The following is a 57,391-nucleotide window of genomic DNA, read 5'->3' as shown; positions in this document are numbered from 1 at the left end:
TGGTGGCACTGGGGCTGCGCCTCAACTATGAGCGTGCAGATATTAGCCGACTGTCCGGTAACCCGCAGGGAGTGCATCCGCCCAGTCATGAGGTTCGCCGCGAAGGCATTGAACGCATGTTCCGCGTTCCCGAACAATACCGAAAACTCGTGAAAATCGCCGAGGATTTGGAGGCGACCGCCGCGCACTGGCGGGCAAGCGGCGGACTCGAAGCATTGTAGCCCCGCACGGTACTCGCGCGCTATCAAATCCCGGGAAAATACAGGATTCGGAACTGATGCCGGGTGTTCTGCTTAGAGCTCATGTACCTTGACGGAGGCTCGGCGCGGGCGGATAATTTAAGACAAGATGTCGGGTTGCTAATAGGTAGCCCCGGGCTCCAAATCATTTGCCGCTTCGAGCGGCCTTCCGCCGAGAGGCGCTCCCAGCCCGACATCGCTAACGTTCACAGCGGGAAGGCTATCATGTAGCCTTCCCGCTGTTGTATTCTCAAGCCGCCGCGCGGGAAGTATCAGACCCGCGCACCCTAAGCACACCCGCGTTAGACTGTAACTATGTTGCACCGCATCTTTCCACAAGCCAACAGCTCACTCACCTCGCTTGCACAAATCTCGGTGCAGGTGGCGGAGGCGGCGGCGCTCCTCTCCGAAATGGTTGGCTCATCTACCTCCGAATACCCCGAGCTCTTCGACCGCATGCTGGTGCACGAGGCGAACTCGACCGACCTGTTCTTCATGACCCTCACCACCGTGCGAAGCTCATTTGCCACCCCGGTACCCCGCGAAGACCTCTACACGCTGGCCCGCAAACTCACGAACGCGGTCGAAAAGCTCACGAGTGCCGCGCACATCCTTTATCTGCACAAAATTGACGGTTTTGCCCCGCATATTACCGCGATACTCGACATTATTCAGCGGCAGGCGGTGCTGACCGAGGCGGTAATTCCCAAGCTCGCCGATATTAAGGGCCTGGATAACTATTGGATGGATATGCTGCGTATCTCGCGCCAAGCCGTTCGCACCGCCGAAGAATACGATGCAGAACTCGCCGAACGCTTCCCGATGGAACGCTACCGCCGGTACACCAAGTTCATTGCCCAACTGGTTGAGGCGGCAAATGCGATGCGCGGCGTGTCCTCTGAGATCGGGCGTATTATCGTGCAGGAGTCCTAGTGGTTCTGCTCAGTATTCTGTGTGTGGGCGCGTTTCTTTCCGCGATTTTTGTGACCGGCATGCACGATGCCTCCAATGCGATCGCGGTGCCGGTACGCACCCGCACGATGGGCGATACCGCGGCTCTGATTACCGCCGCGCTGTTCAACGGTATCGGGGTGTTTGCGGCGTATCTACTAATCACCGATATGAGTGTGCCCTGGATTGCCGTTCCCAGCGGGCATTTGGGTCTTCCGGGGCTGACCGCCGCGCTTATCACCGCCGCCTTATGGGGTGTGGCGACCTGGGCCTTACGCATGCCAGCTTCCTCAACGCACGCCCTCATCGGCGCCCTTGCCGGGGTGGCGTGGTATGCTCGGGTTGATGGCGAAGGTTCACGGTTTATCCCCGCGATTTTCGATGCCACCCTGCTGCCGCTCCTCTACCTGCCGCCCCTGATTTTTCTTCTTTCTTGGCTTTTGGTGATCCCGTTTTATCGCTTAGCGATCCGCTCTTCGCCCAGCAGTGTGAACCGGCATTCGCGTGAGGTGTTGGCGGTGTCGGCATCCGCAATTTCACTTCTGCACGGTATGCAGACCGGGTACCTGTACCTGTTGGTGCTGCACGTGCTGGGTGCGGTTTTTCCGCTTCCCACGCGGGACCTCCTCCCTTGGCATGTGCTCACTATTGCGCTGGCTCTGGCGGCGGGCACGCTCACAGGTGGGCGGCGCATCGGCTACACCTTCGCCTACCGTATGGTGCGCTTAGATCCGATGCGCGGCGCGGTAGCTCAAGGCACCACGGCTCTTATGCAGGCGCTCGGGTACTTCCTGCTGCAGCTGCCGTTCTCGTCTTCGCACCTGGCGACCGCATCCGCCCTGGGGGCTGGGGTGAATCAGCGGTTTAACTCGGTGAAGCCGAAGATCGTTGCGAACATTATGCTGACCTGGTTTGTCACGCTTCCGGCATGTTTTTTGTGTGCGATCGCCCTCATGATGGCTCTTGATGGCATATTTGGGTAGAATTTTTACCCCTAATGTGGGCTGGAATGCTCGCTTATTCCCGCGCAACTCCGTAGAATTCTAGACAACCCTATATATTTCCGCCCTACGTGCCTTATGCGCAGGCCTTATATATTCTTTGGAGAGCTTTGTTTTCCTCTGTCGCCGTCATTGTACGCACGAAAGATCGCCCGGTCTTTCTCGCACGTGCCCTGCAGAACATCGCCGAGCAACGGTATACGCAATACACCGTGTACGTGGTCGATGACGGCGGAAATCAGGAAGAATCTCAGCAGATTATTGACCGCAGCCCGGTTGCGGCACAGACCGTTCTTCTTCATGCTGCGGGCGGCAATATGGAAGCGGCTTCTAACCTGGGTGTGCGTTCCAGTGAGTCTACCTATATCGCCATTCACGACGACGATGACCTGTGGGATCCCCAATTCCTGGAACGTACCGTCGCAACCCTTGATGAGACCGGCGCCGATATGTGCGTGGTACGGATTATTGAGCGTTTTGAGCGGCAAACCGAGGACGGTTTTATTGTTCTGAACGAATGCACCTTCCACGAAGATCTGCCCGCGATGGGGCTGCAGTTCCTATTCCGCACCAATCGCGCGGTTCCTATCGGCGTGCTGTACCGCCGCACCCTGCACGAGAAGGTGGGGTATTTTGATGAGGAACTTCCCGTGGTGGGCGACTGGGAATTCAATATGCGCGCCGCCATGGCCGGTGAAGTTCAGCTTCTGGACGAGCCGCTGGCGTACTGGTGCAAACGCCCCGATGCGACGGGTTCTGCCGCCAACAGCGTGAGCCACGAGCAGCAGCATCGTATTTTTGATGCGCAGGTGCGCGCCAACGCGATCCGTGAAGACCTTGCCGCCGGGGCGCATATTGGGCCCTATCTCTACCAGGCGCACCTGACGAACGAACTTGACGGTCGTTTATTGGAAACCCTGGAGGCGCTTCAGGACGTTCAGGAGCGTTTGGAGCGCCTCGAAAATATGCAGCAGGAACAGTGTGAGCGGCTGCACCGCATGGAGCGGGCGATGTCGTGGAGCGGCAAACTTTCGCGTTTGCGTGCCGTTTTTTCGCCTAAAGATTCATCAAGCAAATAGGTACGCATATGACTCGTGTTCTTGTTGTCGGCGATATTGGCCAGCCCGTCTACCATGTGGGGGACGAGGCCATGACGATCAGCACCGCCGAATACTTGGCGGATGCAGGAATGCAGGTTATTTTAGCAACCCGTGATACCGATCAGAGCAAGCGTTATCTGGGGGCTCGGGGTTCGTCTGCATACGAATATATGCCGTTTTTGCTGTTCCCGTGGGCGCCTGCCGAGCGCGAGATCACGTTGGAACGCCTCGAAGAGTTTCTGGTGGGCGGCGTTATGCCGAATCTGCCCGACTTTTGCCCGTCGGCGCAGCATATCCGCGATTTTGTAGAGGGTATTCAATCGGTGGATGCGGTTGTCATCTCCGGCGGCGGCAACTTGAATTCGCGCTACGGTTGGCTGCTGTATGAGCGCGCCGCTATCGCGCTAGTGGCGCAGTATGCGAAGATTCCGGTCTTTGTTTCCGGGCAGTCGATTGGTCCCGTGCTTTCCCCGCGCGATGAGGAAGTTCTGCTGCGTATGCTGCGTTCGGCAGCCTCGGTGGCGGTGCGCGAGCGCAGCTCCTACGAGTGGTGCCGTGAGCACGATCTTAAGGCGCTTGCGGGTGTGGATGATGCCAGCGACTACCGGGCGCATACCCCCGAGATGACGCTCAACTATGCGAGTGTGCGGGTTGAGGTTCCTGAGCTTCCCGAGCGTTATGTGTGCGTGACGGTGCACGAGGTTTCGGGGAGCAAAGTACATGAACTAGCCTCTTTATTAGACAAGATTTACGCCGAATATGGGCTGGCGGCGGTCTTCCTGGGGCATATGGGCGACCCGGCGTCGGAGGGCGGGCGCACCGGTGACTACAAGGCGCATGAACTGGTTGCCGCATCCATGAAATCCCCGGCGACAGTGATACCGATTCTGCACGCGGATGCGACGGTGCGTATCCATCAGGGTGCCGCGCTGAATATTACCGACCGGTACCATCCCGCGGTTTTTAGCCTTAGCGCCGGTATTCCTGCGGTTGCGCTGGTGCCCGATGCGTTTACTGAGATGCGGATTTGCGGGGTCATGGGGCATTACGGGATGCAGAATTTTATGACTCCGCTTCATATGCTCGGCACCGACATTCCCGAGAAGCTCATTGCGTCTGCGCTCTCACTCAGCAGGGGGCAACGCCAAGAGCTGCGGGCGCGGCATGAGGCGGTAACCGTGCTGCTTCACGCGTGGCGTGAGTATCTTGCGGCCTCTGTGCGCGGGGAGAAGCAGGCGCATATGCCGGAGGATATTTCTGAGGCTGCGGCGGTTCCCGCCTTAGAGCCGTCCCTAGAGGCGATTAACAATGCGGTGCGTGAGCTTTTGCTGAAGACTTCGCTGGCCGAGGGTACCGAGTGGGCGCTTTCGGATCGCATGCACTCGTGGGAAGCGCATATGCGGGGTGAGTTTGAGCGTGCCGAGGATGAGCTGCAGGCGTTGAAACGTTCGCGGATGGTGCGGGCGGCGCATCGTACCAGTCGGCAGGTGCAGGCGATGCGGCATATCGGGAGCCGGTTCCGGTAGCCTGCCGCCCCTAACCTCTTTTACAAAAGAGCCTTGCCAAACATCAGAGATCCCGCTTTGTTTCGAATGAGGAGCCTTTGATGCATATCATCCAAGGGTGCAAAAGACCTGCGGCGGCACAATTTCAGGGCGGGTAGACTAGACACTATGGCACACGCATCCATGAAGGAACAATTCTTAAACTATGTCCGCGCCGGAGCTCACCGCGTTCGGGCGGGATTTTTTCAGTCTATTCAGATCACGATCGCCTCAATGGGGGCGTATCTTTTTGCGGAGCGTGTGCTGGGGCATGAGGAACCTATTTTCGCGGCGGTCGCGGCACTAGTCTCGCTCGGGTACGTAAGCGGCTCTACCCATTCGCGGCGCATCCTAGAGGTTTCGTTCGGGGTGAGCCTGGGTATTCTGATTGGCGATCTGTTTTTGCAGATGCTCGGGCGCGGCATCTGGCAGGCCACGCTTGCCCTGTTTATTTCGGTACTTCTGGCCAGGTTCTTGGATAACGGCATTATTTTTACGATTCAGCTCAGTTTTCAGGCATGCCTGGTGATTCTGCTGCCACCAACCTCGGATCTGCCGTTTACCCGCAGCCTTGACGGCGTGATCGGTGGTGTTGCGGCGTTCCTTATGATGTTTTTGATGCCTAAAGACCCGCGAAGTGGGTCACGTCAGCGTGCTGAGGCTCTTATGAGCGCTTTCTCGGATGTCTTCTTTCTGGCGGCGAAGGCGATCCGCCGGTACAACTACGATCAGGCGTATCAGAGCCTGCAGGATTCGCGTAAACTTCAGCCGCTGTATGATGCAAGCAAGAACGATTTGGTGACGGCGCGCGGTATGGCGCAGCTTTCGTGGGCGGGAAAGAAGACCCGAATCGAGCTTGATCGACTGGCGCAGACCCTCGGGGCTATCGATTTGGCGATTCGTAATACCCGCGTGTTTAACAGGCGCATGGCATCCACGATTGCGCATGTGCAGCTGCGCCCGAAGGCTCTTGAAACGCTTTCGGCGGCGCTCGAAGAACTGGCGCTTGCCGCCCAGAGCACGGGACTGGGCATGTATTCCAGCACCGAACATGAGCGTGAACACTATATGGAAGTTGCCCGCGAGCGCCTGATTTCTCTCGCCGAGACCCTGGAGCCGAAGCATCTGGGGGTAGAGACCTTCGAGGGCGAGTCGTTGGTGCTTATGCTGAGGCTTATAACCGTGGATATGTTAGAGGCTACCGGTATGGATCATGAGGATGCGGTCGCCACGCTGGTACCTCTGGGCGAGGCCGTGACGGAGCATGCGCCGCGTACCTCCGAGATTCCGATTGTGCAGGCTGATGTTGCGGGGGCTCAGGAGGAGGATTTGCGCACCCGCACCGTTAACATCATGCTGCGCGATGAAGACCTCGAAGAGGGGCTGGGGTAGGTCGTGTGCGTCTAATCCCCGTGGAATCCGCCCATAAGACCCTACCATGAGACCCGCGAGCAGATAGTATTTCGGCGAGCAGATAACGAATTGCTATCTGCTCGCCGAAATACTATCTGCTCATGCATATGACACGTTTTATGATGATGTGCGTCCCCGTGCCGCAGGAGGCAGCGGTGTGTGGAGTTTGGCGAGTTCCGCCAAGCTTTCGGTTTCCTCCTGTGTGAATGTGCATGCCAAGAGTTCTTGTATATCAGGGTCGGTCTTCATGACATCGGTTAATCGCATCCCTAAAACCGTGTTGATGAGCATACCTTTTGCCAAGAATTTTTCGGTTGCTTTAGGGCTCATCCCTATTTCGTGGTGCAGTACTCGGTATATACGCATAAATTCGTCGCGGGCGAGCTGACCAAACCGCTCATAATGCCCCATCGTGAAGAGATGCATCATGGTTAGCAGGATTCCCCGGTCAGCTACAAGTTTTACGTAGGCATGCCCCATCTCTCTTATGAGTTCCTGAGGGCTTTCTACACCTTGAGCGGCTGTGCGGAATACTTCAATGGTTTTATCAACAGCACGGCTGACTGTTTCTACGAAGAGGTTTTCTTTAGAACCGAAGGTGCGCACAATATATGCTTGGCTTACTCCAGCTGCTTTGGCAACGGCGTCTGTAGTAGCTCCGGTGTAGCCACGCTCACCAAAAACAATTCTGGCGGCGTTTAGCATCTGTTCACGGCGCTCGGCGGCGGGGAGCCGTTGCCCAGGTGAAGGTTTTTTCTCGGCCATATTGACATGTTATCACCCGATAACCTAGCTTTAAGTAATCAATTGATTACTTAAAGCTAGACGAAACGGACCTTCCCATGCAACAGACCCCACAGGTAGAAAACCATCGCACCCACCCCGCCTGGCTCATCATCATCTCACTATCCATTCCTATGTTCATGGCTTCCCTCGATAACCTCGTCGTCACCAATGCCCTTCCAGTCATTCGGGCAGATCTGGGAGCCACGCTGGAAGAGCTCACCTGGACAGTAAACGCCTACACCCTGACCTTTGCGTCCTGCATTCTCATGTCCTCGGCACTGGCCGACCGGTTTGGACGCCGCACCGTCTTCCTCCTTGGAGTCTTTATATTTACTGCCTCCTCTGCATGGTGCGGTATCAGTGATAATATCGGTGCCCTCATCACGGCCCGTACTCTTCAAGGAATCGGCGGCTCTGCCGTTATGCCACTTTCCCTTGCGTTGCTGAGTACTTCCGTACCCGAGCGGCTGCGTGCTACTGCTATTGGCATCTGGGGAGGAGTCGCTGGACTCGGTGTAGCACTCGGTCCCCTTATCGGCGGCGCCGTAGTAGAAGGCATGAACTGGCACGCAATTTTCTGGATTAACGTACCATTCGGGTTGCTCTGCATTCCCCTGGTATGGATCACAATCCCGGAATCCCGTGGTCGCCCCGAACCGCTTGATTTCCTTGGGCTGGCCCTCGTTGGAATAGGGCTGTTCGGAATAACTTACGGCATCGTGCGTGGAAACGATGCCGGATGGACAAGCGCAGAGGTCTTGACCGGTCTTATCGGGGGCGTTGCTCTTATAGTAATCTTCATCTGGTGGGAATCACACGCCGCCTCGCCTCTGCTTCCGCTGCGCCTCTTTAGCAACCGCAGTTTCAGCATGGCGAATATTGTGGGTTTCCTCTTTTTCTTCGGTATTTTTGGGGCTATTTTTATCTTGATACAGTTCTTGCAAGTGGTCCAAGGAGCAAACCCGCTCGAAGCCGGGCTGATGACCATGCCATGGACTCTCGCGCCCTTCGTTGTTTCACCGCTTACAGGACTACTGACATCCAGGGTCGGCACCCGTCCGGTGATTGTGGTCGGCATGGCACTCATGAGTATTGGGCTGCTCTGGAGCGGCATAATCCTCGACCCCAGTGTTGAATACATCCATTTTGTACCTCCTTTTATAGCTGCCGGAGTGGGCATGAGCTTGGTTTTTGCCCCTATTGCCGCAGCAACCTTGCAAGGTATGGCCCCTGAAGACAGGGCAACCGCCTCGGGAACTAACATGACCGTGCGGCAAGTAGGAGTCGCACTGGGGGTTGCCACTCTCACCGCAATTTTTACGGCTCTCAACGGCGTCCTCAGTCCCACAGGGTTTACGGATGCAGCTTCCCCAGCCATTTTGACCGATGCGGCGGTAATGATGCTGGGAACTTTTGCTGCCTTTTTCCTCCCCAAACATGTGCGTACGGAAGAGAAAGTGCAGAGTTAACCGCCTAGCCTGCGTGAGCAGATAGTATTTCGGCGAGCAGATAGCATTCCGTTATCTGCTCGCCAAAATATTATCTGCTCGCGGTTCACGTCACGATGTGCGGCAGTTATTTATCCTGCGGGAAGAGCAGGTTCAGCGCCTCGCCCAAGGTGGCGACCTCGCGCACGGTCACCCCATCGGGCACCTGCCCCACACCCGTTGGGGATGCGGGCACCAGCACATGCGTGAACCCCAGCCTGCCGACCTCGGCGATACGCTGGCGAATACCCGGCACGGCACGCACCTCCCCCGCCAGACCGACCTCGCCAAACACCGCGAGTTTACGCGGCAGCGGCTTATTCTGCGCGGCTGATGCCAGCGCCATCACACACGCCAAATCGGCGGCGGGCTCAGAGATTTTGGCGCCTCCCACCGTGGAAACATAGCAGTCAAGTTTGCCCACGTTCAGCCCGGCACGGCGCTGCAAAACCGCCAAAAGCATCTGGATGCGCGCCGAATCCAACCCCGCCACCGTGCGCCTGGGCGCGGGTGCCACCGCCTGATCCAACAGCGCCTGGACTTCGGCCAGCAGCGGGCGGCGCCCCTCCATCGTCACGGTCACGCAGGTTCCCGCCACCGGATGCGGCGTGCGCGAAACAAACATGCCGGACGGGTCGAGCACAGGCGCGATCCCGTCCTCGTGCATATCGAAGCAGCCGACCTCGTCGGTGGGTCCGTATCGGTTTTTGATAGCGCGCAGCATACGAATATTGGAGTGTTTATCGCCCTCGAACTGGCACACCACATCGACCAGATGTTCCAGCAGGCGGGGCCCGGCGATCGTGCCTTCCTTGGTTACATGCCCCACCAGCAGGGTGCACATATTGCGTGCTTTCGCGGCGGCAATCAGTGATGCGGCAACCTCCCTCACCTGCGTAACACCCCCGGCGCTGCCCTCAACATCTGCGGAGGCAAGGGTCTGCACCGAGTCGATCACCAGCATCGCCGGGTCTACCTGCTCAATATGCGCCAGCGCGGTTCCCAGGTCGGTTTCGCTCGTCAAGTACAGGGTATCGGCGACGGCGTGGATGCGGTCCGCACGCAGCTTAACCTGCGCGGCGGATTCCTCACCGGTCACGTACAGTACGTCGCGGGTTTTCGCTCGGGCACGCTCGGCGGCGGGGGTTCGCGGGGTGTATCCGCGCGCGAAGGTGGCGGCAACATCCAACAGCAGGGTAGATTTGCCCACGCCGGGTTCGCCAGCCATCAGAATCACGGCACCGGGCACCAGTCCCCCACCGAGCACCCGGTCGAATTCGGGGTTTCCGGTGCTCATATAGGCGGCGACGGTCGAGTCTACCTCGCCGATCACCTGCGCCGGTTTCTGCACGCTGGATGCGGTACGGGTGCGCGCCACGGTACCCCCGGCGGCTTCCTCAACAGACCCCCAGGTTTGGCATTCACCGCATCGACCCACCCATTTGGCGGTGGTCCAGCCGCATTCGGTACAGCGGTAGGCGGGGGATCCTTTAGTGGTTTTTGTGCGTGCAGCCATGGTTTTTATTGTACGGGCGACCCTGACGTTTTAAACACCCAGATCTTCAAAAGCCGAAGAAGAGAATATCGGGGTGGGGCGCGCACAAAGGCGGTGACACAGGCTAAAACGATACAATATATTCCGTGCAGACAGATTACAGTGAACTCCTCCTGAAGACCATTGCGCAGATCGCCCCCGGCACCGAGCTGCGTGAAGGGTTAGAACGCATCCTCCGCGGGCGCACAGGCGCACTCATCGTGCTCGGTTCAGACCGCACCGTCACGGGACTCTCCTCCGGTGGGTTCACCATCGACACCGAATTTTCTGCCACCCGCCTGCGTGAGCTCGCCAAAATGGATGGCGCGATCATCTGTGACCGCGACGCCACCCGCCTGCTCATGGCGGCAGTACAGCTCATGCCGGATGCAACCATTGACACCAACGAATCCGGAACACGCCACCGCACCGCCGAACGCATGGCAATCCAGACGGGTTTCCCGGTGATCTCGGTCAGCGCCTCTATGTCCGTCATTTCGGTGTATGTAGACGGCACCCGGTACACGGTCGAAGACACCCAATACCTGATGGCGCGCGCCAACCAGGCAATCCAGACCCTTGAAAGCTATAAGAAACGCCTCAACAAGGTGCTTTCCACGCTGTCCGCGCTCGAAATCGAATCACACGTTACGCTCAGCGATGTCGCTATCACCCTGCAGCGCATGGAGATGGTACGGCGCATTATCTCTGAAGTCAGTCACTATGTGCTTGAACTCGGTGTGAACGGTCGCCTGGTGGCGCTTCAACTTGAAGAGCTCCGCAGCCCCGATATGGCGGGTATCGACGTTATTCTGCACGACTACCTGCCGCGACCCACCGCGCAAAGCATCTCCATCGCAACCCGGGCTCTGCGCGACCTTACCGACATGGATATTGTGGACCTCACTATGATCGCCCAGGCCGCAGGGTTCGGCGATTACGAGCTCGACACTCCCCTGCAGCCGCGCGGCTACCGCCTGCTTGACGGCATCGCCACTATTCCGAACACAATTGCCGAACGCCTCGTTGAACGATTCGGCACTTTGCAGGCGCTCATGGCCGCATCCTTAGAAGATCTGCGTGATGTTGATGGCATAGGCGAGCACCGTGCCCGCACCGTGCGCGAATCGCTCTCCCGCATGGCGGAAAGCAGCCTCGAAAAATACCTCTAACATTAGCCGGGTTACGGTCCGTAAGAACACCAGCCACCCGATAGAAAGAGCCTTTATTTCAATAAAGCGTTAAAAACTCTCTTTATTGAAATAAAGGCTCTTTTTATACATCTTTTATATATTCCCGCAGGGAAATACTGTGGGCGCTATTTCAACAGGAAGTTCACCCGCTGCGAGGTCACCCCGTTCACGGTGGCCGTCACCCAGTACGTGCCCTTCGCCGTATTCTTCAGCGCATTACACCCGGAGGTATTGAGCTTACGATCCCACGCAACATCGCTGGCGGCTTCCTTGCCCGCAGGAATCTCGGTCTTCTTCGTGGGAGTGGGCGTGCACTTCGCAGACGAATACACCTGGGTATCGCCCGACGTAATGTTGATCTCCACACCCTCGGCAACCTTATCGCCGCCAATAAAGCAGGGATTACCCGCAGAATTCGTGTATACCACGTGGAACGACGGCATTTCACCGGGCGCATACTGCTTCTTCGAAGGCTCGACCGTCACCTTTAGATCCTTGGCATTGCACAGAGCCACGGCTGGCGTTGCGGATGCGCTCGCCGACCCAGACGGAGTTGCACTGCCGGATACCGCTGGGGTCCCAGAAACGGACGGGGTTGCCGATGCATTCGGGCTGCCGGATGCTGAACCGCTCACCGGCCCCGAAGGCGCAACCGTAGAAGGTGTGGGGCGCGCGCTGAAATTCTGGAAAGGTTCGCCGGTGGCTGTCGCCTCTGCGGCGGCATCGTCTTGAGGCCCCTTATTAATCTGGTTCACTAGGGTGGTAATACCAACAATGCCAACCAGCAAGACAAGAATAAGCACTACCACGGCAACGATACGACGACGGCGGTATACTTCGGGGGGTAATTCGGGACCAAGTTCAGACATACCGTTAAGAATAACGGTTTTTTGGGTGTCGTGCATGCAAAACCATATATATAAACTACATGGAATAGATAAAAATACGTTGCCTGTATATTGTGGGTCAATTGGCACCCGACACCCAATATAACCTACCCTAGAAACAGTAATACATTACAACGCAAGCAATTATTGCCATGTTCAATTTACAAAACTCACACGAACTACACCACCGCATAAATACCTGGTACCAGCATCATGCCCGCGACCTGCCGTGGCGCCGTGCCGACTGCACGGCCTGGGGTGTGATGGTGAGCGAATTCATGCTGCAGCAGACTCCCGTGAACCGCGTGCTTCCCGTTTGGGAAGAGTGGATGCGCCGCTGGCCCACACCCGCATCCCTCGCCGCCGAAGACAGTGCGGAGGCGGTGCGCGCCTGGGGTCGTCTGGGCTATCCGCGCCGTGCCCAACGCCTGCACGGTGCGGCGGTCGCTATTACGAAGCATCATGACGGCGAGGTTCCGGCGGATTATGATGAACTTCTTGAGCTTCCCGGCGTGGGGGCATACACTGCGGCGGCGATTACGGTCTTTGCCTTCGGCAGACGCGCCACCGTTATCGACACTAATATTCGCCGGGTGCACGCCCGCGCCGTCATGGGCAAGGCGCTGCCCCACAAACATTTGAACGTCGCCGAAACAACCCTTGCCGAAGAGCTGATGCCGCAGAATACCGCCGTATCCTGCGTGTGGAACGCCTCTGTTATGGAGCTGGGCGCGCTCGTGTGCGTCGCCAAGAATCCCCGCTGCGAGCAGTGCCCTCTTGAGGATATCTGCGCGTGGGTGAAGGCGGGCAAACCACAGGCCGAGTATACGCCTACAGGGCAGAGCTGGCACGGCACCGACCGGCAGCTGCGCGGTGCCATGATGGCGGTTCTGCGCGCCGCGCACGCACCGGTGCCGCGGGAGCTTCTAACGGACTTCTCCACCGATATTACAGTTCCCGATGCGCTAAAGGTTCCGGTGCAGGATTTACGCAAACTCGACTCGCCCCAAGAACAAATCGATCGATGCTACAGCGGGCTTCTCAAAGATAAACTCGCGAAAGAGCGTAAAGACAGAGTTTCGCTTTAGGTTTTGGCCTTTTATGCACTATTCCCCAACTCACGATAAACCCCGAAAAAATATTGTTTTCACCTGAAATCTTTGGAAAAATGGAGAAAACATTCTGGAAAGCTCATTTCTTTATGAAGGAGGACTCCATGAAAATAGCGGTCATAGGGGCAACCGGCACTATCGGCTCGAAAATCGCCGCCGAACTGGAAAAACGCGGTCACGAGGTAGTGCCGATCAGCCGCTCACACGGGGTAGACGTTTCATCGCTCGCGGATTTAAGCGCGGCGCTGACCGGAGTGGATGTTGTGATCGACGCGATTAACAACATGATTATGAGCAGCAAAAAGGCGCAGACAGCCTTTATCAGCACCTCCAGCAATATCGCGCAGGCGGCAGCTGATAACGATGTGAAGCGCATCGTCTGCGTTTCAATCGCCGGAGTAGAAAACCCGGCGGTTAGCCGCGGATACGGTTACTATGCGGGCAAGGCTGCGCAGGAGAAAACCTATCAAGATTCCGCCGTAGACACCGTTATTATTCGTTCGACGCAGTGGTTTGAGCTTCTTGACCCCATTGTTCAGCAGGTTACGGTGGGTCCCGTCTCGGTGCTGCCGACCATGAAAATGGCACCTATTCCCGCAGAGGCTGCAGCACAGCTGGTATGCGATGTTGCCGACGGCTCCGAGAAGGTACCGGGTACGGGCATCGTCTCGATTCGCGGCGAAGAAGAAGGAACAACGGCGGAGTTCGTAAAGCGTCTTCTCACGGCACGCGGCGAGGTCGGCGGCAAAACGCCGAAGGTGGTGCGGCAGCTGCCGTATTTCGGTTCCGCTATTGCCAAGGGCGGGCTGATTCCCGATCCCGCAGATCACACCGTCTCCACTACGCTTGAGGAGTGGCTGGCAAGCCTGTAGCGGTTTCGATACTGCGCGAACCGATGCGGTCTTCGTATATACGAAGACCGCATCATCGCGTTAAGCGCTCATACACCTATGCGCCCTTATGCTCAAGAAACGCGATAAGCCTGTCGAGCAGGTCTTGCAGCTGTTCACGCTCCTGTGAGGTGAATTCGGCGCTCATGGCACGCTCGACGGCGCGAACCTTCTCGTCAGCCTGAACAACCAGTTCTTCGCCCGCATCGGTGAGGGTCACGATATTCACGCGGCTGTGAATTTCGGAGGGCACACGGGTAATCAGGCTTTTCGCATCCAGACGGGCAAGAATGGTGGCCATCGTCTGCGGGGTTACCGCTGCGGCACGCGCCAACTGCGCCGCCGACTGCCCGGGCACATAGTAGAGCGAGGTCATGGCGGCATACTGTGCGACGCTCAGATCGTACTCGCGCAGAACTTTAGATTTGACCGCCATCATCGCCTGCTCGGCGCGTTTAATCGACGACCCTATCCGCGACCGGGTTTCGGCAAGATAGGCTTCTTGCCCCTGTCCCGGCTGCGGAGGGTATTTTACAGGCTGCTGTGATTTTTCCGATGATGCGGGCATGTACTAAGCATACTATCCCCCGGCTCCGTCTCGCTTTGTTATTCACTGACATACATACTTATCAGAAGCACAGCAAAAACACCCTGCACAACTAAGGCTTGTCCCCGAACCCTCACACGAAGGATTCGGGTACAAGCCTTAATTAGTACCTCCCGCAGGATTGCCTACAGGGGAAAGCCGCTAGTCAGATGCCCCTCCGGTAATCTGCTCGGCTTCTTCTACGGCAGACTCCGCCATCTTATTGACGGTCTCCAGGGGTAAATCCCGCATCTGCTGTGAGGAGAAGACGAACTTCGCATCGTCGCCTTCGCCCTCGACACCCACGGTAATCTTCTCGCCGGGCTTGATTTCGCCGAAGAGGATCTTCTCGGAGAGAGCATCCTCAATATTACGCTGCATTTCGCGGCGCAGCGGGCGGGCGCCCATTGCCGGGTCGTAACCCTTCGAGGCCATGAGAACCTTTGCAGCATCCGTAAGCTCGATCGACATTTCCTGATCTGCCAGGCGCTTTGCCAAGCGGCCCACGAAGAGATCCACGATCTGCAGAATCTCGTTCTCGGAGAGCTGCGGGAACACGATAATATCGTCCACACGGTTCAGGAACTCGGGGCGGAAGTGCTCCTTGAGGTTCTCCATCACGCGGGCCTGCATGCGCTCGTAATCGGCATCGCCGTGATCCATCGCCTGGAAGCCCACGGGAACGCGACGGTTCACATCGCGCGAGCCGAGGTTCGTGGTCATAATGATTACGGTGTTCTTGAAGTCCACCACACGACCCTGCGAGTCGGTCAGGCGGCCGTCTTCGAGAATCTGCAGCAGCGAGTTGAAGAGATCGGTGTGAGCCTTCTCGACCTCATCGAAGAGCACCACCGAGAACGGCTTGCGGCGCACCTTCTCGGTCAGCTGACCGCCCTCGTCGTAACCCACATATCCGGGAGGCGCACCGAAGAGTCGAGACACGGTGTGCTTCTCCTGGTATTCGGACATATCCAGGGTAATCAGGGCGTCTTCATCGCCAAAGAGGAACTCTGCCAGAGCCTTCGCAAGCTCGGTCTTACCAACACCGGTTGGACCAGCGAAGATAAACGAGCCACCGGGGCGGCGCGGATCCTTCAGACCGGCACGGGTACGGCGAATCGCACGGGAGAGAGCCTTGATAGCGTTGTCCTGACCGATCACGCGCTTGTGCAGCTCGTCCTCCATCTTGATCAGGCGCGAGGACTCTTCCTCGGTGATCTTGTACACCGGAACACCGGTCGAGGATGCGAGCACCTCAGAGATAACCTCGGGGGTCACCTCGCCGAAAGCATCGCCGTTTTCGCGCCAAGCCTTCTCAGCCTCAGCCTTCTCGGCGAGTACCTTCTGCTCCTGATCGCGCAGCGCGGCGGCCTTCTCGTAATCCTGGCCCTTGATAGCGTCTTCCTTCTGCGTGCGCAGCTTCGACGCCTTCTCGTCAAGAATCTTAATCTCGGGCGGGGCGGTCATCCGCTTGATGCGCAGGCGGGCGCCCGCCTCATCAATCAGGTCAACGGCCTTATCCGGCAAGAAGCGGTCGGAAATATAGCGTGCCGCCAAGTTCACGGCAGCCTCGATCGACTCGTCGGTAATGGTTACGCGGTGGTGAGCCTCGTACTTATCGCGCACACCCTTGAGAATCTGCACGGCGAGCTCTTGGGAAGGCTCGTCCACCTGAATCGGCTGGAAGCGGCGTTCCAAGGCGGCATCCTTCTCAATGTGCTTGCGGTACTCGTCCAAGGTGGTGGCACCGATGGTCTGCAGCTCGCCGCGAGCCAGCATCGGCTTTAGGATGGAGGCAGCGTCGATAGCGCCCTCTGCGGCACCGGCACCGACGAGAGTGTGAATCTCGTCAATGAACAGGATAATGTCGCCGCGGGTGCGAATCTCCTTGAGCACCTTCTTGAGGCGTTCCTCAAAGTCACCGCGGTACCGGGAGCCCGCAACCAGGGAACCCAAATCCAGGGTGTACAGGTGCTTATCTTTGAGAGTTTCGGGAACATCGCCGTGTACGATGGCCTGCGCCAAGCCTTCAACGACGGCGGTTTTACCAACACCGGGTTCGCCGATAAGCACGGGGTTGTTCTTGGTGCGGCGTGAGAGAACCTGCATTACGCGTTCCATCTCGTGGTGACGACCAATCACCGGGTCAAGCTGCCCCTCGCGTGCGGCGGCGGTGAGGTTACGCCCGAACTGATCGAGAATCGTCGAACCCGCCGGGGTGCCCTCGCGGGAGTTGCCCGCGCCGACACCGGCGGTTTCCTTATTCTCATTGTTGCCGGGGTATCCGGAAATAAGATCCATCACGGCCTGGCGAACCTCGGCACCCTGCACGCCTACTTTGGAGAGAACCTGGTTTGCCACGCCTTCGGAGGCGCGCACCATGCCCAGCAGGATATGTTCGGTGCCAATATAACCGTGGTTAAGCTGAATGGCCTCGCGCATGGAAAGTTCGAGGACCTTCTTGGCGCGCGGGGTGAAGGGAATGTGACCGCTTGGCGCCTGGGGGCTGGGGCCCACAATGCTCTGCACCTGTTCGCGCACGGCATTCAGGGTAACCCCGAGGGACTCAAGGGCACGGGCACCGATGCCCTCGCCCTCGTGAATCAGCCCGAGCAACAGATGCTCGGTGCCGATGTAATTGTGGTTGAGCATGCGTGCTTCTTCTTGGGCAAGCACCACAACGCGCCGAGCTCGGTCGGTAAAGCGTTCAAACATTGCGCACTCCTTGGAAATTTTGCTTGATACTAGATTACGTGGAAAAGCGCGGCTACGGTGCACTGTTCGCCATCAAGAGAACGTCTGTGTCGCTATTTTTCGGGGAGCCTTTTATCGGACCAAAACCGGGATGCGCATCGGGCGTTTCTCGACGGTCATAAACATTTTCATGAAACTTTTATCGGGCTCTATCAGAAGACCTAATATCGCTTTAGCTTATAGCAATACTAATGTACCTCCGCGCCCTTTACTAAAACGTTATAATTCTGCTTCGGTATTTAGATTCTTAGGAGACATTCTTGAGGATTGCTCTCATAAGATAACGGGGATTCCATAAACACCAAGAAAAGGCTCGGGGCGATACCCGCCACGTGATTACCTAAATACATATCACGGGGCTAATAAAAAACCGGAAGATGATAGCTCTTCTCATGAAGGGCTTTTTCTAAAACCTCGTTATACAGAAGGCGGGATAACACTCGATGTGTCATCCCGCCTTCGGCAGATGAAATACCATCACAGAATTAGCGATGGTATCAATACTATTTACTTACCTTCTGCCTTCATAGCTGCGTAGTAAGCATCCTGAATTTCCTGGTGGATGCGACCGCGATCAGAAACTTCGTGACCGTTTTCGCGTGCCCACTTACGAATTGCAGCGGTTTCAGGGTTACGCTTCACCGGAGCGGAAGAGCCACGACCACCGCGGGAACCGCGCTGGGAGGCGCCTACCTGAACGCGACGACCCTTAGATGCGAACGGACGAATTGCATCACGAAGACGAGCGGCATTAGCACTGGATAGGTCAATCTCGTAATGAGCTCCGTCGAGGCCGAATCGTACAGTCTCTTCTGCGGGACCACCATCAAGGTCGTCCTCAAGAATAATGCGCACCTTCTGTGCCATAGGGGTTTTCTCCTTAGTTTGGTTTATTGCTCCAACTATGAGTTTTTACACTGCACGTTGTCACACTCTCTAATTTATCTCCTTCATAATAACAGAAATAAATGACTAATGACTACCAACATAGAGAATTCTAAGGAATGACACAGAATAGTGTTGTCATTTAACGGTTATATTTATTGACGCCCTGTTTTATTACCCGTTTTATCAGTACCAAAAGGATTTACCGTTCCTTGTGAACCCTTTACCTTCTCGTACCACTGTTGAGCGTCTTTTTCGACATCACGCTGTGCTGAACGTTCGGCGCGATCCGCCCGGTTAATCCAACGCAAAATGAAATATAACGCAATCCCGGCAAAAATAGGAGGCAGCAGCGCAATCAAAATCTCCATGAAAATCCCTCACAACCTTTCGTGCTGATGACAGCATACCCGATAGCGCAAAATGCCGCCCGATAACGCATACACGTTACGAACGGCATCTACGGTTTAACGCGGTTTACAAACCTTTACGAAAGAAAAGCCTTGATCAAGCCCGAAATTACGACTCCGGCTTCATCAGCGGGAACAAAATAGTTTCACGAATACCTGGCTGACGCACCACGGTTCCAGGGCGTTCAGGGTCCTGTTCACCCGCCAAAAGCATAATCAGACGGTCAACACCCAGCCCGAGACCGCCCATCGGCGGTGCACCGTGCTCCAGGGCGCGTAAGAAGTCCTCATCAAGTTCCATCGCCTCGTCATCGCCCGCAGCAGCTTTATGGGACTGCTCGGTTAAACGCTCGCGCTGAATCACAGGGTCGATCAGCTCAGAGAACGCGGTACCGCGCTCCATACCGCCAATAATCAGATCCCACGCCTCAATCGTGCGGGAACCATCGCGGTTTGGCCGCGCCAGAGGCTGGGCGCTCGGCGGGTAGTTATACACAAAGGTCGGGTTCAGCAGTGTTGGCTCCACGATTTCGCCGAAAAGCTCAATCACAAGTTTCTCAGCATCCCAGGCGGGATCCACCTCAACCTCATGCTTGGCAGCGATCTCGCGCAGCGTCTCAGCGGGGGTATCCGGGGTTATTTCAACACCCACGGCCTCAGACAGTCCGGGGTAGACGCTCAGCCACGCCCACTCACCGCCCAGGTTGATCGTGCCGTCCTCGGTCTCAATCGCGGTAACCCCGAGCTCCTGTGCGCACGCAACAATAATCTCCTGCATACGTTCGGCCATCACGTACTGATCGGCGTAGGCTTCGTAGCATTCCAGGGTTGTAAATTCGGGGCTGTGCGTCGAATCCACGCCCTCGTTGCGGAATACGCGACCAATTTCGTAGACGCGCTCAATACCGCCCACCACGGCACGCTTGAGCGGCAGCTCGGTGGCGATGCGCATCGTCATAGGCTGGTCGAAGGCATTCAGGTGGGTGCGGAACGGACGAGCCGTCGCGCCGCCGTGCACCAGCTGCAGCACCGGTGTTTCCAGCTCAATATAGCCGTGATCTTCCAGCACACGGCGCACAGTGCGGGTAATCAGAGCGCGCTTTTTCACCAGGTCACGCGCCTCGGGGCGAACCATCAAGTCCAGGTAGCGGCGGCGCACCCGAGTTTCCTCGTTCAAATCCTTGTGCAGCACGGGCATGGGGCGAATCGACTTCGCGGCCATCCTCCACTCACGCACCATAATCGACAATTCGCCGCGGCGAGAGACCACCACGCGGCCGGTTACATACACGTGATCGCCCAAATCCACCAGGGATTTCCAGTCGGCAAGCGACTGTTCGCCAACCTCATTGAGCGAGAGCATCGCCTGAATGCGGTCGCCATTCGTGCCCGCCTGCAGGGACGCAAAGCAGAGTTTACCGGTATTGCGCACGAACACAACACGGCCCGGCACATGCACCACATGGTCGGTTTCGTCCCCGGCGGTGAGCTCGCCGGACTCTAATTTCGGGTCGTATTGAGCGCGAATATCGGCGATATGATCCGGTTCGATGCGCTTGCCTTCGGCGTCTAGAAGCCCAACGGGGTACGCTTCACCCGCGGTCTCCAAGAACTTAGCGCGCTTCTCCAAGCGAATCTTCATCTGCTCGGACATATCTGCAATGGCCGGTGTGGCACTCTGCTCGTTGCTCAAAAGGTACCTATCTCGTGTTTTAGGAGGTCAAATGTGACGGTTTGCTACAGCAAATCCATGTTGTCGATCAAGCGTGTGGAACCCACGTATGCCGCAACTAGTGCGAGCACCCGCTCGGAATCGGCGGTCGGCGGCTGGAAATTGCTCGGATCCACAAGCTCCAGGTAGTCCAGGCGCACACCCTCGGTCGAGTTAATACGTGCCCGTGCACTCTCTAGATCGATGCTCTCAAACCCGCGGTTCAGCGAGTTTTCGCGCATCAGTGCAAGGGTTCGGGAAATCACCAGCGCAGCCTCGCGTTCCTGCTCGCTCAGGAACTCATTCCGTGAGGAGAGAGCCAAGCCGTCGTCGTCACGCACAATAGCGACGGGACGCAGGGTAATGTCGTGGTTGAAGTCGTGAATCATGCGCTGCACGAGCAAAACCTGCTGGGCATCCTTCTGCCCGAAGTAAGCGTTCACCTCGTGCGAGCCCGCGGCGGGGCGCACAATATTGAAGAGCTTATTCACGACGGTGAGCACGCCGTCGAAGTGGCCGGGGCGGGTGATTCCCTCAAATTTATTGCCCAGTTCGCCGCTGGAAATGCGAATAAGCGGCTCGCCTTCGGGATACATTTCATCCACGGAGGGCGCGAAGATAATATCAACGCCCGCATCGGCGGCGACCTGCGCATCCGTTTCCAGGGCGCGCGGGTATTTGTCATAGTCTTCGTTGGGACCGAATTGAAGCGGGTTAACAAAGATCGACGCCACCACAACATCGTTCTGTTCACTCGCGCGGCGCAAAAGCGTGGCGTGCCCTGCATGCAGAGCACCCATCGTAGGCACATACCCGAGCGTAGCGCTGCGGTACTGCACCTCGCCTTCCTGTTCGGCGGCTTCGGCACGGGCGCGCTCATTCAGCCGTTCCTGGGCGGCAGCAAGCGCCTCCGCAATAGCGGAGCGAAGCTCGGTAATAGTCGTGACGATGCGGGGCATCGAGGTCTCAGTCATGACGAGAACTCCTTATCGTCAGGCATCGCACCGGATTGACGCGTGCCCGTGGTGTGGGTTCGCAAGGTAGATTCAATCCGAGCCTTCTGGTCGTCGTTTATCGAGTTTCTATTATGCGCCCTAGATGCGGTTGCGCGCACCATGGCGGCATATGAGTCAGCGATATCCTGTGTATTTTCGTGGTCGGTGTACTCTATCAGCGCATTAAGATGCGCATCCAGGGTACCTGCATCGCCGCGTGCCACGGGACCGGTCAGCGCGCCTTCGCCACTCGCAAGCGCGTTATCGACGGTCGCACGAACCAGCGGACCGAGGTAACGCGCCGGGTCTTCAATACCGATACTAGCAAGCATCTGCTGGGACTGTCCCAAAAGTGTGACGAGATGATTGGACGCATGCGCCAGTGCGGCGTGATAAAGCGCACGATCGGCTTCGGCAACGTGGACGGGCTCACCGCCCATTTCAACGACGAGCGCCTGAGCTATAGGGATAAAAGGCGCGGGCCCGGTCACGGCAAAGCTCGTACCGGTGAGTCGTTGTAAATCCAGGGACAAACCGGTGAAAGTCATGGCGGGGTGAATCGCCAAGCCGATAGCGCCCAATGTGGTTGCGGGAGCAAAAATATCGGTGCCGTGCCGCCCGGAGGTGTGCACAAGCAACTGCCCACTGGTTAAGGACCCGGAAGATGCCAAATACTCGATCAGACCAGCCAATTCATCGTCGGGGACAGCCAACAGCAGCAGCTCGCTGCGTTCGGCAATCTGTTCCACCTCAAGGAGCGGTACGCCGGGTAAGAGCACATCCGCCCGTTCTTGAGAAGCTTCAGAAACCGCATGCACGCCCACCAGGGAATGCCCGGCAGCGCGCAGGGCGGCACCGAGCACAGCGCCAACTTTACCGGCGCTGATAACGCCGATGCCGAGGCGTGCGGGTTTCAGATGATTCGTGGTCACACTCTTAAGTATATTAGGTACCGCAAAATCCGCGTGTTTTTCAGCGTTCACCAGGTGCGTCGACGATCATGGCGGATCGCTACAGGGAATTATGCCGAAGGCGATGTGTAATAGGCCCGAGTGCCGTCAGTGCGGGTGATGATCTCGGCGGCAATGCGTTCGGCATCATGCGCCTCTAGGTTCTGGACGGCGGGTTTGACCGGCCCCGGAACGCTGCCCAAATGTATGCACGCGGTTTTGAGGATGCGATTGAGCGGCCCCTGCGACCACTGCACCGCGAGCACTTGCCGTTCGGGGACTATCGAGAGGAACCGCAGCAGGCAGCCGCCACGCAGCAAGAGAAGATCCCGGGTGGGGGTGTGTCCCGGGGTTTGCAGCTCACGGTTCTGGTGATCATCGACACCCGTTTGTTCGGTATTCACCCGCGCGAAACCGTCACGCCGGAAGGTGAGCGGGTTAAGCCAGCGTGTTCGGCGCGGCGCCGTCACTACGCCTAACTCGCGGCTGTCGGCGGGGTTGTACCTTGATGATTCCATGACCGCCTGCACGATTTCGAGGCTGTGCGGTGAAACATTCGGCAGCAGCAGGTGAAGAAGCCGCTGCATTTCGCGGGCGGTACCCACGGGCAGGGCGGTGTTGCGGGTAAATGAGTCGTCGGATGAACCCTCTGTATTTACCGCCACGCCCGCAATATTGACCACCACCCGGTACCACCCGAAGGGCTTCCACAGCAGGGGCTGTTCAATCTTGAGGGCTTGAATACGCTGCGGGAACAGGGTTTGTGTATGTGTTCCCGTGAATCCGTAGGTGATGCGCAGGCTGTCGCCGCGCGCATCCGAAGTGTTCTGGCGAATGCGCTCCACCGTGAAATTTGCGCCCTGATCGAAGCTGCTCCACAGCTGCCAAAGAAAACCGAGAATTGGAATCAGGGACGGAAAAATAAACTGCGATATCTGTCCCAGGTCCTTTTGGGGGTTCATCAGCCACCCCACGATCGTACCGCCCACCCAGATAATCGCTACCGGGAGTGCCCACAACAATGCGCTGAGCACAATCGCGGCAAGAACCCGCAAATTGGGGACTTTGAAGAGCAACCGTTCCGGCTTGTGACCTGCTTCTGTCTGCTGCTCCCCTGCAAGGTTCACCTCGTGCTCCTTCTCAGCCGGAACACTCACAGCATCGGCGAACTCTGACCTATTGGCGGCACGCAGGGTACTCACCCGCTGCAGCAGGCGTTCCTGCAAATCCTGCGCCTTCGCATGCGAGAGGTATTTGATATGCAGGGCTTCTTCGGCACCGTCCGCTGCCTCAAGCCGAAGCTCGGACAGCCCCAAAATACGGGCGACGAGTGGGCGTGAAATATCGACGCTTTGCACGCTTTCCAGGCGAATCTGCCGCTGTTTCTTGAAAAATATTCCGCTGTGGCGGTATACCGAATGCGCGCTCACGCTGTAGCGGGTAAACGCCCACGAAAGAATACTTCCACCAAAAATAAGGACCGCCGCAGCACCGTAGCCATACAGCATTACCGGGTTATGTCCAACGTGGTTCAGCAGATATTCGGGCAGCTGCCGCAGAATATTCCAGTAATCATTCTCGGCATTATTGTTGAAGGAATTCTTAATATAATCCCACGCGAGATAAATAATAAACGCGACGAAAACCCATATGTTCATGATGAACGTGCGCACATCGGTACGCCACCACGTGAGGGTCTCCGCAGCTTCACTCGGGACTATCTGATGTTCAGAAGTGTTAGAAGACTCGACAGACCGCACGCCCTGGTTATTCGAGTTTCGGGGTTCCTGTGTCATTACAGCGCCGCCATGCGTTCATCGGCGCGGCGTATCAAAAGCTCGCGCAGCTGCTGCCCACGTTCAGTGGGAATACCGTACAGCGTCACCTTAGAAGCGGTCACCCCAGCGGTGCGGATCGTCAGACGCACCAGGTGATGAGCACGCTCCAAGGGACCGGAATCTACATCTACATACTGGATGCGCCCATACGGAATGGACGTCACATGCCGAAACAGCAACCCCTGGCGCGCCATCAGATGGTTGGGGCGCAGGCTATAACCCAGCGCTCGGGTGCGGCGCGGCAGCAGCGCCGCCCACCAGATGCCCCACACCACCAGGACAGCGGCGATCGCCCCAGTAAGAGCGGGCAGCCACGTGGTTTTGGGCAGAACATCGGAAGAACGCATCATCTCAAACATCACAGTCAGCGCCGCAAAAACGACTACCAGCGTGATAAAAAACCCTACGACCTGTATCAGCCGAATCTTGGTATACGAAGGATGCGCGCGCACCCACTCACCCTCGGTCGCAGTCACCGAGCCCTCACCCTCGTGCGAGAAAGAAGCATCCTCAGCATGTGAAAGTTGTGACATACATACCCTCTATCGTCGATCACTCGTGCGGGAATATCCGTCAGCGGCGAGCTTACCCGAATTCGAGCCGCCCGAAGACGAATTACCGTCCGGATCATCCGGCGGAATACGGCACAGATACTGCGCCCACAGCCCGCCCGCCAGCAGCAGCACAGCACCGATCAGATTCACCACAGTAGACCAGAAAAACCCGGGAATACCGCGAGCGCTCGCCAGCGCTACATCGTAGACAATAAGCCCGAGCATCCAGCCCGCCAACAGTGCCCCGGTCAAAATCGCACCCTGCGCACACGCCAAAGTACGCGCAGCCATGAGAGAGTTCATGGATTTCGCTTTGCGCCGGGTCTCAACATTGCGAAAACGCGCCACCTGAAACGCAAACCAGAGCGTAATACCCGCTATTACCACGCAAATCAGTGCCACCACAGGCGACATTGCAAGCTCACCGCCGCCTGCGTTCACCACCAGATTATTCAGGATTGTTGCAGCAACAAGCCCCAGCGCCACGGCACACGCAATAACGGATATTCGGATGAGCTTCATACGCCCTCGCTTTCAGCACCACTATCAAATAGGTTCTTGGGCAAATTCATGTCTCGCATAAATCGTACCGCGTTAACCCCCGCACGTTCATCGGCTGCGCGTACCCTGCGAGCTAAATCGGCAACGAGATGCCGCGTCTGTTCGCCCGTAGCGGCATCACGAGACGGTATTACCGCCTGCGGGTTTGCCTGCTCCCACGGAACCAGCACGAAAGCGCGCTCATGCGCACGCGGATGCGGCAGCGTCAGAACCGGGTCGTCGCTGACGAGGTCGTCATAGGTAATAACGTCAATATCGAGAGTGCGCGGACCCCATCGCACAAGCCGCACCCGGTGATGATGCGCCTCCACCTGCTGGCACAGCGCTAACAGCGCGTAGGGGTCAAGGCTTGTGTGTACTTCAAGGATGGCGTTGATATAGTCCGGTTGGTCGGCGGGGCCGCCCACCGGTTCCGTCACATACAGCCCGGAGGCGCCTACTAGCCGCACTGCACCCCCGCTAAGATGCACGAGGTCGGCGGCGACCTGCTCTAACGTGGTTTCGCTCTCGCCCAGGTTTGACCCCAGGGCCAGCACCGCCGTATGCGCTAACGCGTCCATGCCGGGCGCAGGGTGCGAATGGTTTGCGTTCGGTACATTACCCACGCGCGCAGGCACCCTTTCCGCCCTGAATCTGCGTGCCTTCACGCTCCCGGAATACGGTCACTGCCACGTTCCCGAAGGTCACCTCAATTGGGGCCTTCGGTTTATTGACGGTCACCTCAAGGGCATGCACATACGCGCATTCGTCCAGAATGTTCTGGGCGATACGCACGGCAAGAGTCTCAATCAGATCGAGGGACTCCCCCACAATATGCGTGCGGATAATCTCGGCAACTTCCGCATAGTTCGTGGTTTGGGCGAGGTCGTCGGTTGCGGCAGCCTGCGTGAAGTCGGTGTATAAAACCGTATCTACCACGAAGGGCTGACCTTCACGTTTCTCAAAATCAAGCGCTCCGTGAAAACCCACGGCGGCAACACCGGTCAGGGTAATGCGGTCGCAGGATGCGTAGGCGTGCGCGGGGTTCGGCATGGTGTTCCTTAGCTGATGTGAATACTGGTACATAATTTTAGGTCTGTTTGGTGCGGGTAATAGTGCGTAAAGTATTTGCCACGGTCACGGCATCCACCGTGGGGGGCACATTGTGCACGCGAACCCCCCACACTCCCTGGGCCGCCACGAGTGCAGAGAGAGCGGCGGATGCGGCATCACGGTTTTCGGGGGCGCGTGCTGGCGGCATTTGGTCGGGCGCGGTGTTCGCGCCCGCGGCGGGGTTCTGGGTTTTGGTGCGCGCCGCATCCGCAGCGTTCAGCGCATTCGCCAGAAAACGTTTACGTGAACCGGCGATTAGTACCCGGTGCCCCAGCGTGTGCAGCTGCCCAAGGGCGGCGAGCAGTTCCCAATCCTGCATGCCACCCTTCGCAAACCCCAGCCCGGGGTCAAGAATAATGTTCTCGGCATGAACCCCGGCGGCAACCAGGCGATCACGCAGGGCGGCGAGCTCGTCCAGCACCTCAATGACGGTGCCGCGCGGGTAGGCGGCGAGCGCATCCATTGTGGTTGAGGTGCCGCGCGCGTGCATCAGAATATAGGGTACGCCCAGCTCGGCTACGGTCTGTACCATCTCATCGCTCACGCTCATGCCCGAAACGTCGTTAATGATGTGCGCCCCGGCGGCTACGGCGGCGCGGGCGGTCGCTGCGTTCATGGTGTCTACGCTGATGGTGATACCGGTTTCGGCAAGCCCCTCGATCACGGGCAGAATACGCCGAAGTTCCTCCTCAACACTGATGCGCACCGCACCGGGCCGGGTGGATTCGCCGCCTACATCAATAATGTCTGCGCCCTGCGCGATCATGCGTTGCGCGTGGGTGAGAGCGTCGTTCGCGGTATAGTGTTCGCCGCCGTCGCTGATAGAATCGGGGGTGACGTTCAGGATTCCCATCACCAGGGTTCGCTCTGCGGCTGCGGCGTCACAGGGCAAGTGTGCGGGGGGCTGCGGGCTCATCATTGCGTGCATGATTTAATCCTAACGGATGCACGTTTGCCCCTTTCATGCCACGAGCAGGTGGTTTCTGGTACGAGCAGGTCGGAAATCCTACCTTGTCGGCGAAAAACAACCTTCTCGCGACCGGATTTAATATTGCATTATCTATGCGCATTTTTTCATGCAGGGCGTAGCGGGGGTATGCTGGATTTATGACTATAGAGTTCTGTACGGCTACGGTGCCGGACGGAACGTAGCGACGCATCGTAGAGACTGACGGTTTTGGAGGTTCAGATGAATCTGAAAGTTGGCGCCTGGATTCTTGGCTTTATCGCTCTTGCGGCGTTTATCACGGTTGTTCTGGCGAATGGACTTACCGCCGTGCGCTGGGTCGCGTTCGGTGTCGCAACCTGCGCAGGGTTCCTCTCCCTGGGTATGGTCGTAACCCTAGCCCTCGGCTGGGATGACCCCACGGGAACGAAAACCGACTCCCACTAGTTTTATCTCGTGCAGAGGCGTTCCGCTAGGATTAAGCCATGCCGGATGCCCTCACGATTCGACCCGCCACCCCCTACGATGCGCAGGCAATAGCGCGCATCCGTGTTCAGGGGTGGCGGTTTGCATATCAGGGTTTAATATCTCAGGACTACCTCGATTCGCTCAGCGTCGCCGAAGATACCGAGCGGATGCGCGGGTATCTCAGCCAGCTTCCCCAGAACTCGCCGCCCAGCAGGTCAGAGTCCGTGCAAGGTTCGAGCGACGGTAAAAAACAGTCGTTTATGCTCGCTGTACGCGGCGATGCGGTGCTGGGGTTCTGCCGTTTCAGCGCGGCACCCGATAAGATTGACCGTGCAGAAAGGGCTGTTTCGGGCAGGACGATGAACGGAAGACTCCACTCGCTCTATATAGACCCGGATGCCCTCGGGCAGAGTATTGGGCACACCCTCATGAACCATGCGCTCAGCACTTTTGCCGCATGGGGGTGTGAACGCGCGAATCTCTGGGTTTTGGAGGGAAATTCCCGCGCCATCAGCTTCTACGAACGGCAAAGCTGGCGGTGTACGGGCGCTACAAAGGTGGACCGATCCTTTGGGCTGTGTCTGGTTGAGCACGAAATGGCGGTGCAGCTTTAACGCAAAACCGCCCGGACGATCGTGCGACTTGTTGACGCAGGTTCACGATTCATCGAGGCGGTCGCTAAGTTAGTCGACGCTATTAGCCGCTGGCTAGTATAACGTCCTCACAGGGTGGGCACTCATAGTTTTAGCAGACTGGGTGCTCACCCGATTGCTACTACCTTACCTATATCGCGCGCATGCTCCACCCTCTGTAATTATCTACACTTCCGGATGCGCATGCAGAGGCAAATAATGCCTTGTGAAAAATTGGAGGCAGAATAAAATGTCTATTCCTCGGGAAAAACTATACACATACCGCGTCGATTGGTCCGAAGAAGACCAAGAATTTGTGGGAACCGTTGCAGAGTTTCCTAGTCTCTCTTGCTTAGCTGATAGCTCTTTGGAGGCTTTATCCGGAATTCAGCAGGTAGTGCTCCAGGCTATCGACATCTTGGAGGAAGAAGGGAAACCGGTGCCAGAACCCTAAAACTTACGGCAGGAACCACCCATGCACACGCGGGGCAGACTCATCCCAAGTGTGAAAGGTAGCGTGATCTCTCACGATGCCCTTTGCACATGGCGGCGGATCTCTGCGATAGCCTCATCGGCAGTGATGTCATGATGAGCTGCCCGAGCCACAATATCTTTCAGCACAGGGTCAGTGACATGATGACCAGCTAATGCCAAAGCCGCATCTGCAAAAACCTGATTCTCCTTAGCCTCGGGTGCGGTAATGCGGGTACCAGACCGTATATGAGTCATAACTCCCTCCTACAGCCTTTATCGTACGTGAGAATGGTTCAAAGCCAAGGGGCTCTTCTGTCTTTAACGCGAGCAGGTGGCTTTGGTACGAGTAGGTAGGATGTTCCTACCTGCTCGAGCCAAAAACCACCTGCTCACGGAATAAGAAACTAGTGCTTCGAGAAAATCAGGCTCATCGCCTCGGCACGAGTTGCCGCGTTCTTGAGCTGCCCGCGCACCGCACTCGTGACGGTTTTTGCGCCGGGTTTGCGCACGCCGCGCATCGACATGCACATATGCTCGGCCTCAATAACAACGATCGCACCGCGCGGACTCAGGTGCTCCTCCAGCGCCTCCACCACCTGCGTAGTCAGCCGCTCCTGCACCTGGGGGCGGCGCGCATAAACCTCAAGTACCCGCGCCAGCTTGCTCAGCCCCGTCACCTTGCCGTCAGCCCCGGGAATGTATCCAACATGCGCCACCCCGTGGAAAGGTACCAGGTGATGCTCACACGTGGAATAGAACGGGATATCCTTCACCAGCACCATCTCGGAATGGGCAATATCAAAGGTCGTGCCCAGCACATCGGCGGGGTCGGCGTGCAAGCCTGAGAAAAACTCCTCGTAGGCGCGAGCCACTCTCGCCGGGGTGTTCTGTAAACCGTCACGGTCCGGGTCTTCACCGATTGCCAGCAGGATTTCCCGCACCGCCGCCTCAATGCGCGGCTTATCCACCCCCGAGCCGTTATCCTCGCTCATCCGACCCTCCATAGGGGTTCTGGTTCGGGTTGTTATACGGGTACGGGTTCTGCTGCTGCTCATTCTGCTGACCCGGATACAGCTGCTCAGGGTATTGCTGCGGAGGCATCGCCACGGTCGGGTCGGTATCCTCAATATCCTGCGTGCCCGAATGCGGCATCTGCTGAGGCTGACCACCCTGACCGGGCAGGTTCTGGCCCGGTTCCGTGTGCTCGGGCGCAGTCGGCATGGACGCAGTCGTAGGAGCCTTCATCGCCACGGTTGGATCGGAATCGTCCTCCAGACCATTCTTCTCTGCAGCAAGTTCGCTCGGGGCCTTCACCGGCGGAATGTCGGTGCGTTCGCGGCCTTCCTTGGAATACCAGTGCTCGCGTTCGGGGCGCTTACGCACATCCTTGAAGATCTCCGCGATCTCATTCTCCAGCAGAGTCTCTTTCTCCAGCAGGGCGAACGCCAAGCGGTCAAGCACATCGCGGTTCTCCACGAGAATCTGGAAAGCCTCATCGTGAGCCTCTTCCAGAAGTTTACGCACCTCGATATCGATCTTGTAGGCGGTCTTGTCAGAGTAGTTACGTGCCGCCGAGGGATCGCCGCCCATGAACGGTTCGGTGTCGTCGCTGCCGAGCTTTACCGAACCCAGCAGGGCGCTCATACCGTAGTCGGCTACCATTTTGCGTGCGGTATCGCTCGCCTTCTGAATATCGTTCGCGGCACCCGTGGAAGGATCGTGGAATACGATTTCCTCAGCCGCGCGACCGCCCATCGCATAGGCCATCTGGTCCAGCAGCTCGTGGCGCGTGGTCGAGTACTTATCGTCCTGCGGCATGACCATCGTGTAACCCAGTGCACGGCCACGCGGCAGAATCGTAATCTTGGTAACCGGCGCAGAGTTGCGCAGGGCGGCAGCCACGAGAGCGTGACCGCCCTCATGGTACGCGGTCACCTTACGCTCATGCTCACTCATGATGCGCGAAGCACGCTGCGGGCCCGCCATTACACGGTCGATAGCTTCATCGATAGCACGGTCATCAATCACGTTGCCGTTATCGCGAGCGGTCAGCAGGGCTGCCTCGTTCATCACGTTCGCCAGGTCTGCACCCGTAAAACCGGGGGTACGCTTAGCGACCTGCCCCAAATCGACGCGACGGTCGATCGGCTTACCGGCGGCATGCACCTCAAGGATGCGCTGGCGGCCCTTCATATCGGGCGCGTCCACACCGATCTGGCGGTCGAAACGACCCGGGCGCAGCAGGGCGGGGTCGAGCACATCCGGGCGGTTGGTCGCAGCAATCACGATCACGTTGGAGTTGCCGTCGAAACCGTCCATTTCGACAAGCAGCTGGTTAAGGGTCTGCTCGCGCTCGTCGTTACCGCCGCCCATGCCGACGCCGCGGCGGCGACCGACCGCATCGATCTCGTCCACGAAGACGATTGCGGCGGGGTTAGATTTTGCTTCCTTGAACAGATCGCGCACGCGGGATGCGCCCACACCCACGAACATCTCAACAAAGTCGGAACCGGAAATCGAGTAGAAAGGCGCGCCAGCCTCGCCCGCAACAGCTTTCGCGAGCAGGGTCTTACCGGTACCGGGAGGGCCGTACAGCAGCACACCCTTAGGAATCTTAGCGCCTAGTCGGGTGAACTTTTCGGGCTCCGCAAGGAACTCGCGCACCTCTTCAAGCTCAGCCAGTGCCTCATCAACACCGGCGACATCGGAGAAACGCACGGTCGGGTTATCTTTGTTGAACTTCTTCGCGCGCGACTTCGCGAAGCTCATGACCGAAGAGTTACCGCCCATGCGACCCATGAGCAGCCAGAAAATTGCACCAAAAAGAAGCACCGGCAGCAACAGAGAAATCAGCGAACCCAAGAAGCTGTTTTCCACCGGCTGATCGGTGTAGCTCTCCAGCTGGGCGCCGTTCATGGCCCGCACGACTTCTTCGGCACGCGGCTGCACATAGTAGAACTTCACAGAGGAACCGTAGTTGTTGCTGCCCTGCTTATAGTCTTCCTTCAGCTGCAGCTCAACACGCTGGTCGCCATCATAGATTTTCGCGCTCTTCACCTGGTGGTCGTTGAGCAGCTGCAAACCAACGTTGGTATCTACCTGGCGTGCGCCCTGCGCAAAAAGCGAGCTCAGCGAGAACGCCACGACAACAATTGCAATAACGATAGCCCACAGCCAGCGACCATTGATCAGCCTGCCTAAAAAGTTATCGGGGCCGTTCGGCGAGTTATTGGGTTTTTGCGCCAATGCTTAGTTCCTTACGTTTACGACGGCTACACGCCGGGTACGCGCCGCAGCGTGCCGGAGCACTCCGTGACGATAGAAAGATGCAACTTTAAATGTACCCTAACCCCGCCGGATTACGCCTGCATCGGCGGCATTTCACCTCAAGGCTAAAAGGAGTCAGTGCGGGCATGCAAAAGCATGTCTAAGCGGTCGATCCCCAACTCTGTTCCCTGCATACCTCCAAAAAGGTTTGCAGGCTTGCTGTGCCTTCCCGGTGCAGGTCAGCAACGTTATCTGCATAAAAATCTGCGCCACCATTCAAACCAATAAATTCACCGCGCAGCACGTCTGTTTCCGGTTCGTATTGAATGACAGCCTTATGACCATCGATCATCATCACATTGTTCATGGTTTCACTCTACAGCTCGTCAAGGGAAACCTTTACCCCTGGCTGCGGATTAGCTAAGCGGTGACGCACGGTTTCGAGAAACTCTGCACGCAGGCATAAGCGTGCCCGCGCATCTAGAATTTTCATCAGGATGCGCGGGCACCAAAATCTTGTGCACACCCTGCGCACGACCGGGTTTTAGGAGTATACGTGCGGGTGCAGAGTCGCCACGCAGTCGAGGTTGCGGTACTTCTCAGCGAAATCGAGCCCGTAACCAACCACGAACTCAGGTTCGATATCCCAACCCACGTATTTGACCTGAACGTCAGTCTTGACGACCTTCGGCTTACGCAGCAGGGTGCAGATTTCCACAGATTCCGCGCCGCGCGATTTAAGGTTCTGCTGCAGCCACGCAAGAGTCAGCCCGGAATCAATAATGTCTTCAACAATCAGCACATTACGACCGGTCAGGTCGGTATCAAGGTCTTTGAGAATACGAACCACACCTGAGGATTTCGTGCCGGACCCATATGAGGAAACCGCCATCCAGTCCATCGTGTAATGCCCCTTGAGCGCGCGGGACAGGTCTGCCATCACCATAATGGCGCCCTTGAGAACCCCCACGAGGAGCACGTCTTTGCCTTCGTAATCTTCGTCGATGCGCGCCGCCAGCTCGGCAACTTTCGCATTGATCTCTTCCTTGGTGAAGAGTACGTTCTTCAGATCGTCCTGCACGTCTTGAGCCTGCACGGATTCTTCTTTCTTGCCGGGGCGTCTTCACGCCGAACCCGCCCGAATATTTTATCGGGTCGGGTATATTTTCTTGGTTCGTTTTAAGTATGACTTAAATTCTGATGCGCGGCTTACGTTTCACGGGTGTCTGCTGGGGGTGCTTTGGAAGAATGCTCCCAAAAACACGAATAAACCGCTACCGCGCCGCCTTCGCCGTCTGCTCGGCTAAGTAGGTTGCGGTTTTCAGATCAAGATTCAGCTCTGTGCGGCGCAGCTCGCGAATCAGCTGAACCTCATCTTTCGCAGGGTCAAGACCCGCCTTATCCGCTACGGAACGAGCCCAATCGATGGCGGCTTCCATCGGTTCGTCTTCCTTCGCGAAGAGAACGGCAAGTTCCGCCCTCGGGTTCTTATCGCTGCCAAAAAGTCCCATGCTTTTTCCTTCCGTATACCACCGAATCCTTGTGATATATCGAGACTCAAGGGTTTTCAGTACCTTGCTATCTTAACACGGCACTATAGCCATTTTGAGAGATGCAACACAATAACTGGCTTATGAAGTCGAAGGCTTCTCTTACCGCTGGGAAATAAGTACCAGCGCATCCACGCGGGTGCCGGTGCGGGGGTCGTGTACCCTACGGCGGCGGTAGGCGCTCACATGCCCGGGCAGCTGTACCGGCCCGGCAGTGGCCTGCTCGGCAACGAACTCATCAAGCGCCTGCAGCCGCTCAAACCCTGGGTTCTCCCCCTGCGCGGCGCGGGTCGCCAGGGCGAGCACGCGCATCCGAAGGGCAGGGTGCAGTGCCGCCGTTTCCGCACGATTCAGGGCAATAATGACGGGGGCGGGTTCTTCGGGGACAGCATCCGTGGAGTGGTTGCCGGGCACCGTATCAGCCCCGAGGATGTTAGGTAGATGAACCCCGGCGGGCAGCTTCAGGCGGGCGTATTCGGCGGCGGCGAGCGCATCCAAATATTCGGCATCAGGCCCGGCGACTGCGGCGGTTCGCGCCAGGGAGAGTGCCACATCCCCGCCAAGATGCTCTTGCAGGAACGGTAGGATAGTGTGCCGAATGCGCGCGCGCATGAGCGTCTGGTCGGTGTTGGTGGGGTCGTTCCAGGGGGCGACCCCTTCGGCTTCGCAAATATTCAGCATGTCGGCGCGGCGCAGCGTGAGGAAGGGGCGCAGGTAGGTGACTCCGTTTTCGATGCGCACGGGCGGCATTCCTGCGAGGGAGCGTGTGCCCGAACCGCGCCCAAGCCCCAGGAGCACGGTTTCCGCCTGGTCGTCAAGGGTATGCCCCAGCAGAACAGCTCGTGCGCCGGTATTATGCACCGCACGTTCAAAGGCGCCGTACCGGGCGGTTCGCGCCGCCATTTCGGGGCCCATGCTGCCCTGCGGAACCTGCACGCGCTCCGTGAGCACAGGGTGCAGCCCCAGGTTCGTGAGGGTTTCTGCGGTGGATGCGGCAACCTCGGCGGAGTCGGCTTGCAGTCCGTGATCGACCACGACGGCGCCCACACGCACATCGGAACGACGCGCAAAATGCGCAGCAATGCAGGCGAGCGCGAGCGAATCTGGACCGCCGCTGCATGCAACCAGCACGAGGGGTTTATCGGTTTCTGCGCCCTGCTGCGATGCGGTCGAGTCTCGCCGCGCACGCCCGGTCGCCTTGATGGTGCCTTCACCCAGCAGGTTCGTCAGCGCACGCGCCAGTTCCCGGCGAGCCTTCCCCACCGCCGGATGCAGCCGCCCCTGCCGTCCATGTTGCATGTGTTGTCCTTCTCTGTTGTATATGCCGCTACGACAAAATCTATTCGCAAATCCCTTTGATCCTCGCGGCAGACGCAGCAGCGAATTACGCATTATCAAGCACGCTGGCGTATTGAAATAATGCTCGGTTTTGTCACATAAAGTGTCACGTAAAAGGGGTTTACGTGACAAAATGTCATGTAAATCTAGAGTTTTGTCACGTAAGTTTGTCACATAAATATAAGACTCACGGCAATTAGTCCCGCTTTATACCGGGGATTTACGTGCATATATACCATATAAACACCCCATGTTTCGTGACATTTTATGTGACAAAAATTGTCACGAAACACGCGGTTTTGTCATATAACCCGTTCTGGGATTACGCGGTATTCTCTTCGTCCCCACCACCAGCCACGACCACCTTGGCGTCCTCGTCCAGCACACGCTTGATCCAGGCGTCGGGGTTGTGAATCTCCCGCTCGGTCGGCAGGTTCTCGGGCCGCTCCCACACGACGTTGAAGCGTTCCATGCCGACCGCATCCACAATATGCTGAACGAACTTCTGCCCATCGCGGTACTGCGCCATCTTTTTGTTCATGCCCAGCAGCCGGTAAATGAGCTTTGTGAGGAACTTTTGGGTTGAGCTGCGGCGGTTGAACCTGCGGCGAATCGTCTTGACGGTCGGCACAATCTGGGCGTCCACGGTATCCATCACCACGTTTGCGTGCCCCTCAAGCAGGCTCATAATGGCTGTCAGCTCGCTCGCGATTTTGCGTGCCTTCGCGGTGGCTTCTTTCACAGGATGCGCGCGCCCCTGCCCGGGTTCTTCGGCGCGGGCCTGGGCTGCGGCACGGAACGCATCTTTGAGGTCGAAAGTGCTGGCGGCGCTATCGCCCAGCTCCGTAATCTTGGCGAGGAAATAGTCGCGCAGCCACGGCGCGGCGGCAAACTGCACCCGATGCGTCTGCTCGTGCAGGCACACCCACAAGCGAAAATCTTCGGGTTCAACGTTGAGTTCACGCTCGACGGAGACCACGTTCGGGGCGAGCAGCATCAGACGCCCACCCGGCTGCCCGTACCCGGCCAGCGCCGCATAGGGTTCATATTGCCCAAGCACTTTGGTGGAGAGGAACGAGAGCACGGCACCGACCTCGAAGGCCAACCCTTCTTTGAGTTTGTCCAGGTCAGCATGCGGTTTTTTCTGCTGGATCTTCTCGAATGCGGGCTTGACGAAGGGCACGAGCATGATAGAGAACGCCTGCGCGTTCGCCTTCGCCCAGGTACTTCGATCAACCACCAAAACCTCGGAGTCGCGCAGGTCTTGTGCCGCATCAAGCCCGGTAATGCGGTGCACATGGTCTACGGATTCTTCCGCCGCTTTGCGCAAGGATGCGACCACGCCAGCCATCTCCTGGGGCTTCATGCGCGGCCCGGCGGGCGCCAGGCTGCCCACGATTTTGGCGATGCGCTCAACATTTAGCAGGTTCTGTGTGTTGTTATCGCTCATATGCACAGTGTATCGAACTGTGCTGTGTGAGCCGCGCGGCTAGATGTCCCGCTTTATAGATGTCTGCCCTGAGGAGTCCTGGATTAGGCATGATCTGCACCTTCTACAACGAGGTATATACCCAGCACTTCAGCGGTTTTGAGCACAGACCCAAAAGATGGTCCCGGCTTACCACGTTCAATATCACGAATCGTTTTATCGCTTACACCCACCATATAGGAAAGTTCCAGCTGGGTAAGCCGTTCTTCCTTACGGATGCGCCGCACTCGCTGCCCGAAGTTCTGAGCAAACTCTTCTGCATGAAAAGCCATCGTGTGTGCGGCATGATGGCCGCATCCCCCTTAAAAATACGAATAATAGTTCGGTTTTCAAGAATTTTACACCGCAGGGAGACTAAAAATACAGTAAATACGAATTATTATTCGGAAAAATTTTGAAATTCTCTAGATGAGAAGACACACATACACAAGCGGGAGCGGTTTCTTTATTTGGGAGCACTTTAAGTGCTCCCAAATAAAGAAACCGCTCCCGGAACAGGCAGCTGCACTAGCAGGTGCAGCGCAAGAAATAAGCGAGCTAGGAACGCCTCTCGTCATGATCGAGAGGCATACGATAACGATTACTTGGCAGGAACAGATCCTTGACCGCAGGGTCATCAACCTCAGCGCTCTTCTGCATCGTCTCAGCACGCTCCTGCGCAGCCTCACCAAACATCTCACGAGTCATCTGCTTGGTTTGCTCAATCTTGCTGCGTACCTCTGTCCGAGTGAAACCAGGCTTCCAGGGCTTAAACCGTGCCACGTAGGCCAGATAGAAAACTAAGGCACAGACCCCCACCACTACTGCTCGCCCTGTATCTTGAGTTACTACCAGTGCCACAACCAAGTACACCGGTGGAGGCACTAAGATTTCGTATGCAGCAAACAGCCTCCCTCCTGGAGAGGGGTGCTGTGCACGCACCACCAACGGACGCTGCACCAATGCGCGTACTAGCGGAAAGATGAGGTAAGAAATCAGTACGGTCTTAGTCGCCTGATACAAAGAGAGGGACAGGGCAGAAAGCCCCAAGGCGGAGACAACAGCCCCAGCACCAAGAATCAACAGAAATACGCAAAATCCTTCGAGCAAACCCCCTATAAAACTACCCATCAACGCAGCGCTCAGCGGTACATACTCTGGATGATCCGGCGTATACTGACTGCTCTCCATATGTATCCCTTCCCACATTATCCACGTGTTGGAGTGTTTTCACCGCTTATGCGGAAATGCTCCTCGTTTTTCATGATCGAGGGGCATACGATAACGATTAGCTGGCAGGAACAGATCCTTAATCGCAGGGTCATCAACATCAGCGTATTTCTGCATAATCTCAGCACGCTCCTGCATCATCCCGGTGTACTCCTGCGCGATATCGCCCACCAGTTCGCGGGTCATCTGCTTGGTCTGCTCGATCTTGCTGCGTAACTCTACTCGGGTTAAACCAGGCTTCCAGGGTTTAAGCCATGCCGCGTAGGCCAGATAGAAAACTAAGGCACAGGAACCTACTGTTGCCGCCTTGCCTACCTCCTGAAACATCCCTAGTGTTACCACCAGATACACCAGCGGCGGCACTAAGATATCGCATGCAGCGAATAGCAACCCTCCCGGAGAGCCATGCTGTGCACGCACCACCAACGGACGCTGCACCAATACGAGTACTAGCGGAAAGATGAGGTAGGAAATCCACACGATGCCAGCGATCTGCAGCCGCGGAAGAGACAGTGCAGAAAGCTTTGAAGCTGGCCCAACGACCCGAGCACAGAGAATCACCAGAAAGACACAGAACGATTCGAAAAAACCACTGCAATAACCACCCTTCAGTGCATTCGTCAACGCTACATACTCTGGATGATCCGGCGTATACTGACGCTCCTTCGTGCGCCCTCCACGCAACATAGACACGCTGCCCCAAACGAGTGATACCACATAAAGTTGCGAAGATAGCCTCTGGAAGGCAGGCTGAGGTAACCCCCTCAAGATTGAGTACTGCTTCCCAGGGATTTGCGGCGCATTCACCGACCTCATTGACAAGGTCCTTTGAGGGATAGCGTTCTCTATATCAGACGCACTATTCCAAAGCCGCTTCGTTTTTCGGCTCCGCCCAATAGCTTTACTATATTCCGTTATTGCCCCGGCTAGGGCTGAAGCGCGCGTTCGCAGGGCGACAACGGGCTTAGTTTTGCCGGTAGTGCCGTGCGACGCATCATTTACATTTTCGGTACCAAGAACTTTGCGCATTACTTTCGGGGCAGTAGTCCGCGCAGCAGTATCAGCACCCGCGAAAATCGCAGAAACCCCTGCCGTGGCAGTTAAACGAATGGCATTTCGACATTCACATATCAAGCCTTTCATTTATACTCCTCACCACGACATATCCATTTCAAGGACGTCATATGCTGCAAATTTTGGTGCACAACAAACTCTTAATTAAGAAATACGTAATGCTATATCGCGTACAGATACCCAGATTATGGGCTAATTATCCGTCTCTGTATGTATAGAAGATTTAATGAACAGCGTATTATTTCCCACACTATACGTTCACGTAGCGCAGTGCAACGACAATAAAATTAATTTTTAATAAAGCTCCTCGGGAAAACTGCGGCTCCATAATAGCAACCGCAAGAACCGCTCTTGCCCCCCCTAATACAAACGGGAGCGGTTTCTTCATGCGGGAGCAAATAAAGTGCTCCCGCATGAAGAAACCGCTCCCGATATTAACAGGAACGCGAGTAAGGCTTAGTGGCCTTCAGCGGCGAAGCGGTCGATCGCCTCCTGAACCATCTTCTCTGCCGCGGCGATGTCGTCCCAGCCTTCGCCCTTCACCCATTTGCCGGGTTCCAGGTCCTTGTAGCGCTCGAAGAAGTGCTGAATCTCAGCCTTGAGCTGCTCGGGCACGTCCGCCAGCGACTTGATGTGATCGTAGCGCTTATCGGTGGGCACGCACAGTACCTTCGCATCGCCACCAGCCTCGTCAGTCATGTTAAATACAGCAACCGGGCGAGCCTCCACGATCACACCGGGAACAATATCAACGTCTAGAACCAACATGGCGTCCAGCGGATCGCCGTCCTCGCCGAGTGTGTTCTCAAAGTAGCCGTATGCGGTGGGGTACTGCATTGAGGTGAACAGCACGCGATCTAGATACAGACGACCGGTTTCGTGGTCTATCTCGTACTTCACCCGGGAGCCGCGGGGGATTTCAATCGTGACGTCGAGTTCCATGGGAACCTCTTTCTATGAATGTAAGCCTCTGCACCGCGCATCAAGGCGGCGAACAACTCCCCCATTGTACCCCCTGAACGCGTGCACAACACCCATTCAATGCCACAAAAATCGTGCTTTCGAATACGTTGCCACGAACATCATCACGCTATCTCCAGGCGAGCTGGTAGCGTGTAGTCCTCGCGATGCGCGTAACCGGCTCGGTATTTCGCGGCGGAATTCGTTATGCTCTTAAGATGCGTTCACCCCAACCGATAAACACCCCGTTCACTCGCCGCGCCCTGCTCGGTGCAGCACCCGCGCTATTCCTTGCCGCATGCTCAAACCCAAGCGGCGGGCAGTCGCAGGGCGGCACCGCATCCGTAACCCCGTCGGTCACACCCATGCCAACCCCCACTCCGGTACTGGATGCTCAGCAGCTTCAAGACCTGAAAACCCAGCTTGATAAGCTCTTTCAGGAGCGCCCCTACCCCGCCCATTCCATGCTTGTGACCGCCCTCGACGGCACACGCGAGCTGTATGTGGATGCCCCGGATACCCCGCGCCTGCCTGCCTCAAATATGAAGATTCTGACCTATTTTACGCTCGTGCAGACCGCGCCGGAACGCACTTTCACAACCTCGGTGGTGCAGGGTAAAAATGGGCTGTTTCTGGTGGCAGGCGGCGATACTCTGCTCGTGGAAGGAGCCACGGAACCGGCCACCGCGGATTCGCCGACGATGCGCGCCGGGCTGAGCACGCTCGCTGCGGATACCGTACAGCAGATGAACGAACGCAAGGTCACGCACGGCACCTTCCCCGTCTACCTCGACACCACGATTTACACGGGTTCCGCGACAAACCCCGGCTGGGAGCCCGGCGACCTCGAATCCGGGCAGGTCACCCCGATTAACCCGATCGCGCTGGCCTCACACACCGTGCCCGGGCAGTCCACCCCCGACAAACCGGCACGCCCGCAAGACGCCGGAGTCGCCGCCCTAGAAGCGTTCGTGAAGGTGCTCAATAAGGCGAGTGAAGAGCATGCAGAGGTCAAAGCAGGGTACGTATTTACGGTTGCCGACCGCCGCCCCCGTGAGGCCGATGCCGAGCAGATCGCTCAGGTTCAGTCGGCATCCGCGCTCGATCAGGCCTTTGTGATGATGTTAGAGTCCGATAATGTGCTCGCCGAGGTGCTGGGGCGCAATATGGCGATCGCTGCGGGGCGTGAGGGCAGCGCATCCGAGGCGCAGAAACTTGTGCGCGAGAAACTGCAGGAGGCGAAGATTTCGGTTACCGGGTTGGTGCAGGCGGATGTGAGCGGTATGTCCCTGCAGAACCGGGTGACGGCACGCACCCTGGCGCAGACCTTGGGGGCGTTAGCGGCGCATCCGAAGCATGACGAGCTTGAGCGCAGATTCCCGGTTGCGGGTGTTTCGGGTACGCTCAAGGATCGTTTTAGCGGAGAAGCGAATAAGTATGCGCGCGGGCATGTGGCAGCAAAGACCGGCACGCTGTTCACGGCCATTTCGTTATCGGGGTATGCGACCCGCCCAGACGGCACACGCCTGATTTTCGTGAGTCTGCTCAACGACGTCGGCGGAGCGGAAGCTCTGCCCGGCGCGAAGGATACGGTTGATAGCGCCGCGGCGATTGTGGCGGCGCGTACCGAACCTCCCGCGAATCCCACGGAAACGCCCGCGCCTTCGGGCTCGCAGGTACCGGGTTCATCTTCGTCTCCCGATGCGACGGGTTCGGGTTCCGCCCCGAATTCCTCGCAGTCCCCGGATGGTTCGTCTTCCGCTTCGCCCGCCGGTGGCAGCGTGCCGCAGGAGGATGCACCCTCCCAGGCGGCGGAACAAAACCCTGCCGAAGTTCCCAGCTCGCAGTAAAGCATGAATATGCAAAATAATGTATATTTATCTGACTGCCGGGTACGTCCGTGGGCATACGGCAGCCACGCATCACAAGCACTTTTGCGGTTATTCGCGCATATTCACTCAACCCGTTCCGAAGGATAGTTTCATGTCTTCACCCTCTGCCGCATCCGCGCCCGACGATCTGCCGAGAGTCGCCGTCGCGGAGCTTTTGCGTGTTCACTACTGCGAGACGGCGCTCTATGCCGATTTTTCGCGGCATACGGCAGGCGGCACCCGGGAGAACGAATACGACACCACCGCAAGCGGTCTCTCTCATGTCGTGCGTAGTGATAGCGGCGTGCCCCAGCCCGACCCAGAAGTCATGGCACTTTTAGAAGCAACACAGGCTTCATGTGGCACGGGGAATGCGGCGGCTGCCGAGGTGGAAATACGCACCGCTCAGGGTATGGAACGCTACCCGCTCGCGCGGTTGATCCCGGTGTTGGAAACCCTCACGGAACGCTATGAATTTTTGCGCGCATCATGGCGGGAGGGTATAGCACTCACCGATATTCCCAACCTGCTGAGCTGCGGCGACTGCCCAGCGTGCGCGGCACGTGTGGAGGCCGAAGTCGGCGCATCCGAAACGCTTGACGAACCAGAGCTCGTCCCTCATAGCAGCGATGTTTCAGACGAGGAATCTTGGACGGATTCCGGTGATTCCGCAGCGGAATCGGCGTTTGAGGGCATTCCCGCGAAGGCACAGCATCCGTACCGGGTACGGCCTGCCGCCCCTGCCGACGATGATGAAGAATATGCTCAGCTTGAGCGCCTGCGGAAACGCCTTGCCGAGCTCGAAAAGCAGAATCAGAAGAATCAGGGTCTATCTGCCGAAAATATCCGGTTGGCGATGCTCCTCTCCGGTGTCGATTTCTATCGCCGCGAAAAGGCGCCGTTCTGGCGGGATCATCTGCGCCGCCTGCACGAACCCTACGAGAATTGGGCTAATACGCGCAATTGCGTGATCTTCGAAAGTGTTGAGACCGCAACCGATTGGGAGCGCGTGCGCGGGGCGAAAATGCGTACTCTGCGTGCGGTCGCCACCCTGGCGGATTCACACACCCTCAAGGCCGACGATACCGGGCATTATCTGCTGTATAGTGCCGACGATGCGCCCGCGAAGGCATACGAAAGCATCGATTCCCAGGTGGAGGCGTTTCGCGCGACCAACCCGCAGGTCCGCGTGCCAGATACGCTGCATCGACTCGGGTTTTTCGGGGCAAAAATTATGTCTCTCGAACCGTATGAGGAACCGGGCGAACCCGCAGAGGGCGCTACTTTGGCAGGTGGCGGGCAGCGTGTTGTGATGGTAGTTGCCGAGCGCATCCGTGTGAACGATGAAGAACATGCGGCCTTCCCGCTGGGGCTCACCCCGGGCGCACCCGTGACGACAAAGCAACTAGAGGCCGCGCTTGTGCGCGTAGCGGTCGAGGCTGAAGACTCATTCCCCAATGTTGCCGCGACCGGGACACTTGACCTTATCGACCGCCGCCCGCCGCGGCTCAAAACCCGCGAGAGCCTGCCCCAAGAGACGGATTTTTCTCACGCCGAGCTGCCCACTGTTGAGGCGGTACTCGCGGCGGTTCGTGACCTTGACCATTCCTATGTGGCGGTTCAAGGGCCGCCCGGATCAGGTAAGACCTTCTTGGGATCGCAGGTGATCGCCAGGTTGGTTGCGGAGGGCGCAAAAGTGGGCGTGGTGGCACAGTCTCACGCCGTTGTGGAGAATATGCTGACCGCGTGCCTGGAACGTAACCTATTTCCCGCCGAGCGGGTGGTGCGCGCCAAGGGCAAGTCTCAGCTCCCCGATTACCCCTGGGTTGAGGTCAGCGATAAAGATCTGACCGCTTTATTAGACAAATCCGGCGGGCTCGGAGGCGAAAAATCCGGTGACGGAACTTCGCCCGGCGTTCTTTTTGGCGGGACCGCCTGGGATTTTGCGAACCCGAACCGTATTCCTGAGGGCTCGCTCGACCTGCTCGTTATCGACGAAGCCGGGCAGTTCTCGCTCGCTAACACCCTAGCGGTTGGAAGAGCCGCACGGAACCTGCTTCTGCTGGGTGATCCGCAGCAGCTGCCGCAGGTGGCGGTGGGTGAGCATCCGTACCCGCTGGATACCTCGGCGCTGGGCTGGTTATCCGGCGGGCAGCCGGTACTGCCCACTGCATTCGGTTATTTTCTGCAAGTCACCTGGCGTATGCACCCGCAGCTGTGCGCGCCGGTTTCTGCGCTGTCCTACGGCGGGAAGCTACACTCGGCAGCGGCGGCGAGCGAGCGCATCCTCAAGGTTCCTGAGCGTGAAGAATCCGTTCTGCCCGCTGATCCCGGGCTGTATATGTACGGCGTTCACCACGAGCACTGCACCGTACGTTCCGAAGTAGAGGCGGCAGCTGTCACGCGCTTAGCGGGCGAGTTCGTGGGTGCGTTATGGACTCCCGGGGCGAATCACCCCGCACGCGAACTCACCGGCGAGGATATTGTGGTGGTCGCCGCCTATAACGCGCAGGTCGATACCATTGCGGAGCATCTGCGCCGCGCCGGGCTTCTGGATGCGGACGGTCACGGTGTGCGCGTGGGAACCGTTGATAAGTTTCAGGGTCAGCAGGCACCGGTGACGATCGTGTCAATGGCGTCCTCAAATGCCGGAATATCGGGGCGAGGCGCAGAATTTCTGCTCTCCCCTAACCGCCTGAACGTGGCGCTCTCACGCGGGCAGTGGTGTTCCGTACTGGTCGCATCCGACAGCCTGCACCGGTTCGTGCCGCAGAGCATCCCCGAACTCTTGGCGTTGGGCGGATACCTGGGTTTGGTACGCTCCGCCGCCCCCTGAGGCGCACCCACATTCGAGGGCTGACAAGGCATATTAGACAGTTTTATGCGGCGCGCCCGGTCATCGGCGCCAAATCCGGCGCGATTGTGAGAAACGGCATCGCCCGGGTGTGCTTGCCCATAGCAACCCGTGCTGCGAAACCCTATCAAAACCCGAGGCGCTCAGGCATAATGGAGGGGTGTTCGTGTTAACCTTCATTCAACGTTCCCCCCAGGTTTCATTGCCTGCGCTTCTCGACAAGCTCTCCAAGCTCAACCCCCGAGTTGAATTCACACAAACCTATCCGGACGAAATTCAGGGTGCTTTCGAGAGTTCCGCAGACGCCCTGCAGGCGGCCCTGTATGCTTCGCGCGAGCAGGGATTCTGGGTTGGCATCGGAGTTGGCGAGCGGCGCATTCCCCGATTCGCCGGGGCACTGGGAACGGTCAGCACGAACGATTGCACCGGCGACGCCCTCGAATTCTCACGGCTTGCCGTGGAGGCGGCACGCACCGGCGCCCCCGCCCGCGGTATTGCGGTATCGGCGCACGATCGCGCGGTCGCAGACATGGCTTCGGGGCTCACACGCCTGCTGTATCGGGTATGTTCCGACCGTACCGAGGCCGAATGGCGCGTGGTCGATCTGCTGGTTCCCGGGGTCCGCGGGCAGCAGCGGGCAGTTGCGCAGGCGCTCGGTATTACCACCCAGGCGGTCAGCCGCACGCTCATGCGCTCGCTCTGGCACGAAGAACAGGCGGCACGCCCGGCGGTACTCGACCTGCTCAACCGGTTGGATGCGCCATCGCCTCCTGCCATATAAAAGTACTTCTCAAATGCTTATTACGGGGATACTCCGCGAAATATTCGCGTTTTAGGCCGGTTTTACCGCGCACGAAGAGGTGCACCCAAAGCGAGAAGTAAGGCGAGAAATCTGTGCCCGGTGCCCCGCCACCAACCGGTACGCTCGGTGCGCGACGGGGCGCATCGGCGGGTTCAGCAGGAGAACCCCGACGGAACGCAGGAACTTGCCGCGCAACGTCGCGCTCGGGCATGTGCGCAGGGTCAGGGCGATCGCATCCGAACCGTAGATGATCTGCCCAGCATCGTTAATGAACGGCAAGGCGTGGGCGAAACGGCGCGTATCCACGCGGTACTGCACAAGATTTTCGGGCGTTCCAGGCAAAATACGCGCACCCGGCCCGAGGCGACGCAGCAGATTCGCGCTCGCGGTGCAGAAACCGCAGTCGGGGTCGTACAGAAGAACGCTCATGACCCCATCCTAACCGAGTACCCATCCACCCGCGAGCAGATAGTATTTCGACGAGCAGATAGCAATTCATTATCTTTTCGCCGAAATACTATCTGCTCGCGGTAAGAAAAGGCACACCCGAACCCGAACTTCGGTAAACTTATCCTTATGCCCTTGTCAGAACTATCTGTGAGCACCCAGAACTACCTCAAAGCCATCTGGTCACTTGAAGAGTGGACGGAAGCTCCTGCGACCGCATCCGCCCTAGCCGAACGCATGGGGCTGCGGGTTTCTTCGGTCTCAGACGGGCTTAAACGACTTGCGGCGGCCGATCTGATCGACCATCAGCGCTACGGCGCCATCGAACTCACCCCGCTGGGGCGCACCTATGCGGTCGCCATGATTCGCCGCCACCGACTGATCGAAACTTTCTTGGTGGAAACTTTGGGTTACACCTGGGACCGCGTGCATGACGAAGCCGAGGTGCTCGAACATGCGGTATCGGATTTCATGATTGAGCGTATCGACGCGATTCTGGACCATCCTACGCGCGATCCGCACGGTGACCCTATTCCGGATGCGTCCGGGCGTATCTCATTCCCACACACCGTTCCGCTTACCCAGTGCGAGCCCGGCGAGCGCGTAATTTTGGAGCGGATCACCGATTCCGACCCGAAGCTGCTGCGCTATCTGCAGGATCACGGTTTTGTTCCCGGCGCGCGTTTACTTCTTGAAGAGGGCGCCCCCTTTTCGGAGGCGGTTAACGTGCGGGTTCTCGCGCCCGCCAATCATTCCGATGCGCCTGCCGCTCAAAACCCGAATTCGAGCGCTATACCCTTAGGAACCGCCGCAGCGGCTGGGCTTTTCGTCTCTCGCTCGTCATAGCTTTGCCTCGGTAATTTTGCCTTGGGGCTCGGGTGTCGGATGCCTTATAAGGGTCAGTGGGCGGCGGCTTGCGCCCGGGAGAGCCTTGACCGCCGGGTTACCTCATGTTCCCGCGTGAATCTCGCAAGCCTAGGCTTCTGCCTGTTCTGCCGGGCGGCGTGCCGCGCGCATCCGCCCCAGAATCCCGTAGCGCGGAGCGAATATATACGCGGTCAAGAAAATGATGCCCTGGGTAACGACCACGGCACCGCCGGGTGAAATATCCAGGTGGTAGCTGCTATAAAGCCCCACGAGCGTACCCAGCATCGACACCCCGACCGAGACCGCGAGCATTGGCGTGAAACGGTCGGTGAGCAGACGTGCGGTCGATCCGGGAATCACAAGCATGGCGACTACGAGCACGACTCCCACGATCTGCAGCGCCACCACGCTCGTGAGCGCCAGCATCACCAGAAGCAGCGCGCCAAGAACCCTGGGGCGCAGCCCGATAGCGTGCGCGAACCCGCGGTCGAAGGCGTACAGAATAAAATCGCGGCGTTTAATCAGCAGGACACCCGCCACGATGACGGCGAGAATAGCTACCTGCCAGACATCCGGCCAGGATACACCCAGCACGTTCCCGAAAAGAATATGGTTCAGGTCGGTGCTTGAGGGTGTCACCGAAACCAGTACAAGGCCGAGCGCAAAAAGAGTTGTGAAGACAATGCCGATAGCGGCGTCCTCACGCACGCGCCCGCTGCGCTGGACCGCGCCGATCAAGGTAACGGCAACGAGAGCGGCAATCACCGCTCCCACAGCAAAGGGGATGCCCGCAATATAGGCGAGCACCACGCCGGGCAGTACCGCGTGCGAGATCGCATCGCCCATGAGCGACCAGCCGAGCATCACGAGCCAGCAGGAAAGCAGCGCACAGACCACAGCGGCAATCACGGTAACGACCATGGCGCGCGTCATGAAGGGAAGGGTGAACGGTTCCACCAGGTAATCCAGAATGCTCATGCTATTCTTCCTCCTCACGCCGGGTCTGCTCGTCGGATGCGCCGCTATCGGCGCCCGCCTGAACCTGCATGCCGAACGCCTGCACCAAATTTTCAGGGGCTAACACCGCCTGCGGGGTGTCGTGCATCAAAATCGTTTGACGTAGCAACAGCGCATCGTCGGCAAAAGCGCGTAAGGATGCCAAATCATGGGTTGAAACCAGAACGGTGGAACCCTCGCTGCGCATCTGCTTCAACACCTGAATGAGCATGGATTCTGACCTTTTATCCACTCCTGCGAAGGGCTCATCAAGTAACAGAAGCCGCGCGCCCTGCGCTATCGCCCGCGCCACGAATGCCCGCTTGCGCTGTCCGCCCGAGAGTGCCCCGATTTGACGATGAGCAAGCTCGGTCAGCTCTACGCGCTCTAGGGCGTGCTCGACCGCCTGCTTATCGGTGGCACGCAGCCGACGGGTGATGCCCAGCCCGCGGTACCGCCCCATCGCCACGACCTCACGCACCGAGACGGGAAAGCTCCAGTCTATTTCTTCGCTCTGCGGCACATAGCTGACAATGCCGTTTTTACGCGCAAGGTATGGTTCTTTGCCCGCGATCTCCACGGTTCCGGTATGCGCGGGAATAACACCCATAATGGCTTTGAAGAGGGTCGATTTTCCCGAACCGTTCATACCGATCAGCCCGCAGATACTCCCGGTACCGAGCTCGAAAGTAGTCTCGTACAGGGCGCGCACGGTTCCATAATGGACGCCCAAGTTTTCGACTCTCAGCAGTGTTTCCATAGGTTTTGTATCCGACAAAATTTCGTTCCCGTACTTCTTCTAAGCCCCGCTCGTCATCCGTGACGGTGGGGTGCGCCCCTCACCACGAACCGGCGGGGGCGCAGTATGCGGCGGCCTACTCTCCCGCCGCCGACCGGCTAAGATTGCTTGCCCGTCAGCCCCGCAACAATGGTGCGCGCATCGTGACGAATCATATCAAGATAGGTAGGAACCGGACCATTCGCCTCAGAGAGGGAATCGACATAAAGCACGCCGCCGAATTTGGCACCGGTCGCATCCACGACCTGGCGCATAGGGTCATCCGAAACGGTAGACTCACAGAATACGGCGGACACCTGGTTCTCGCGCACAAAATCAATGGTCGAGCTTAGCTGCGAGGGGGTTGCCTGCTGTTCAGAGTTCACCGCCCAAATGTATTTTTCCTTGAGACCGGCATCCGCCGCCAAGTATGAGAAAGCACCTTCGCAGGTTACGAGCGCCCGCTGATTCTCAGGCAGAACGCTAACATCGCGCACCAGCTCATCCTGAACCTGCTGCAGCTGTTTCTTATAGTTTTCCCCATTGGTGCGGTAATCATCGGCATGGGCGGGGTCAAGCTTACTGAATTCGCGCACCATATTATCCACGTAAATCTGCACGTTCTTGGGGCTCATCCACGAATGCGGATTGGGTTTGCCGGCATAAGCATCCTCGGCAATATTGATCGGCTGCACCCCCTCGCTCACGGTGGCGTGCGGGGCGTTAGAATCCTGCACGAACTTGGTAAACCAGCTTTCCAGGTTCAGCCCGTTGTCGAGCACCAAATCAGCATCATGCGCCTTCTTAATATCGCTGGGAGTAGGTTCATACTCGTGAATCTCGGTGCCGGGCTTGGTCAGCGATTCGACATTCAGGTGATCACCCGCAACGTTTTTAGCTATGTCCGCCAGCACGGTGAAGGTGGTGAGCACAGTCTTCTTTTCGTCTTGCTTCCCCGCCGAAGTGCAGGCGCTGAGCAGAAGCACAAGGATACTGGCCAGAGCTATCCCCAGCATGAGAAAACGGCGCGGATGTGCGGTACTTACAGTGTTAGCGTTCGCACCGTGACGGTGCGCAGTGAATACGGTTGTCATGATTTCGCTTTCTTATGCTGCGGATGCATTACCCTGCTGACCTGTAGGAATCGCCTCCGACTCATTGAGGCTTCGTACCTAGGTGTCGATCATCCTCGATAAACCGGTGCGAAACAGGATAATTTAACAATAGTTCGCCATGCCGAACTTTTCAACTGAGGTTACACGTGTTTAATCACACGCCCAGGCGAACCTTATCTGATGTGTGGAGGTTCAGGCTACGATTTAGCGAACCAAGATGCGAGGCTGCTGTCTGAATCTATGCGCATAAAAGTACCCGCACGATGCGCCCTTGAGCGGGCGATCGTGCGGGTCTACGTGTTCGGGGTTCCGCTAAATATGGAACTTCTGATAGAACCAGCGGCGTATTGGGTTCATCGCCTGAATGCGCTCTAACTCGGCAATACGAGCCTTCATACCTGCAATGGCTTCTTTGGCTTCATTAATCGTGTGCTGCTTCTTATCCAGGTAATCCTGGTGCTCCTCGGGAGTAAACGACTTAACGTCGCGGTGCTCACCACGATAAAAAACGGTCGTCATTATTCCTCCCCTTCTTCTTGAACGTCCAGTGTATTCTCATTATCCAGATGAGTTACCCTGTTTTCAAGGTGCGCAGGGGTTTCAGATCTGGACGGCTCTTCATTTCCTTGCTCTAATCTCAAAAATTCTTCAGCAACCGCAGTGGCTATTTTGAGGTCATCAATTTCAAGCTCCGAGTCGCTGTAGTATTTCAAAATAACTTGCTGTGCCAGTGTGCGTTCAAGTTCCTTATCGCTATCCACATGCTCAACTGCCCATTGAATACGGTCGCGAAAATGGGTGCGCACCGCCTCCCGAGCACGTGCCTGGTTGGTTCTATAGGCAACCCTAATCGTAAAATATGCGGCACACACCGCGAGTAATCCTGAGGTATTACGGGCTACATCGCCCAGCACACCCCACGTTTCAGGACTTATCATTGTCGCTCCCTAAATATCATTGCCTTCACCATAGCAGGGAGCGGTCGATGCATGTCGGCCTCTTCGTCACGGCCTCACAGGAGCATACGGTTCGCCCGTCGAACAGTTTCGGCGCAGGATCCGGGGGGGGGTACCGATTATCCTGCCAGCTCTTCCCGTAGGGCGTTCGCCACAAATTCGGGCTGATCCAGCTGGCTGAACGCGTAACTTTCCGGCACGGGGACCACGCGCGCATCTGGCATGCGGGCGGCTAAACGACGTGCATTCTCGATCGGGAACAGCCTCGTGGTATCGGCCCACAAAAACAGGGTCGGGTGCTCAAACCGCTCCAAATCCCGTGCGGACTGCACCGTATATTTCGTAGAAATTCCGCGCAGCACTTTCACCAAATCGCGGCGAACCCCGGCATCTTTCAATGGTGTAATAATGCTGTTCCACTCGGCAGCATCAAGCTCGCGTTTCACTAGCCATCCGAAGGCAATCGGCAGGCGGCGCACCCACCCCAGATGCAGGGCAGCTCGGAGTGCCTGCATGGTTCCCGGAATGTACGCCACATACTGTAGGTAGCGTAACGGCAGGGGCAAGAAGTTCTTCTCGGTATCGCACGAGAGCAGCACCAGGTGCTTGAGTCCCGCGGGTTCCTGCACCGCCGCCAGCTGAGAAGCCACCCCGCCAGTATCGCTGCCAATGAGGGTAAACCCGTGTGGGCATAGCTGTTCTGCCGCTTCGTTCACGGCTTGCGCAAGCTCGGCAACGGTGAGGGCTGCATCTTCTCGGGCGGGAATAGTGTGACTCCCCAAGGGAATATCGAGGGTTATGCACCGAAAATCTTGGGAGAGGTTCTGCACCACTTCGCCCCAGACATCTGAATTCGTCAGCAGCCCATGCACAAACAGCAGGGTCTTACCGCCTGCGGCTTCACGGGGACCACCGTATTCACGCCAGCGAAGCTGACCGATTCGGGTTTCTGCGCTGCCCGTCACCACAGGCTCAGGGGTAAGGTTCCGGCTCATACTGTCTCCTCACATCACATGTTTAGCCTCTAGTCAGCAAGCTCAATCACCACGGGGGTATGGTCGCTTGCGCCGTCCCCCTCGCGCTCTTCCCTATCGATCCAGGCGTTTTCCACACGGGCGGCGAGCGCCGGAGAGCACAGCTGAAAGTCGATGCGCATCCCCTCATTCTTCGAGAACCGCCCAGCTTTGTAGTCCCAGTAGGTGTACTCGCCCTGAGTGTAAGGGCGCACCGGATCGACGAGCCCTTCATCATTGAGCAGGGCATAGAACGCCTCGCGTTCGGGAGCGGAAACATGGGTGAGGTCGTTCTCCCGGAAAAAGTCGATATCCCACACATCGGTATCTTCGGGCGCCACATTCCAGTCGCCGACGAGCGCAAACTGTGCGGCGGGGTCGGCGCGCAGCCAGCCGTTGACGTTGGTTCGCAGCTGGCGCATCCACTCCATTTTGTACGCCATATGAGGGTCGGTGAGCCCGCGCCCGTTCGGCACGTATAGGCTCCAGATACGCACGCCGTTGCAGGTGGCACCGATAGCCCGCGCCTCAACTTCGGCGGGGTCGCCAGGTTTTCCGAAGGCGGGCTGGTTCGGGAAGGTGCGTTCGACGCTGTCGAGCCCCACGCGGGATGCGATTGCTACCCCATTCCACTGGTTCAGCCCGTAATGCGCCACCTCGTACCCCAGGAACTCAAAGAGCTCAAAGGGGAAGGTTTCGTCCTTGGTTTTGGTCTCCTGCAGGGCGAGCACATCGACCTCGGTTTTATCGAGCCAGTCCTCGATGCGGTCGGCGCGGGCGCGAATGGAGTTCACGTTCCAGGTAGCAATCTTCATGTACACCAGCTTACCGTGTGCGCCCTGCCACACACCTTCCATAGCTTAATGGAAAAATTGGCTGTTTCTTCCATTAAGCCCCCGACTGCGTGTACTAAAATGGAAAAAACCGCTATTTTTTCCATTTAGGGACACTCGATGGCCTCAGCTGACGCATCACAACCTGCAAAGATGCGATCGTAGAACGCCACTATTCGAGTGGTTTATATGTCCGTCCGACGCCGAAGCGCTGGTTTGCACCACTACTTTTTCTTTTGCAAGGATTTTCGGACGCTATAGTGGGGATCTTGGCGTAGTAATTCGCGAACTTCCACATGCTCTGGGGTTTCTTCGCAGTCTGCCAAAGCACCTGCAAAACTCTGTCGCACTCTTACATCAGGGTCATGAGCTAAGCGATAACCCACATATACAGGGTTAGGATGCTTAACCCAGAGAATAGCAGCTAGAGAGCGAGCTCCCCAATCTTGACCCGCAAGGAACCCGATATCGTCATTGAGAAAATCAGATTCTCCAAGACGCTGGAGAGCACGAACCAACCTATAACTGGAGCTTTCATCTTGTCCAAAAAGTTCATATATACGTTTTTTGACATCAATTCGCTGGTCATCACGATCAGCCAAACAGGCAGCTAAGTATAGTGCTTCTGCCTGTTGCCCTATAGGGCTAGAGAAGCCTTGACGTATGAAGCTACCTAGTGGATGGCTAGAGACCGCTTCAATTTCATTTACTATAGGAGTGTTTCCTAATATAAAAGCTCTGTTGTAGTATTCCTGACGCTTGAGTTCGTCCAACCCTTCAACTAGATCAGAAGCAGCTAGAAGATAATCCTTTCGATCTATCGACGAAACTGGATCGCTCTCAGCACGATTCAACAACTCATCTATGACTATGGCTCTCCGCTCTGGAGGTAAGTCACTGACGAATAGCGAATCCTTCTGGACATTTGTACCCACAGAGTAGGCGACTTCACTGAAATCTAGAGGCTCAGTAAGCTTCTGAAAGGCTTCTTCCGTCCTTTCTGCAGACGGTTCAGCCTCATAGAGAGCAACCAGGGTATCCTGTGCCCACTGGTTCTCTGTTTTAGCAAGTCTTTCAAGAGAGGAATGAGCAGTGTCTCGGAACTTATAAATAGTTTCCACAGCGATCTTCTTACGAGACGTTTGAGATCGTCCCAAGATAGATATCAAATGTTCGATAGCTCGCACACGCAAATCTGGAAATACCATCGCTATTTTCGCAACCACCATAGCTTCGTCTTCATCACAAATACGAGAATCATTTGGCTCTAGTTCCAACTGGCTTTCAAAATATAAAAGTGCTGCATTAGCCTGTTCTTGGGTGATCCTATCTGCGATTCTGGCTAATAGTTTGGCCGCCCCAAGGTAGCGAGAGGAGTCTGTAAAATTAAAATCGACTAAAGTTCCTATTTTTTCACTCTCAAAATCCTTTAAGATTTTTTGAACTATCTTGTCCACAGAATCATCGGGAATAAGATCAGCCTCTAAAGCCAGTAAGTGATAAGCTCTACCCACCGTCCAATAATTCGGAGCGTCAAGACTCCCAGAGATATCTATATAACGGTCGGGGAACTTAGAAACAAGTTCTTTAATACTCGACGAACTAGAAGCCCTAACAAGGTGATGAGCCGCTATCTCCGGTTCATCTGATTCCATCAAAATAGCGCCTAGTACATGATGCGCTTTTTCCTCACCGTCCCAATCAGCAGAAGCTACGGCCTGACGCAATGCACGTTGAGCCGCTATAGCTGCCCCTCGGTAGTTTTGTGACTGAAGTTTCTCTAACGCCGTGTTATATGCTCCGCTGTCTCCAGGAAGAATAGGATCGGATGATCCCATTTCTCCCATGGCTATCTCCAGTGGGAGCAACGTGCCGTCTGCAATTATTCCCCTTTTTACACCATATGCACGACTATTAAATATCCAGGTCTGAGCATCTTTCCACCGTTGATCAAGGCTTGCATCGCCAGCCGCTTCATTCCATAACTCGTCCACTTCGTCGAATTTTTGGTGCAAGGCTTGGTAACGTGCATACCTAGCAGCTACTAAAGACCTTTGGGGAGGACTAAGTTTTCTTCTCCTAGAATCCCGCAGAATCTCCTCCCAGCCATTATTAGCTTCTGCTAGAAGCAGCCGAAGGCGCACTATATATAATTCGTCGACACCATCGCCATCTTGATCTAGCAATTTCACACACGAATTATGCAACTTTTTTATCCACGCTAAATTACCATTGGCTAATGCAGTTTCCCCTGCAAGAACCAATAGACGCAATTGGTCTTTTGCATCTCCACACAGTAGAGATTCCGGATCAGGAAGTATTCCTAGAGGATGCCCCAATATTTCAAGAGCTTTCTCTGCTACCTGAAACATATTCACTACCTGCTCATCATTGGTTACTTCTCTAATCGCATTTGGTAAATTGTACAGAATGACACGTGCATCATCATTTTTGCCACGTTCCAGGGTAAGCCAAATCTCTTCAAGAATACTGCGCGCTACTTTCCCCACACGCCCAATGCGTGTTAATATTTTAAATCGAAGGTTTTCATAACCAGCGGCATGTGGGCGAAAACCCGATTGACGCAAAGTCTCCTGTGCTTCTTCCACCAATTCAAGAGCGCGCTCAGGTCTATCGACATAAATCTCCTCCGCTTCACGGATTAATTTATCTGCACCTGTGATTTTCTCAGGACCTCTAGCTAGTGATTCACTTACCGCTACGGCATGAGGGGCAGGAACTTCAGACTTCTGATATTTAAAGGGCCGACAAAATTTTTCAGCAGTCGGCATACCGAAGAAATCAATAACTATCTCAGGACGATTTATCAACTTGTCAGATAATTCTTCCTTACCCCAAAGCTCTAGATCAATTCCTTCTAAACTATTTCGGCAGTCGCGCAGCGCATCTATTACGGCAGTATCATTACCTTCACTGGATACTGCAATAATAAACCTATTAACTTCAGAAAATTTTTGTCGAGATTCCTGAAGCTTCTCAACTGCTTTCCGTAAATCTGAGGCAGTAAATTTATTATACCTTTTGCATTGTAAAGCTACACCGGTTTTATCAACGTCAAAAGCTACAATATCGAGGCCATATTGGTTCTGCCCCCGTTTACCATAAAGATGTGCATTGCGAAGGCCTTCAACATCGCGTAATACCCGCCACAATAGCCTTTCAAAATCTTCCCAACGCAACGCATCAAAAGGTAGAAGCGACGCACCTAAAACCGGAGCAGGAACAATTCTGCTTGGTCTGTGCTCCAAGGGTGAATCGACTGGCAGGCGATACCATGCTTCTTCTACAGACAACATCTAAATCTCCCCTCAAAAATATTCTTAAGTGCAATGATCCTCATGTTTAAAATAACATCCACGGCCACGCTGAGTGATTTATGCTCGTGGCAGGACATAACCTAGTCGCACTACTGGCTTGAAGCATTGATGAACTTCCTTCTTCAGGTAAGTTCGATTCACATCTCAAAATCTGGGAATGTTGGTTTTCAGTGGGAGCGCGGTCCTTGCTCCCGTTGAAAACCAACGCTCCCAGAAGTCACACCTCACTGCGCAGCCCTTCCAAGACAAGTGGAAGAATCGGTCATTTTTTCCAATAAGCTCCCTATTTTGTGTACTAAAATGGAAAAAACCGCTATTTTTTCCATTTAGGGACACTCGATGGCCTCGGCTGACGCATCACAACCTGCAAAGTATCGCACTCTCAAGAGCATTTTTCATGAACGCGGACAAGCTGCCGCGCGCGCCGAACTCGCCCGGCGCCTCGAAGGCTACTCCACCTACACTGCGGACTTTATGGTGGGTGATCATCAGCTCTTCTACGTTGCCACCACTGACATCGTTGATGCCCAGCAACGCATCCTACAACGCGAACGTGACATTGACGCTCTTCTGCGTGTGCTCCCCTCCGCCGCATCCCAAAGTTACTTGACAGACCTTGCGATACGCGGCATCATCGCCACCGATGAAATAGAGGGCGTGCGTACCACCCGAAAAATCATTACGGATGCCCTGGCATCTGAGAACGCTGACGGCAAACGAGCCCGGGAGTTCGTACGCCTGCTCGAAGCATTAGGTACCGCAGATAACATTCCCACCACACCCACAGCGGTTCGCGAAGTCTATGACCGCCTGATTGAGGGTCAGCTCAGCACACAAGATAAGCCTGACGGCAAACTTTTCAGGGCTGAACCCGTCAGCATTCTGGATGATTCCCATAAGCCCATACACCGGGGAGTGATGCCGGAAGAAGCCATCAAACACAACATTTCGGTAGCCCTGAAGCATGCTTCAGACTCTCGGGTTCCCGGGCTGTTCTCAGCGATCATCGCCCATTTTATGGTGGAATACACCCACCCCTTCTACGACGGTAACGGCAGGTTGGGGCGGTACCTTCTAAGTGCGCATCTGGCGCAGGTTCTTACCACACAAACGGTGCTTACCCTCTCGGCGACCCTCAATGCCGAAAAGAAGAAGTACTATAAAGCGTTTAGCGATGTTGAAAATCCCCTCAATTATGCCGAAGCAACCGCTTTTCTGCGCACGTTACTCACTATGCTGGAGCATGCGCAGCAGGACGTTTTAGCAGAGCTCACCGCCCAGAAAAAGGCTCTGGATAAGCTCCAACACCTGGTATCCGAACTTGAAGAAACGTACCCCAAAACCCACAAAATTCTCTTTCTTGTGGGACAGATGCACCTTTTCCATGATCCCGTTGGCGCGGATCTCAAAAATATCGCGCAGGTCTTGGAGAGCAGCGAAAAGACGGCACGCAGTTATCTGCGAGAGCTAGAGGAAATGGGTCTTGTGCACTCACGCAGGATACGGCGCGTTCTGCATTGGTCTCTCACGAATCAGGGCGCACAGCTTCTCGAATTACCGGCCCATATGTCGGATGAGTAGTGTCACCCCTCAAAGCGGGAGCAGTTTTTTCATTCGGGAGCAGTTAAAGTGCTCCCGAAT

At 56.8% G+C, this 57,391-nt stretch carries 55 protein-coding genes (1 of these 55 running past the window's edge); 18 read left to right on the top strand and 37 right to left on the bottom strand.

All coding sequences use genetic code 11. The annotated features are described in order from the left end of the window. The 6 genes from HMPREF2625_RS03265 to HMPREF2625_RS03235 form a co-directional block, all read left to right on the top strand. A protein-coding gene (locus HMPREF2625_RS03265) for a hypothetical protein (protein WP_004005703.1) crosses the window boundary here: on the top strand, positions 1-221 show its 3' portion. The gene continues 475 nt to the left of window position 1, outside the view; the window shows 221 of its 696 coding nt (coding positions 476-696); its start codon lies off the left edge, out of view; it ends in the stop codon at positions 219-221. 333 nt (positions 222-554) lie between these two features. Next, positions 555-1,172 carry a DUF47 domain-containing protein gene (locus HMPREF2625_RS03255; protein ID WP_004005702.1) on the top strand — a complete coding sequence of 206 codons (618 nt, stop codon included), beginning with the start codon at positions 555-557 and terminating at the stop codon, positions 1,170-1,172. Next, positions 1,172-2,173, top strand: coding sequence for an inorganic phosphate transporter (locus HMPREF2625_RS03250; protein WP_013397959.1), 1,002 nt, complete (start codon positions 1,172-1,174; stop codon positions 2,171-2,173). Before HMPREF2625_RS03255 ends, HMPREF2625_RS03250 begins: the two co-directional genes overlap by 1 nt. 128 nt (positions 2,174-2,301) lie before the next feature. Next, complete coding sequence (locus HMPREF2625_RS03245) at positions 2,302-3,270, top strand: glycosyltransferase family 2 protein (RefSeq protein ID WP_246826601.1); 969 nt, start codon at positions 2,302-2,304, stop codon at positions 3,268-3,270. Between the two features lie 8 nt (positions 3,271-3,278). Beyond that, the gene (locus HMPREF2625_RS03240) at positions 3,279-4,817 is read left to right on the top strand and encodes a polysaccharide pyruvyl transferase family protein (RefSeq protein WP_070521732.1); all 1,539 of its coding nucleotides are present in this window, start codon (positions 3,279-3,281) and stop codon (positions 4,815-4,817) included. Positions 4,818-4,964: 147 nt separating this feature from the next. Beyond that, positions 4,965-6,227 carry an FUSC family protein gene (locus HMPREF2625_RS03235; RefSeq protein WP_070521730.1) on the top strand — a complete coding sequence of 421 codons (1,263 nt, stop codon included), beginning with the start codon at positions 4,965-4,967 and terminating at the stop codon, positions 6,225-6,227. Between the two features lie 138 nt (positions 6,228-6,365). Here the strand turns inward: HMPREF2625_RS03235 and HMPREF2625_RS03230 are convergent, their stop codons facing one another. Continuing rightward, on the bottom strand, positions 6,366-7,013 hold the full coding sequence (locus HMPREF2625_RS03230) for a TetR/AcrR family transcriptional regulator (protein ID WP_004005742.1): 648 nt from the start codon (positions 7,011-7,013) through the stop codon (positions 6,366-6,368). Positions 7,014-7,090: 77 nt separating this feature from the next. Here HMPREF2625_RS03230 and HMPREF2625_RS03225 point away from each other — a divergent pair, with 77 nt between their 5' ends. Then, a complete protein-coding gene (locus tag HMPREF2625_RS03225) occupies positions 7,091-8,503 on the top strand; it encodes a DHA2 family efflux MFS transporter permease subunit (protein WP_070521726.1) in 1,413 nt (470 codons plus the stop codon). A gap of 106 nt (positions 8,504-8,609) precedes the next feature. Here HMPREF2625_RS03225 and radA read toward each other — a convergent pair whose 3' ends face one another. Further along, positions 8,610-10,037: a DNA repair protein RadA gene (gene radA / locus HMPREF2625_RS03220; protein WP_070521724.1), complete on the bottom strand. Its 1,428-nt coding sequence runs from the start codon at positions 10,035-10,037 to the stop codon at positions 8,610-8,612. Between the two features lie 125 nt (positions 10,038-10,162). Between radA and disA the strand changes: the two genes are divergently transcribed. Further along, positions 10,163-11,227 carry a DNA integrity scanning diadenylate cyclase DisA gene (gene disA / locus HMPREF2625_RS03215; RefSeq protein ID WP_004005745.1) on the top strand — a complete coding sequence of 355 codons (1,065 nt, stop codon included), beginning with the start codon at positions 10,163-10,165 and terminating at the stop codon, positions 11,225-11,227. A gap of 146 nt (positions 11,228-11,373) precedes the next feature. Here disA and HMPREF2625_RS03210 read toward each other — a convergent pair whose 3' ends face one another. Beyond that, positions 11,374-12,153 carry a hypothetical protein gene (locus HMPREF2625_RS03210; RefSeq protein ID WP_070521721.1) on the bottom strand — a complete coding sequence of 260 codons (780 nt, stop codon included), beginning with the start codon at positions 12,151-12,153 and terminating at the stop codon, positions 11,374-11,376. Between the two features lie 134 nt (positions 12,154-12,287). On the opposite strand from HMPREF2625_RS03210, the gene HMPREF2625_RS03205 reads away from it, so the two are divergent. Then, entirely contained in the window at positions 12,288-13,223 is a 936-nt protein-coding gene (locus HMPREF2625_RS03205; RefSeq protein WP_070521714.1) for an HhH-GPD family protein, read from the top strand. 128 nt (positions 13,224-13,351) lie between these two features. After that, positions 13,352-14,119, top strand: a complete 768-nt coding sequence (locus tag HMPREF2625_RS03200) for an SDR family oxidoreductase (protein ID WP_070521711.1) — start codon at positions 13,352-13,354, stop codon at positions 14,117-14,119. A gap of 76 nt (positions 14,120-14,195) precedes the next feature. Here HMPREF2625_RS03200 and HMPREF2625_RS03195 read toward each other — a convergent pair whose 3' ends face one another. The 13 genes from HMPREF2625_RS03195 to folP all read right to left on the bottom strand — a co-directional run bounded on the left by HMPREF2625_RS03195 (position 14,196) and on the right by folP (position 27,401). Further along, positions 14,196-14,705: a MarR family winged helix-turn-helix transcriptional regulator gene (locus HMPREF2625_RS03195; RefSeq protein WP_070521708.1), complete on the bottom strand. Its 510-nt coding sequence runs from the start codon at positions 14,703-14,705 to the stop codon at positions 14,196-14,198. 180 nt (positions 14,706-14,885) lie between these two features. Further along, the gene (locus HMPREF2625_RS03190) at positions 14,886-17,438 is read right to left on the bottom strand and encodes an ATP-dependent Clp protease ATP-binding subunit (RefSeq protein ID WP_013397971.1); all 2,553 of its coding nucleotides are present in this window, start codon (positions 17,436-17,438) and stop codon (positions 14,886-14,888) included. Between the two features lie 546 nt (positions 17,439-17,984). Continuing rightward, positions 17,985-18,344, bottom strand: coding sequence for a histone-like nucleoid-structuring protein Lsr2 (locus HMPREF2625_RS03185; protein ID WP_004005751.1), 360 nt, complete (start codon positions 18,342-18,344; stop codon positions 17,985-17,987). A 173-nt stretch (positions 18,345-18,517) separates the two neighbouring features. Beyond that, a complete protein-coding gene (locus HMPREF2625_RS03180; protein ID WP_070521705.1) occupies positions 18,518-18,733 on the bottom strand; it encodes a hypothetical protein in 216 nt (71 codons plus the stop codon). A 148-nt stretch (positions 18,734-18,881) separates the two neighbouring features. Further along, positions 18,882-20,414, bottom strand: a complete 1,533-nt coding sequence (lysS, locus tag HMPREF2625_RS03175; RefSeq protein ID WP_246826683.1) for a lysine--tRNA ligase — start codon at positions 20,412-20,414, stop codon at positions 18,882-18,884. 95 nt (positions 20,415-20,509) lie between these two features. Further along, positions 20,510-21,457: a pantoate--beta-alanine ligase gene (gene panC / locus HMPREF2625_RS03170; protein WP_070450584.1), complete on the bottom strand. Its 948-nt coding sequence runs from the start codon at positions 21,455-21,457 to the stop codon at positions 20,510-20,512. Beyond that, the gene (locus HMPREF2625_RS03165; RefSeq protein WP_070522580.1) at positions 21,454-22,410 is read right to left on the bottom strand and encodes a Rossmann-like and DUF2520 domain-containing protein; all 957 of its coding nucleotides are present in this window, start codon (positions 22,408-22,410) and stop codon (positions 21,454-21,456) included. Before HMPREF2625_RS03165 ends, panC begins: the two co-directional genes overlap by 4 nt. Before the next feature lie 89 nt (positions 22,411-22,499). Continuing rightward, complete coding sequence (locus HMPREF2625_RS03160; protein ID WP_246826600.1) at positions 22,500-24,224, bottom strand: PH domain-containing protein; 1,725 nt, start codon at positions 24,222-24,224, stop codon at positions 22,500-22,502. Next, on the bottom strand, positions 24,224-24,799 hold the full coding sequence (locus HMPREF2625_RS03155; protein ID WP_246826598.1) for a PH domain-containing protein: 576 nt from the start codon (positions 24,797-24,799) through the stop codon (positions 24,224-24,226). Before HMPREF2625_RS03155 ends, HMPREF2625_RS03160 begins: the two co-directional genes overlap by 1 nt. 9 nt (positions 24,800-24,808) lie before the next feature. Next, the gene (locus tag HMPREF2625_RS03150) at positions 24,809-25,342 is read right to left on the bottom strand and encodes a DUF3180 domain-containing protein (protein WP_070521702.1); all 534 of its coding nucleotides are present in this window, start codon (positions 25,340-25,342) and stop codon (positions 24,809-24,811) included. Then, positions 25,339-25,941: a 2-amino-4-hydroxy-6-hydroxymethyldihydropteridine diphosphokinase gene (folK, locus tag HMPREF2625_RS03145; protein WP_070522572.1), complete on the bottom strand. Its 603-nt coding sequence runs from the start codon at positions 25,939-25,941 to the stop codon at positions 25,339-25,341. The genes HMPREF2625_RS03150 and folK overlap by 4 nt, the downstream gene beginning before the upstream one ends. A gap of 37 nt (positions 25,942-25,978) precedes the next feature. Next, positions 25,979-26,413: a dihydroneopterin aldolase gene (gene folB / locus HMPREF2625_RS03140; RefSeq protein WP_037231372.1), complete on the bottom strand. Its 435-nt coding sequence runs from the start codon at positions 26,411-26,413 to the stop codon at positions 25,979-25,981. 37 nt (positions 26,414-26,450) lie between these two features. Continuing rightward, the gene (folP, locus tag HMPREF2625_RS03135) at positions 26,451-27,401 is read right to left on the bottom strand and encodes a dihydropteroate synthase (RefSeq protein WP_070521699.1); all 951 of its coding nucleotides are present in this window, start codon (positions 27,399-27,401) and stop codon (positions 26,451-26,453) included. 261 nt (positions 27,402-27,662) lie between these two features. Here folP and HMPREF2625_RS03130 point away from each other — a divergent pair, with 261 nt between their 5' ends. From HMPREF2625_RS03130 to HMPREF2625_RS10850, 3 genes are all read left to right on the top strand, one after another. Then, positions 27,663-27,866 carry a hypothetical protein gene (locus HMPREF2625_RS03130; protein ID WP_037231375.1) on the top strand — a complete coding sequence of 68 codons (204 nt, stop codon included), beginning with the start codon at positions 27,663-27,665 and terminating at the stop codon, positions 27,864-27,866. Positions 27,867-27,904: 38 nt separating this feature from the next. Next, complete coding sequence (locus HMPREF2625_RS03125; protein ID WP_070521695.1) at positions 27,905-28,501, top strand: GNAT family N-acetyltransferase; 597 nt, start codon at positions 27,905-27,907, stop codon at positions 28,499-28,501. Positions 28,502-28,769: 268 nt separating this feature from the next. After that, complete coding sequence (locus tag HMPREF2625_RS10850) at positions 28,770-28,973, top strand: hypothetical protein (RefSeq protein ID WP_141745408.1); 204 nt, start codon at positions 28,770-28,772, stop codon at positions 28,971-28,973. Between the two features lie 71 nt (positions 28,974-29,044). Here the strand turns inward: HMPREF2625_RS10850 and HMPREF2625_RS03115 are convergent, their stop codons facing one another. The 12 genes from HMPREF2625_RS03115 to ppa form a co-directional block, all read right to left on the bottom strand. Further along, entirely contained in the window at positions 29,045-29,248 is a 204-nt protein-coding gene (locus HMPREF2625_RS03115) for an antitoxin VbhA family protein (protein ID WP_070521692.1), read from the bottom strand. A 149-nt stretch (positions 29,249-29,397) separates the two neighbouring features. After that, positions 29,398-29,985, bottom strand: a complete 588-nt coding sequence (gene folE, locus HMPREF2625_RS03110) for a GTP cyclohydrolase I FolE (protein WP_070450594.1) — start codon at positions 29,983-29,985, stop codon at positions 29,398-29,400. Then, positions 29,972-32,239, bottom strand: coding sequence for an ATP-dependent zinc metalloprotease FtsH (ftsH, locus tag HMPREF2625_RS03105; RefSeq protein ID WP_070521689.1), 2,268 nt, complete (start codon positions 32,237-32,239; stop codon positions 29,972-29,974). The genes folE and ftsH overlap by 14 nt, the downstream gene beginning before the upstream one ends. 181 nt (positions 32,240-32,420) lie before the next feature. After that, a complete protein-coding gene (locus HMPREF2625_RS03100) occupies positions 32,421-32,627 on the bottom strand; it encodes a type II toxin-antitoxin system HicB family antitoxin (RefSeq protein WP_070521686.1) in 207 nt (68 codons plus the stop codon). A 177-nt stretch (positions 32,628-32,804) separates the two neighbouring features. After that, entirely contained in the window at positions 32,805-33,356 is a 552-nt protein-coding gene (hpt, locus tag HMPREF2625_RS03095; protein ID WP_004005768.1) for a hypoxanthine phosphoribosyltransferase, read from the bottom strand. Positions 33,357-33,534: 178 nt separating this feature from the next. Beyond that, positions 33,535-33,771 (bottom strand): hypothetical protein, encoded by a 237-nt coding sequence (locus HMPREF2625_RS03090; protein WP_048778820.1) that lies wholly within the window; start codon positions 33,769-33,771, stop codon positions 33,535-33,537. Positions 33,772-33,912: 141 nt separating this feature from the next. Further along, positions 33,913-35,109 carry a tRNA lysidine(34) synthetase TilS gene (gene tilS / locus HMPREF2625_RS03085; RefSeq protein WP_070521683.1) on the bottom strand — a complete coding sequence of 399 codons (1,197 nt, stop codon included), beginning with the start codon at positions 35,107-35,109 and terminating at the stop codon, positions 33,913-33,915. 361 nt (positions 35,110-35,470) lie between these two features. Then, a complete protein-coding gene (locus tag HMPREF2625_RS03080) occupies positions 35,471-36,598 on the bottom strand; it encodes a zinc-dependent metalloprotease (RefSeq protein ID WP_070521680.1) in 1,128 nt (375 codons plus the stop codon). An 83-nt stretch (positions 36,599-36,681) separates the two neighbouring features. After that, a complete protein-coding gene (locus HMPREF2625_RS03075) occupies positions 36,682-36,909 on the bottom strand; it encodes a helix-turn-helix transcriptional regulator (protein ID WP_004005772.1) in 228 nt (75 codons plus the stop codon). A 265-nt stretch (positions 36,910-37,174) separates the two neighbouring features. Continuing rightward, entirely contained in the window at positions 37,175-37,807 is a 633-nt protein-coding gene (locus HMPREF2625_RS03070) for a hypothetical protein (protein ID WP_070521677.1), read from the bottom strand. Positions 37,808-37,846: 39 nt separating this feature from the next. After that, positions 37,847-38,539 carry a hypothetical protein gene (locus HMPREF2625_RS03065; protein ID WP_246826595.1) on the bottom strand — a complete coding sequence of 231 codons (693 nt, stop codon included), beginning with the start codon at positions 38,537-38,539 and terminating at the stop codon, positions 37,847-37,849. A gap of 837 nt (positions 38,540-39,376) precedes the next feature. Continuing rightward, positions 39,377-39,862, bottom strand: coding sequence for an inorganic diphosphatase (gene ppa / locus HMPREF2625_RS03060; protein WP_004005776.1), 486 nt, complete (start codon positions 39,860-39,862; stop codon positions 39,377-39,379). 236 nt (positions 39,863-40,098) lie between these two features. On the opposite strand from ppa, the gene dacB reads away from it, so the two are divergent. From dacB to HMPREF2625_RS03045, 3 genes are all read left to right on the top strand, one after another. Next, a complete protein-coding gene (dacB, locus tag HMPREF2625_RS03055; RefSeq protein WP_246826592.1) occupies positions 40,099-41,730 on the top strand; it encodes a D-alanyl-D-alanine carboxypeptidase/D-alanyl-D-alanine endopeptidase in 1,632 nt (543 codons plus the stop codon). 133 nt (positions 41,731-41,863) lie between these two features. Beyond that, entirely contained in the window at positions 41,864-44,587 is a 2,724-nt protein-coding gene (locus HMPREF2625_RS03050) for a DEAD/DEAH box helicase (protein WP_070521672.1), read from the top strand. 184 nt (positions 44,588-44,771) lie between these two features. Then, the gene (locus tag HMPREF2625_RS03045) at positions 44,772-45,386 is read left to right on the top strand and encodes a recombinase RecJ (RefSeq protein WP_371440639.1); all 615 of its coding nucleotides are present in this window, start codon (positions 44,772-44,774) and stop codon (positions 45,384-45,386) included. 51 nt (positions 45,387-45,437) lie between these two features. Here the strand turns inward: HMPREF2625_RS03045 and HMPREF2625_RS03040 are convergent, their stop codons facing one another. Further along, complete coding sequence (locus tag HMPREF2625_RS03040) at positions 45,438-45,836, bottom strand: thiol-disulfide oxidoreductase DCC family protein (protein WP_070521666.1); 399 nt, start codon at positions 45,834-45,836, stop codon at positions 45,438-45,440. Between the two features lie 147 nt (positions 45,837-45,983). On the opposite strand from HMPREF2625_RS03040, the gene HMPREF2625_RS03035 reads away from it, so the two are divergent. After that, positions 45,984-46,700 carry a metal-dependent transcriptional regulator gene (locus HMPREF2625_RS03035; protein ID WP_070521663.1) on the top strand — a complete coding sequence of 239 codons (717 nt, stop codon included), beginning with the start codon at positions 45,984-45,986 and terminating at the stop codon, positions 46,698-46,700. A gap of 129 nt (positions 46,701-46,829) precedes the next feature. Here HMPREF2625_RS03035 and HMPREF2625_RS03030 read toward each other — a convergent pair whose 3' ends face one another. The 8 genes from HMPREF2625_RS03030 to HMPREF2625_RS02995 all read right to left on the bottom strand — a co-directional run bounded on the left by HMPREF2625_RS03030 (position 46,830) and on the right by HMPREF2625_RS02995 (position 55,729). Next, a complete protein-coding gene (locus tag HMPREF2625_RS03030; protein ID WP_070521660.1) occupies positions 46,830-47,699 on the bottom strand; it encodes a metal ABC transporter permease in 870 nt (289 codons plus the stop codon). A gap of 1 nt (position 47,700) precedes the next feature. Next, the gene (locus tag HMPREF2625_RS03025) at positions 47,701-48,477 is read right to left on the bottom strand and encodes a metal ABC transporter ATP-binding protein (RefSeq protein WP_070521657.1); all 777 of its coding nucleotides are present in this window, start codon (positions 48,475-48,477) and stop codon (positions 47,701-47,703) included. Positions 48,478-48,614: 137 nt separating this feature from the next. After that, entirely contained in the window at positions 48,615-49,511 is an 897-nt protein-coding gene (locus HMPREF2625_RS03020) for a metal ABC transporter substrate-binding protein (RefSeq protein WP_168162330.1), read from the bottom strand. A 411-nt stretch (positions 49,512-49,922) separates the two neighbouring features. Then, the gene (locus tag HMPREF2625_RS03015; RefSeq protein ID WP_070521653.1) at positions 49,923-50,129 is read right to left on the bottom strand and encodes a hypothetical protein; all 207 of its coding nucleotides are present in this window, start codon (positions 50,127-50,129) and stop codon (positions 49,923-49,925) included. After that, positions 50,129-50,548 carry a hypothetical protein gene (locus tag HMPREF2625_RS03010; protein WP_070521650.1) on the bottom strand — a complete coding sequence of 140 codons (420 nt, stop codon included), beginning with the start codon at positions 50,546-50,548 and terminating at the stop codon, positions 50,129-50,131. Before HMPREF2625_RS03010 ends, HMPREF2625_RS03015 begins: the two co-directional genes overlap by 1 nt. Before the next feature lie 137 nt (positions 50,549-50,685). Further along, the gene (locus tag HMPREF2625_RS03005) at positions 50,686-51,561 is read right to left on the bottom strand and encodes an alpha/beta fold hydrolase (protein WP_070521647.1); all 876 of its coding nucleotides are present in this window, start codon (positions 51,559-51,561) and stop codon (positions 50,686-50,688) included. A gap of 29 nt (positions 51,562-51,590) precedes the next feature. Next, positions 51,591-52,394, bottom strand: coding sequence for an exodeoxyribonuclease III (locus tag HMPREF2625_RS03000; protein WP_070522566.1), 804 nt, complete (start codon positions 52,392-52,394; stop codon positions 51,591-51,593). 242 nt (positions 52,395-52,636) lie between these two features. Next, positions 52,637-55,729: a restriction endonuclease gene (locus HMPREF2625_RS02995; RefSeq protein ID WP_070521644.1), complete on the bottom strand. Its 3,093-nt coding sequence runs from the start codon at positions 55,727-55,729 to the stop codon at positions 52,637-52,639. A gap of 360 nt (positions 55,730-56,089) precedes the next feature. On the opposite strand from HMPREF2625_RS02995, the gene HMPREF2625_RS02990 reads away from it, so the two are divergent. Beyond that, entirely contained in the window at positions 56,090-57,331 is a 1,242-nt protein-coding gene (locus tag HMPREF2625_RS02990; RefSeq protein ID WP_070521641.1) for a Fic family protein, read from the top strand. The last annotated feature ends 60 nt before the right edge of the window (positions 57,332-57,391 follow it).

The organism is Rothia sp. HMSC064D08, from assembly GCF_001809525.1.
Lineage (GTDB): Bacteria > Actinomycetota > Actinomycetes > Actinomycetales > Micrococcaceae > Rothia > Rothia dentocariosa.
This window is presented reverse-complemented; position numbering and strand designations above follow the sequence as displayed.

Coding starts and splice junctions, on each gene's coding strand:
- HMPREF2625_RS03020 (WP_168162330.1), bottom strand. CDS start 49,511: ATGCTGGGGATAGCTCTGGCCAGTATCCTTGTGCTTCTGCTCAGCGCC.
- HMPREF2625_RS03240 (WP_070521732.1), top strand. CDS start 3,279: ATGACTCGTGTTCTTGTTGTCGGCGATATTGGCCAGCCCGTCTACCAT.
- panC (WP_070450584.1), bottom strand. CDS start 21,457: ATGACTGAGACCTCGATGCCCCGCATCGTCACGACTATTACCGAGCTT.
- dacB (WP_246826592.1), top strand. CDS start 40,099: ATGCGTTCACCCCAACCGATAAACACCCCGTTCACTCGCCGCGCCCTG.
- HMPREF2625_RS03035 (WP_070521663.1), top strand. CDS start 45,984: ATGCCCTTGTCAGAACTATCTGTGAGCACCCAGAACTACCTCAAAGCC.
- folK (WP_070522572.1), bottom strand. CDS start 25,941: ATGGACGCGTTAGCGCATACGGCGGTGCTGGCCCTGGGGTCAAACCTG.
- ppa (WP_004005776.1), bottom strand. CDS start 39,862: ATGGAACTCGACGTCACGATTGAAATCCCCCGCGGCTCCCGGGTGAAG.
- HMPREF2625_RS03015 (WP_070521653.1), bottom strand. CDS start 50,129: ATGACGACCGTTTTTTATCGTGGTGAGCACCGCGACGTTAAGTCGTTT.
- HMPREF2625_RS03025 (WP_070521657.1), bottom strand. CDS start 48,477: ATGGAAACACTGCTGAGAGTCGAAAACTTGGGCGTCCATTATGGAACC.
- HMPREF2625_RS03100 (WP_070521686.1), bottom strand. CDS start 32,627: ATGAACAATGTGATGATGATCGATGGTCATAAGGCTGTCATTCAATAC.
- folB (WP_037231372.1), bottom strand. CDS start 26,413: ATGCCGAACCCCGCGCACGCCTACGCATCCTGCGACCGCATTACCCTG.
- HMPREF2625_RS03075 (WP_004005772.1), bottom strand. CDS start 36,909: ATGGCTTTTCATGCAGAAGAGTTTGCTCAGAACTTCGGGCAGCGAGTG.
- HMPREF2625_RS02990 (WP_070521641.1), top strand. CDS start 56,090: ATGGCCTCGGCTGACGCATCACAACCTGCAAAGTATCGCACTCTCAAG.
- HMPREF2625_RS03090 (WP_048778820.1), bottom strand. CDS start 33,771: ATGGGACTTTTTGGCAGCGATAAGAACCCGAGGGCGGAACTTGCCGTT.
- HMPREF2625_RS03115 (WP_070521692.1), bottom strand. CDS start 29,248: ATGACTCATATACGGTCTGGTACCCGCATTACCGCACCCGAGGCTAAG.
- HMPREF2625_RS03040 (WP_070521666.1), bottom strand. CDS start 45,836: ATGAGCGTTCTTCTGTACGACCCCGACTGCGGTTTCTGCACCGCGAGC.
- HMPREF2625_RS03190 (WP_013397971.1), bottom strand. CDS start 17,438: ATGTTTGAACGCTTTACCGACCGAGCTCGGCGCGTTGTGGTGCTTGCC.
- HMPREF2625_RS03180 (WP_070521705.1), bottom strand. CDS start 18,733: ATGGAGATTTTGATTGCGCTGCTGCCTCCTATTTTTGCCGGGATTGCG.
- HMPREF2625_RS03235 (WP_070521730.1), top strand. CDS start 4,965: ATGGCACACGCATCCATGAAGGAACAATTCTTAAACTATGTCCGCGCC.
- radA (WP_070521724.1), bottom strand. CDS start 10,037: ATGGCTGCACGCACAAAAACCACTAAAGGATCCCCCGCCTACCGCTGT.
- HMPREF2625_RS03030 (WP_070521660.1), bottom strand. CDS start 47,699: ATGAGCATTCTGGATTACCTGGTGGAACCGTTCACCCTTCCCTTCATG.
- HMPREF2625_RS03255 (WP_004005702.1), top strand. CDS start 555: ATGTTGCACCGCATCTTTCCACAAGCCAACAGCTCACTCACCTCGCTT.
- folE (WP_070450594.1), bottom strand. CDS start 29,985: ATGAGCGAGGATAACGGCTCGGGGGTGGATAAGCCGCGCATTGAGGCG.
- HMPREF2625_RS03150 (WP_070521702.1), bottom strand. CDS start 25,342: ATGAAGCTCATCCGAATATCCGTTATTGCGTGTGCCGTGGCGCTGGGG.
- HMPREF2625_RS03080 (WP_070521680.1), bottom strand. CDS start 36,598: ATGAGCGATAACAACACACAGAACCTGCTAAATGTTGAGCGCATCGCC.
- HMPREF2625_RS03195 (WP_070521708.1), bottom strand. CDS start 14,705: ATGCCCGCATCATCGGAAAAATCACAGCAGCCTGTAAAATACCCTCCG.
- HMPREF2625_RS03185 (WP_004005751.1), bottom strand. CDS start 18,344: ATGGCACAGAAGGTGCGCATTATTCTTGAGGACGACCTTGATGGTGGT.
- HMPREF2625_RS03010 (WP_070521650.1), bottom strand. CDS start 50,548: ATGATAAGTCCTGAAACGTGGGGTGTGCTGGGCGATGTAGCCCGTAAT.
- HMPREF2625_RS03210 (WP_070521721.1), bottom strand. CDS start 12,153: ATGCACGACACCCAAAAAACCGTTATTCTTAACGGTATGTCTGAACTT.
- HMPREF2625_RS03205 (WP_070521714.1), top strand. CDS start 12,288: ATGTTCAATTTACAAAACTCACACGAACTACACCACCGCATAAATACC.
- HMPREF2625_RS02995 (WP_070521644.1), bottom strand. CDS start 55,729: ATGTTGTCTGTAGAAGAAGCATGGTATCGCCTGCCAGTCGATTCACCC.
- HMPREF2625_RS03200 (WP_070521711.1), top strand. CDS start 13,352: ATGAAAATAGCGGTCATAGGGGCAACCGGCACTATCGGCTCGAAAATC.
- HMPREF2625_RS03225 (WP_070521726.1), top strand. CDS start 7,091: ATGCAACAGACCCCACAGGTAGAAAACCATCGCACCCACCCCGCCTGG.
- lysS (WP_246826683.1), bottom strand. CDS start 20,414: ATGAAGATTCGCTTGGAGAAGCGCGCTAAGTTCTTGGAGACCGCGGGT.
- HMPREF2625_RS03160 (WP_246826600.1), bottom strand. CDS start 24,224: ATGACACAGGAACCCCGAAACTCGAATAACCAGGGCGTGCGGTCTGTC.
- HMPREF2625_RS03050 (WP_070521672.1), top strand. CDS start 41,864: ATGTCTTCACCCTCTGCCGCATCCGCGCCCGACGATCTGCCGAGAGTC.
- HMPREF2625_RS03130 (WP_037231375.1), top strand. CDS start 27,663: ATGAATCTGAAAGTTGGCGCCTGGATTCTTGGCTTTATCGCTCTTGCG.
- HMPREF2625_RS03230 (WP_004005742.1), bottom strand. CDS start 7,013: ATGGCCGAGAAAAAACCTTCACCTGGGCAACGGCTCCCCGCCGCCGAG.
- HMPREF2625_RS03005 (WP_070521647.1), bottom strand. CDS start 51,561: ATGAGCCGGAACCTTACCCCTGAGCCTGTGGTGACGGGCAGCGCAGAA.
- HMPREF2625_RS03000 (WP_070522566.1), bottom strand. CDS start 52,394: ATGAAGATTGCTACCTGGAACGTGAACTCCATTCGCGCCCGCGCCGAC.
- HMPREF2625_RS10850 (WP_141745408.1), top strand. CDS start 28,770: ATGTCTATTCCTCGGGAAAAACTATACACATACCGCGTCGATTGGTCC.
- tilS (WP_070521683.1), bottom strand. CDS start 35,109: ATGCAACATGGACGGCAGGGGCGGCTGCATCCGGCGGTGGGGAAGGCT.
- HMPREF2625_RS03125 (WP_070521695.1), top strand. CDS start 27,905: ATGCCGGATGCCCTCACGATTCGACCCGCCACCCCCTACGATGCGCAG.
- HMPREF2625_RS03155 (WP_246826598.1), bottom strand. CDS start 24,799: ATGTCACAACTTTCACATGCTGAGGATGCTTCTTTCTCGCACGAGGGT.
- HMPREF2625_RS03070 (WP_070521677.1), bottom strand. CDS start 37,807: ATGGAGAGCAGTCAGTATACGCCGGATCATCCAGAGTATGTACCGCTG.
- folP (WP_070521699.1), bottom strand. CDS start 27,401: ATGCACGCAATGATGAGCCCGCAGCCCCCCGCACACTTGCCCTGTGAC.